The sequence below is a fragment of the Dokdonella sp. genome (genome assembly GCF_017744955.1).
Lineage (GTDB): Bacteria > Pseudomonadota > Gammaproteobacteria > Xanthomonadales > Rhodanobacteraceae > Dokdonella_A.
The window spans coordinates 1-54350 of sequence record NZ_JAGIAG010000002.1 but is presented as its reverse complement, the minus strand read 5'-3'; the positions used below and the strand labels follow the sequence as shown (position 1 = coordinate 54350).

General features: G+C 67.4%; 63 protein-coding genes and 1 pseudogene (1 of these 64 running past the window's edge). 15 read left to right on the top strand and 49 right to left on the bottom strand.

Annotation, left to right across the window (positions count from 1 at the left end; all coding sequences use genetic code 11):
• Nucleotides 1–381 carry the beginning of a Fe/S-dependent 2-methylisocitrate dehydratase AcnD gene (acnD, locus tag J7520_RS05295; protein WP_291185048.1) on the bottom strand. Its footprint begins 2229 nt before the window's first position, so the window shows 381 of its 2610 coding nt (coding positions 1–381); it begins with the start codon at nucleotides 379–381; its stop codon lies off the left edge, out of view.
• A 124-nt stretch (nucleotides 382–505) separates the two neighbouring features.
• Nucleotides 506–1222 carry a hypothetical protein gene (locus J7520_RS05290; RefSeq protein ID WP_291185046.1) on the bottom strand — a complete coding sequence of 239 codons (717 nt, stop codon included), beginning with the start codon at nucleotides 1220–1222 and terminating at the stop codon, nucleotides 506–508.
• A gap of 120 nt (nucleotides 1223–1342) precedes the next feature.
• Between J7520_RS05290 and J7520_RS05285 the strand changes: the two genes are divergently transcribed.
• From J7520_RS05285 to J7520_RS05265, 5 genes are all read left to right on the top strand, one after another.
• Entirely contained in the window at nucleotides 1343–3364 is a 2022-nt protein-coding gene (locus J7520_RS05285) for an NADPH-dependent 2,4-dienoyl-CoA reductase (protein ID WP_291185044.1), read from the top strand.
• Nucleotides 3365–3448: 84 nt separating this feature from the next.
• Nucleotides 3449–5776 (top strand): winged helix-turn-helix domain-containing protein, encoded by a 2328-nt coding sequence (locus J7520_RS05280; RefSeq protein ID WP_291185042.1) that lies wholly within the window; start codon nucleotides 3449–3451, stop codon nucleotides 5774–5776.
• 208 nt (nucleotides 5777–5984) lie between these two features.
• Nucleotides 5985–6959, top strand: a complete 975-nt coding sequence (locus tag J7520_RS05275; protein ID WP_291185040.1) for a hypothetical protein — start codon at nucleotides 5985–5987, stop codon at nucleotides 6957–6959.
• A 154-nt stretch (nucleotides 6960–7113) separates the two neighbouring features.
• Complete coding sequence (locus tag J7520_RS05270; RefSeq protein WP_291185038.1) at nucleotides 7114–7860, top strand: M15 family metallopeptidase; 747 nt, start codon at nucleotides 7114–7116, stop codon at nucleotides 7858–7860.
• 23 nt (nucleotides 7861–7883) lie between these two features.
• Complete coding sequence (locus J7520_RS05265) at nucleotides 7884–8495, top strand: glutathione S-transferase N-terminal domain-containing protein (RefSeq protein WP_291185037.1); 612 nt, start codon at nucleotides 7884–7886, stop codon at nucleotides 8493–8495.
• A 149-nt stretch (nucleotides 8496–8644) separates the two neighbouring features.
• On the opposite strand, the gene prpC is transcribed toward J7520_RS05265, so the two are convergent.
• From prpC to J7520_RS05245, 4 genes are all read right to left on the bottom strand, one after another.
• Nucleotides 8645–9793 carry a 2-methylcitrate synthase gene (prpC, locus tag J7520_RS05260; protein WP_291185036.1) on the bottom strand — a complete coding sequence of 383 codons (1149 nt, stop codon included), beginning with the start codon at nucleotides 9791–9793 and terminating at the stop codon, nucleotides 8645–8647.
• A gap of 55 nt (nucleotides 9794–9848) precedes the next feature.
• Entirely contained in the window at nucleotides 9849–10409 is a 561-nt protein-coding gene (locus J7520_RS05255) for a hypothetical protein (protein ID WP_291185035.1), read from the bottom strand.
• Between the two features lie 4 nt (nucleotides 10410–10413).
• Nucleotides 10414–11307 carry a methylisocitrate lyase gene (gene prpB / locus J7520_RS05250; RefSeq protein ID WP_291185033.1) on the bottom strand — a complete coding sequence of 298 codons (894 nt, stop codon included), beginning with the start codon at nucleotides 11305–11307 and terminating at the stop codon, nucleotides 10414–10416.
• Between the two features lie 111 nt (nucleotides 11308–11418).
• Complete coding sequence (locus tag J7520_RS05245; protein ID WP_291185031.1) at nucleotides 11419–12123, bottom strand: glutathione S-transferase family protein; 705 nt, start codon at nucleotides 12121–12123, stop codon at nucleotides 11419–11421.
• A 113-nt stretch (nucleotides 12124–12236) separates the two neighbouring features.
• Between J7520_RS05245 and J7520_RS05240 the strand changes: the two genes are divergently transcribed.
• Nucleotides 12237–12575: a helix-turn-helix domain-containing protein gene (locus J7520_RS05240; RefSeq protein WP_291185029.1), complete on the top strand. Its 339-nt coding sequence runs from the start codon at nucleotides 12237–12239 to the stop codon at nucleotides 12573–12575.
• A gap of 9 nt (nucleotides 12576–12584) precedes the next feature.
• Here the strand turns inward: J7520_RS05240 and prpE are convergent, their stop codons facing one another.
• Complete coding sequence (gene prpE / locus J7520_RS05235; protein ID WP_291185026.1) at nucleotides 12585–14480, bottom strand: propionate--CoA ligase; 1896 nt, start codon at nucleotides 14478–14480, stop codon at nucleotides 12585–12587.
• A 138-nt stretch (nucleotides 14481–14618) separates the two neighbouring features.
• On the opposite strand from prpE, the gene J7520_RS05230 reads away from it, so the two are divergent.
• From J7520_RS05230 to J7520_RS05215, 4 genes are read left to right on the top strand one after another with little or no spacing between them, the layout of a single operon-like run.
• Entirely contained in the window at nucleotides 14619–15275 is a 657-nt protein-coding gene (locus J7520_RS05230) for a TetR/AcrR family transcriptional regulator (RefSeq protein ID WP_291185023.1), read from the top strand.
• On the top strand, nucleotides 15268–16275 hold the full coding sequence (locus J7520_RS05225; protein ID WP_291185021.1) for an HlyD family secretion protein: 1008 nt from the start codon (nucleotides 15268–15270) through the stop codon (nucleotides 16273–16275). The genes J7520_RS05230 and J7520_RS05225 overlap by 8 nt, the downstream gene beginning before the upstream one ends.
• A 22-nt stretch (nucleotides 16276–16297) precedes the next feature.
• A complete protein-coding gene (locus tag J7520_RS05220) occupies nucleotides 16298–17218 on the top strand; it encodes an ABC transporter ATP-binding protein (protein WP_291186496.1) in 921 nt (306 codons plus the stop codon).
• The gene (locus tag J7520_RS05215; RefSeq protein WP_291185018.1) at nucleotides 17215–18327 is read left to right on the top strand and encodes an ABC transporter permease; all 1113 of its coding nucleotides are present in this window, start codon (nucleotides 17215–17217) and stop codon (nucleotides 18325–18327) included. The genes J7520_RS05220 and J7520_RS05215 overlap by 4 nt, the downstream gene beginning before the upstream one ends.
• Nucleotides 18328–18569: 242 nt before the next feature.
• Here the strand turns inward: J7520_RS05215 and J7520_RS05210 are convergent, their stop codons facing one another.
• The 7 genes from J7520_RS05210 to J7520_RS05180 form a co-directional block, all read right to left on the bottom strand.
• Nucleotides 18570–21776, bottom strand: a complete 3207-nt coding sequence (locus J7520_RS05210; RefSeq protein WP_291185015.1) for a hypothetical protein — start codon at nucleotides 21774–21776, stop codon at nucleotides 18570–18572.
• Nucleotides 21773–22522 carry a hypothetical protein gene (locus J7520_RS05205; RefSeq protein ID WP_291185013.1) on the bottom strand — a complete coding sequence of 250 codons (750 nt, stop codon included), beginning with the start codon at nucleotides 22520–22522 and terminating at the stop codon, nucleotides 21773–21775. The genes J7520_RS05210 and J7520_RS05205 overlap by 4 nt, the downstream gene beginning before the upstream one ends.
• Before the next feature lie 261 nt (nucleotides 22523–22783).
• Nucleotides 22784–24853, bottom strand: a complete 2070-nt coding sequence (locus tag J7520_RS05200) for a S46 family peptidase (RefSeq protein ID WP_291185010.1) — start codon at nucleotides 24851–24853, stop codon at nucleotides 22784–22786.
• 122 nt (nucleotides 24854–24975) lie between these two features.
• Complete coding sequence (locus J7520_RS05195) at nucleotides 24976–25962, bottom strand: malate dehydrogenase (protein WP_291185007.1); 987 nt, start codon at nucleotides 25960–25962, stop codon at nucleotides 24976–24978.
• A 175-nt stretch (nucleotides 25963–26137) separates the two neighbouring features.
• Complete coding sequence (locus J7520_RS05190; RefSeq protein ID WP_291185004.1) at nucleotides 26138–26503, bottom strand: glutaredoxin family protein; 366 nt, start codon at nucleotides 26501–26503, stop codon at nucleotides 26138–26140.
• Nucleotides 26504–26507: 4 nt separating this feature from the next.
• Nucleotides 26508–27683: an aminotransferase class I/II-fold pyridoxal phosphate-dependent enzyme gene (locus J7520_RS05185; protein ID WP_291185000.1), complete on the bottom strand. Its 1176-nt coding sequence runs from the start codon at nucleotides 27681–27683 to the stop codon at nucleotides 26508–26510.
• A 162-nt stretch (nucleotides 27684–27845) separates the two neighbouring features.
• Nucleotides 27846–29297, bottom strand: a complete 1452-nt coding sequence (locus tag J7520_RS05180) for a coniferyl aldehyde dehydrogenase (RefSeq protein ID WP_291184998.1) — start codon at nucleotides 29295–29297, stop codon at nucleotides 27846–27848.
• Between the two features lie 82 nt (nucleotides 29298–29379).
• On the opposite strand from J7520_RS05180, the gene J7520_RS05175 reads away from it, so the two are divergent.
• The 3 genes from J7520_RS05175 (at nucleotide 29380) to J7520_RS05165 (ending at nucleotide 30606) form a co-directional block, all read left to right on the top strand.
• Nucleotides 29380–30012 carry a TetR/AcrR family transcriptional regulator gene (locus J7520_RS05175; RefSeq protein WP_291184996.1) on the top strand — a complete coding sequence of 211 codons (633 nt, stop codon included), beginning with the start codon at nucleotides 29380–29382 and terminating at the stop codon, nucleotides 30010–30012.
• 126 nt (nucleotides 30013–30138) lie between these two features.
• Nucleotides 30139–30402: a GlsB/YeaQ/YmgE family stress response membrane protein gene (locus tag J7520_RS05170; protein WP_291184994.1), complete on the top strand. Its 264-nt coding sequence runs from the start codon at nucleotides 30139–30141 to the stop codon at nucleotides 30400–30402.
• 18 nt (nucleotides 30403–30420) lie between these two features.
• Nucleotides 30421–30606 carry a hypothetical protein gene (locus J7520_RS05165; RefSeq protein WP_291184991.1) on the top strand — a complete coding sequence of 62 codons (186 nt, stop codon included), beginning with the start codon at nucleotides 30421–30423 and terminating at the stop codon, nucleotides 30604–30606.
• On the opposite strand, the gene J7520_RS05160 is transcribed toward J7520_RS05165, so the two are convergent.
• The 5 genes from J7520_RS05160 to J7520_RS05140 form a co-directional block, all read right to left on the bottom strand.
• Entirely contained in the window at nucleotides 30597–31223 is a 627-nt protein-coding gene (locus J7520_RS05160; RefSeq protein ID WP_291184989.1) for a response regulator transcription factor, read from the bottom strand. The two genes, J7520_RS05165 and J7520_RS05160, sit on opposite strands and share 10 nt — an antisense overlap.
• Nucleotides 31220–32155, bottom strand: a complete 936-nt coding sequence (locus J7520_RS05155; protein WP_291184987.1) for a sensor histidine kinase — start codon at nucleotides 32153–32155, stop codon at nucleotides 31220–31222. The genes J7520_RS05160 and J7520_RS05155 overlap by 4 nt, the downstream gene beginning before the upstream one ends.
• Nucleotides 32152–32580: an ATP-binding protein gene (locus J7520_RS05150; protein ID WP_291184983.1), complete on the bottom strand. Its 429-nt coding sequence runs from the start codon at nucleotides 32578–32580 to the stop codon at nucleotides 32152–32154. The genes J7520_RS05155 and J7520_RS05150 overlap by 4 nt, the downstream gene beginning before the upstream one ends.
• 395 nt (nucleotides 32581–32975) lie before the next feature.
• Nucleotides 32976–33713, bottom strand: coding sequence for a hypothetical protein (locus J7520_RS05145; RefSeq protein WP_291184981.1), 738 nt, complete (start codon nucleotides 33711–33713; stop codon nucleotides 32976–32978).
• Nucleotides 33714–33891: 178 nt separating this feature from the next.
• Nucleotides 33892–34422, bottom strand: a complete 531-nt coding sequence (locus J7520_RS05140; RefSeq protein WP_291184979.1) for a peptidylprolyl isomerase — start codon at nucleotides 34420–34422, stop codon at nucleotides 33892–33894.
• 483 nt (nucleotides 34423–34905) lie between these two features.
• Here J7520_RS05140 and typA point away from each other — a divergent pair, with 483 nt between their 5' ends.
• Together typA and J7520_RS05130 are read left to right on the top strand one after the other, a co-directional pair.
• On the top strand, nucleotides 34906–36738 hold the full coding sequence (typA, locus tag J7520_RS05135) for a translational GTPase TypA (RefSeq protein ID WP_291184977.1): 1833 nt from the start codon (nucleotides 34906–34908) through the stop codon (nucleotides 36736–36738).
• A 33-nt stretch (nucleotides 36739–36771) separates the two neighbouring features.
• A complete protein-coding gene (locus J7520_RS05130) occupies nucleotides 36772–37494 on the top strand; it encodes a DUF4241 domain-containing protein (RefSeq protein WP_291184975.1) in 723 nt (240 codons plus the stop codon).
• A gap of 94 nt (nucleotides 37495–37588) precedes the next feature.
• Here the strand turns inward: J7520_RS05130 and J7520_RS05125 are convergent, their stop codons facing one another.
• From J7520_RS05125 to J7520_RS04980, 30 genes and pseudogenes are all read right to left on the bottom strand, one after another.
• Complete coding sequence (locus J7520_RS05125) at nucleotides 37589–38977, bottom strand: 3-deoxy-7-phosphoheptulonate synthase class II (RefSeq protein ID WP_291184972.1); 1389 nt, start codon at nucleotides 38975–38977, stop codon at nucleotides 37589–37591.
• A gap of 92 nt (nucleotides 38978–39069) precedes the next feature.
• A complete protein-coding gene (locus J7520_RS05120) occupies nucleotides 39070–39570 on the bottom strand; it encodes a disulfide bond formation protein B (protein ID WP_291186494.1) in 501 nt (166 codons plus the stop codon).
• 188 nt (nucleotides 39571–39758) lie between these two features.
• Nucleotides 39759–40148, bottom strand: a complete 390-nt coding sequence (gene rplQ, locus J7520_RS05115) for a 50S ribosomal protein L17 (protein ID WP_291184970.1) — start codon at nucleotides 40146–40148, stop codon at nucleotides 39759–39761.
• Nucleotides 40149–40357: 209 nt separating this feature from the next.
• On the bottom strand, nucleotides 40358–41356 hold the full coding sequence (rpoA, locus tag J7520_RS05110) for a DNA-directed RNA polymerase subunit alpha (RefSeq protein WP_291184969.1): 999 nt from the start codon (nucleotides 41354–41356) through the stop codon (nucleotides 40358–40360).
• Nucleotides 41357–41538: 182 nt separating this feature from the next.
• Nucleotides 41539–42171, bottom strand: a complete 633-nt coding sequence (gene rpsD, locus J7520_RS05105; RefSeq protein ID WP_291184967.1) for a 30S ribosomal protein S4 — start codon at nucleotides 42169–42171, stop codon at nucleotides 41539–41541.
• Nucleotides 42172–42260: 89 nt separating this feature from the next.
• Nucleotides 42261–42653, bottom strand: coding sequence for a 30S ribosomal protein S11 (gene rpsK, locus J7520_RS05100; protein WP_291184965.1), 393 nt, complete (start codon nucleotides 42651–42653; stop codon nucleotides 42261–42263).
• 28 nt (nucleotides 42654–42681) lie between these two features.
• Entirely contained in the window at nucleotides 42682–43038 is a 357-nt protein-coding gene (gene rpsM / locus J7520_RS05095) for a 30S ribosomal protein S13 (protein WP_291184963.1), read from the bottom strand.
• A gap of 115 nt (nucleotides 43039–43153) precedes the next feature.
• The gene (secY, locus tag J7520_RS05090) at nucleotides 43154–44467 is read right to left on the bottom strand and encodes a preprotein translocase subunit SecY (RefSeq protein ID WP_291184960.1); all 1314 of its coding nucleotides are present in this window, start codon (nucleotides 44465–44467) and stop codon (nucleotides 43154–43156) included.
• Nucleotides 44468–44471: 4 nt separating this feature from the next.
• Nucleotides 44472–44906, bottom strand: a complete 435-nt coding sequence (gene rplO, locus J7520_RS05085) for a 50S ribosomal protein L15 (protein WP_291184958.1) — start codon at nucleotides 44904–44906, stop codon at nucleotides 44472–44474.
• Between the two features lie 43 nt (nucleotides 44907–44949).
• Complete coding sequence (rpmD, locus tag J7520_RS05080; RefSeq protein ID WP_291184956.1) at nucleotides 44950–45159, bottom strand: 50S ribosomal protein L30; 210 nt, start codon at nucleotides 45157–45159, stop codon at nucleotides 44950–44952.
• Complete coding sequence (gene rpsE / locus J7520_RS05075; protein WP_291184954.1) at nucleotides 45152–45664, bottom strand: 30S ribosomal protein S5; 513 nt, start codon at nucleotides 45662–45664, stop codon at nucleotides 45152–45154. The genes rpmD and rpsE overlap by 8 nt, the downstream gene beginning before the upstream one ends.
• A 154-nt stretch (nucleotides 45665–45818) precedes the next feature.
• Entirely contained in the window at nucleotides 45819–46172 is a 354-nt protein-coding gene (gene rplR, locus J7520_RS05070) for a 50S ribosomal protein L18 (RefSeq protein WP_291184952.1), read from the bottom strand.
• Nucleotides 46173–46248: 76 nt separating this feature from the next.
• The gene (gene rplF, locus J7520_RS05065; protein WP_291184949.1) at nucleotides 46249–46776 is read right to left on the bottom strand and encodes a 50S ribosomal protein L6; all 528 of its coding nucleotides are present in this window, start codon (nucleotides 46774–46776) and stop codon (nucleotides 46249–46251) included.
• A gap of 21 nt (nucleotides 46777–46797) precedes the next feature.
• Nucleotides 46798–47193: a 30S ribosomal protein S8 gene (gene rpsH, locus J7520_RS05060; RefSeq protein WP_291184947.1), complete on the bottom strand. Its 396-nt coding sequence runs from the start codon at nucleotides 47191–47193 to the stop codon at nucleotides 46798–46800.
• A gap of 72 nt (nucleotides 47194–47265) precedes the next feature.
• Nucleotides 47266–47571 (bottom strand): 30S ribosomal protein S14, encoded by a 306-nt coding sequence (gene rpsN / locus J7520_RS05055; protein ID WP_291184945.1) that lies wholly within the window; start codon nucleotides 47569–47571, stop codon nucleotides 47266–47268.
• A gap of 17 nt (nucleotides 47572–47588) precedes the next feature.
• Nucleotides 47589–48131 carry a 50S ribosomal protein L5 gene (gene rplE / locus J7520_RS05050; protein WP_291184943.1) on the bottom strand — a complete coding sequence of 181 codons (543 nt, stop codon included), beginning with the start codon at nucleotides 48129–48131 and terminating at the stop codon, nucleotides 47589–47591.
• A gap of 11 nt (nucleotides 48132–48142) precedes the next feature.
• Entirely contained in the window at nucleotides 48143–48457 is a 315-nt protein-coding gene (gene rplX, locus J7520_RS05045) for a 50S ribosomal protein L24 (RefSeq protein WP_291184941.1), read from the bottom strand.
• A 13-nt stretch (nucleotides 48458–48470) separates the two neighbouring features.
• Complete coding sequence (rplN, locus tag J7520_RS05040) at nucleotides 48471–48839, bottom strand: 50S ribosomal protein L14 (RefSeq protein ID WP_291186492.1); 369 nt, start codon at nucleotides 48837–48839, stop codon at nucleotides 48471–48473.
• Between the two features lie 25 nt (nucleotides 48840–48864).
• Nucleotides 48865–49128: a 30S ribosomal protein S17 gene (gene rpsQ / locus J7520_RS05035; protein WP_291184939.1), complete on the bottom strand. Its 264-nt coding sequence runs from the start codon at nucleotides 49126–49128 to the stop codon at nucleotides 48865–48867.
• Nucleotide 49129: 1 nt separating this feature from the next.
• Nucleotides 49130–49324 carry a 50S ribosomal protein L29 gene (rpmC, locus tag J7520_RS05030; protein ID WP_291184937.1) on the bottom strand — a complete coding sequence of 65 codons (195 nt, stop codon included), beginning with the start codon at nucleotides 49322–49324 and terminating at the stop codon, nucleotides 49130–49132.
• The gene (gene rplP / locus J7520_RS05025; RefSeq protein WP_291184934.1) at nucleotides 49324–49737 is read right to left on the bottom strand and encodes a 50S ribosomal protein L16; all 414 of its coding nucleotides are present in this window, start codon (nucleotides 49735–49737) and stop codon (nucleotides 49324–49326) included. Before rplP ends, rpmC begins: the two co-directional genes overlap by 1 nt.
• A 3-nt stretch (nucleotides 49738–49740) precedes the next feature.
• Nucleotides 49741–50448, bottom strand: coding sequence for a 30S ribosomal protein S3 (rpsC, locus tag J7520_RS05020; protein WP_291184932.1), 708 nt, complete (start codon nucleotides 50446–50448; stop codon nucleotides 49741–49743).
• A gap of 16 nt (nucleotides 50449–50464) precedes the next feature.
• Nucleotides 50465–50794, bottom strand: coding sequence for a 50S ribosomal protein L22 (rplV, locus tag J7520_RS05015; RefSeq protein WP_291186488.1), 330 nt, complete (start codon nucleotides 50792–50794; stop codon nucleotides 50465–50467).
• An 11-nt stretch (nucleotides 50795–50805) separates the two neighbouring features.
• Nucleotides 50806–51090: a 30S ribosomal protein S19 gene (gene rpsS / locus J7520_RS05010; protein ID WP_291184930.1), complete on the bottom strand. Its 285-nt coding sequence runs from the start codon at nucleotides 51088–51090 to the stop codon at nucleotides 50806–50808.
• 13 nt (nucleotides 51091–51103) lie between these two features.
• Entirely contained in the window at nucleotides 51104–51931 is an 828-nt protein-coding gene (rplB, locus tag J7520_RS05005) for a 50S ribosomal protein L2 (protein ID WP_291184928.1), read from the bottom strand.
• Between the two features lie 48 nt (nucleotides 51932–51979).
• The gene (rplW, locus tag J7520_RS05000; protein ID WP_291184926.1) at nucleotides 51980–52270 is read right to left on the bottom strand and encodes a 50S ribosomal protein L23; all 291 of its coding nucleotides are present in this window, start codon (nucleotides 52268–52270) and stop codon (nucleotides 51980–51982) included.
• On the bottom strand, nucleotides 52267–52869 hold the full coding sequence (gene rplD / locus J7520_RS04995; RefSeq protein ID WP_291184924.1) for a 50S ribosomal protein L4: 603 nt from the start codon (nucleotides 52867–52869) through the stop codon (nucleotides 52267–52269). Before rplD ends, rplW begins: the two co-directional genes overlap by 4 nt.
• 9 nt (nucleotides 52870–52878) lie before the next feature.
• Nucleotides 52879–53526 (bottom strand): 50S ribosomal protein L3, encoded by a 648-nt coding sequence (gene rplC / locus J7520_RS04990; RefSeq protein ID WP_291184921.1) that lies wholly within the window; start codon nucleotides 53524–53526, stop codon nucleotides 52879–52881.
• Between the two features lie 11 nt (nucleotides 53527–53537).
• Nucleotides 53538–53849 carry a 30S ribosomal protein S10 gene (gene rpsJ / locus J7520_RS04985; protein WP_291186485.1) on the bottom strand — a complete coding sequence of 104 codons (312 nt, stop codon included), beginning with the start codon at nucleotides 53847–53849 and terminating at the stop codon, nucleotides 53538–53540.
• Between the two features lie 381 nt (nucleotides 53850–54230).
• Nucleotides 54231–54350 (bottom strand): annotated as a pseudogene (locus J7520_RS04980) (elongation factor Tu); the annotation flags it as partial.

Below are 54350 nucleotides of genomic sequence, written 5' to 3'. Positions count from 1 at the left end.
GCCGCACTCGACGGCGAGCGAGTGGTCGACGATCAGCTGCGTCGGCACCACCGGATTGATCCGCGCCGGATCGCCGCCCTTGTCGGCGATCGCGTCGCGCAGGCCGGCCAGGTCGACCAATGCGGTCTGGCCGAGGATGTCGTGGCAGACCACGCGCGCCGGGAACCAGGGGAAGTCCAGCTCGCGCTTGCGCTCGATCAACTGGCCGAGGTAGTCGCCGATGCGCGCCGGATCGGCGCGGCGCACGATGTTCTCGGCGTGCACGCGCGCGGTGTACGGCAGCGTGTCCCAGGCGCCCGGCTGGATCGCGTCGACGGCGGCGCGCGCGTCGAAATAGTCGAGCGTCGTGCCCGGAAGAGGCTGGCGGTGGTTCGCGTTCATGGCTGGCTCCGTGCAGGCAGGCGGGATGGCCGTCGCGACGAATCGAACGCGCGAGATGGACCATCCGTAAACCGCCTATTGTGCCAGAGCCGCGAGCCGGGACCGGCTCGCCCGGGGGCACGCTTCAGGTCGGCGGCCGGCGCCGCAGCTCGTCGAGGATCGCCTCCAGCGTCGCCGCGCCGCGGCGCGCCAGCTCGAGCGATTCCTGCGTCGCCGCCACCTGCGCCTCGCGCAACTCCGCCGCGCGATCCAGGTTTTCGCGTCCCATGCGATTGATCTCGTGCGACTCGGCCATCAGCGCGCGCACGCGCCGCTGCTGGCGCGAGGCGCCCGCCAGAACGGCGGCGAGGAACACCAGCAGAACGAGCAGCGGACCGTAGTTGCGCGCCCATTCCGGCCACCGGCTCGGCGCTTCCTCGTCCTCGCCCGGCGTGCGGAAGGCGCGCGCCCATTCGGACATCGACAACCAGGCCTGCTTGTCGATGTCGTAGAAGAAGTTCTGGCGTTCCGATTTCCAGCTCAGAAGCCCCGGCGACTGCACGCCGCCCTGCGACGACGCCGGCAGATCCGGCAGCTCGAAATCGACCGACCCTGTCGCCTGGATTCCGTGCAGGCCTTCGGCGGCCATGCCGTCGGTCCGCACGATCGCCGTCAGCCGCTTCAGGCGTCCGTCGTAGCCGATCGAATCGCTGCGATAGCGGTAGTCTCCATCCGCCTGCGGCTCGAGCTGGCCGTCGTGCCGCATCGCCGCCTCCCAGGCTTCGATGAGACCGGCGCGGTCGGGCGCGGCGACGGCGAAAGCCGGCGCCAGCAGGATCAGCAGCAGGATCATTCGCGTCATGGCTCCCCCTTCGAGGCGCGCAGCATAACCCGCTCCCGCCGGCCGGCCTCGGGCCCGCTTGTCGGCCTGCCGCATTCCAGGCATCTTCATACGATCGTTTGACCCCGCCAGGCCGCCCGCATGCGCTATCCGCACCTGTTCGCCCCGCTCGACCTCGGCCACGTCACCCTGCCGAACCGCGTATTGATGGGCTCGATGCACACCGGCCTGGAGGATCGCGCGCGCGACTACGACAAGCTCGCCGCGTACTTCGCCGAGCGCGCACGCGGCGGCGTCGGGCTGATGGTCACCGGCGGCATCGCGCCGAGCGTCGAGGGCTGGCTGGCGCCGTTCGGTGGACGCCTGTCGATGCCGTGGCACGTCGCGCGGCATCGCAAGATCACGCGCGCCGTGCACGCCGAGGGCGGACGCATCTGCATGCAGATCCTGCACGGCGGGCGCTATTCGTACCATCCGCTGTCGGTGGCGCCGTCGAAGATCAAGTCGCCGATCACGCCGTTCATGCCGCGCGCGCTCTCCGCGCGCGGCGTCGAGCGCACGATCGGCGATTTCGTCGACTGCGCGCGCAAGGCGCAGGACGCCGGCTACGACGGCGTCGAGGTGATGGGTTCGGAGGGCTATCTGATCAACCAGTTCCTGGTCGAGCGCACCAACCGGCGCGAGGACGACTGGGGCGGTTCGGTGGACAAGCGCCAGCGCTTCCCGGTCGAGATCGTGCGGCGCATGCGCGCGGCGGTCGGGCGCGAGTTCATCATCGTCTATCGCCTGTCGATGCTCGATCTGGTCGAGCGCGGTCAGAGCTGGGACGAGATCGTCTCGCTGGCCAGGAAGATCGAAGCCGCCGGCGCGTCGATCCTCAACACCGGCATCGGCTGGCACGAGGCGCGCATCCCGACCATCGTGACCAGCGTGCCGCGCGCCGCCTTCACCTGGGTCACGCGGCGCATGAAGGCGGAAGTGCGCATCCCGCTGATCACCACCAACCGCATCAACGCGCCGGACGTCGCCGAGCGGATCCTCGCCCTGGGCGACGCCGACATGATCTCGATGGCGCGCCCGCTGCTCGCCGACGCCGACTGGGTGCGCAAGGCGCGCGAGGATCGCGCCGACGACATCAACACCTGCATCGCCTGCAACCAGGCCTGCCTCGACCACGTGTTCGAGAACCGCCGCGCGAGCTGCCTGGTGAACCCGCGCGCCTGCCACGAAACCGAATTGACGATCGTTCCGTCACCGACGAAGAAACGCATCGCCGTCGTCGGCGCCGGCCCGGCCGGCCTCGCCTGCGCGACTACGCTGGCCGAACGCGGCCACGCCGTGACGCTGTTCGAGCAGGCGCGCGAGATCGGCGGCCAGTTCAACCTGGCCAAGCGCATTCCGGGCAAGGAGGAATTCCACGAGACGCTGCGCTATTTCGGCCGCCGCATCGAGCAGACCGGCGTGACGCTGCGCCTCGCCACGGCGGCCACGCCGGAGCTGCTGCGCGCGGGCGGTTTCGACGAGATCGTGTTCGCGACCGGCGTCACGCCGCGCGCAGCGGGCATTCCCGGCGGCGATCGCGCCAACGTCGTCAGCTATCTCGACGTGCTGGGCGAAAACGCCGCCGTCGGCGGCAGGGTCGCGATCGTCGGCGCCGGCGGCATCGGTTTCGACGTCGCCGAGTTCCTCATCGAGCACGCGCCGTCGCCGACCACCGACATCAGCCGCTGGGCGCGCGAATGGGGTGTCGACACCACGCTCGCCGCGCGCGGCGGGCTGGTCGCGCCGGCGCCGGAAGCCGCGGCGCGCCAGGTCTGGCTGCTGCAACGCACGCCCGGAAAACCCGGCAAGCGGCTCAACAAGACCACCGGCTGGGTGCATCGCGCGACGCTGGCGGCCAAGCGCGTGACCCTGCTCGGCGGCGTCGCCTACGAGCGCATCGACGACGACGGCCTGCATATCCGCATCGGCGACGAAGCGCAGGTGCTGCCGGTCGACACCGTCGTCATCTGCGCCGGGCAGGAGCCGAACCGTGCGTTGCACGCCGAGTTCGCCGGACCCGGCGCCGCCAACGTGCACCTGATCGGCGGCGCCGACGTCGCGTCCGAACTGGACGCCAAGCGCGCCATCGCGCAGGGAACCCGACTCGCCGCGCAGCTGTGACGCGGATCGTGCGGTGACCAGCGGCACATGGCCGGCGCCGCGCGCGGTATGTCAGGCTCGTCTTCCTCGTCCCGCCCCGCTTCGATGCACTACCGCTTCGGCCCGTTCCGCCTGAATCCGGAAACCCGCGAACTGCGGCGCGGCGACGCGCGCGTGGCGTTGTCGCGACGCGGCTTCGATTGCCTGCTGTACCTGATCGAACACCGCGAGCGCGCCTGCGGCCGCGACGAGCTGGTGCGGGTCGGCTGGGGAGACGCGCAAGTCACCGATGCCCAGCTCGGCCAGGTCATCCTGCGCCTGCGCCGTTCGCTGGGCGACGACGGACAGGGCCAGCAGACGATCCGCACCGTCACCGGGTTCGGCTATTGCTGGGTCGCGGAGACCGAGTGCCTGGCCGCGGGCGCGATCGGGACTGCGCCGGCGGAACCTGCGGTCGACGTCCCTGCCCTCGAGGCACCATCGGCCTCAGCGACGCCGACGACGGTCGCCGCGCCGGTTCCGCGCAAGCAGCATCGCTGGACGATCGCCGCGGCCCTGGCGCTGCTCGCCATCGCGCTGAGCGCCGCATTCGCATGGCGAACCCCTTCGCCGGCACCGACGACCGCCGCCTCGGAAATCCCGCCCGGCGCGATCGTGCTGCCATTGGCAGTGACCGGCCCGGCGGACAGCGAATGGATCCGCCTCGGCGGAATGGCTCTGGTCATCGCGCGCCTGCGCGAAGCCGGCGTGCCAGCCTTGCAGAGCGAGTCGGTGCTGGGCCTGCTCGCCGATGGCGGGCGCGAGTTGCCGGCACGGCACCTGGTGGTGCGCGGCAGCGCGCGCCTCGACGGCGCCGAATGGCAGGTCGTGCTGGACGCGCGCAACGCGGACGGCTCCATGCAGCGAAGCCGCGCCACCCACGCCGATCCGGCCCAGGCCGCGCGCCAGGCCGCCGACCTGCTCGCCGCCGCGCTCGGCCACGTGCCGCGCAGCGATTCCGATGACGACGGCGGCTTGCAGGCGCGCCTGCTGCGATCCCAGGCAGCCTTGTTCTCCAACCAGCTGGACAGCGCGCGCGAGATCCTGCTCGACGGCAGCGAGGCCGAAGCCGCGCAACCGGCCGCGGTCCGCTACCGGCTGGCGCAGATCGACTATCGCGCCGGCCGCCTCGACCGCGCCGAAAGCGCGCTGAGCGAACTGCTCGCCGATCCGGCCGTCGCCGCCGACGAGCGCCTGCGCGCGCAGGTCCTGTGCGCGCGCGCCACCGTCTACGTGCATCGCGATCGCTACGCCGAGGCCGAGCGCGATTTCGACGCCGCCGTCGCCCTCGCGCGCGAGGGCGGCCGCACGGAAGAACTCGGCCGCGCCCTGAACGGCCGCGGCGCCGCGCGCGTCGCGCTGCAGAAATTCGACCACGCGCTGGCCGATCTCGGCCAGGCGCGCATCGAACTCGGCAAGATCGGCGACGAGCTCGGCGTCGCGCGCGTGGACAACAACAGCGGCGCGCTCGAAGCCGAACGCGCGCACCCGGCACAGGCGCTGCCGTTCTTCGCCGCGGCCGCTGCGCGCTTCGCCGAACTCGGCGCGCTCAACGAGCAGGCGATCGCCTCGATCGGGCTCGCCGACACGCAGGCCTTGCTGCTGCGCCGGAGCGACGCGCTGGCGACCGCCGAACGCGGCTGGGCGCTGCGCGACCGCCTCAGCGACCCGAGCCAGCGCCTCCTGCACGCGGCGAGCCTGGCCGACGCGCAGCTGGCCGTCGGCCGCGAACGCGATGCGGCGCAGACGCTGCACGCCGTCGCCGCCGAGACGGACGCGGGCGACGACGCCTCGCGCGGGCGGCTGCGCGCGGTCGAGGCCGAACTCGCCTGGCGGCAGCAGCGCTACGACGACGCGATCGCCGGCGCCCGCGCCGCCCTCCGCGCCTGGCCCGTCGATGCGCACGACGCCGGACGCGCCGGCGTCGCCCTGATCTTGCAGCGTGCGCTGATCGCCGGCGGTCAGGCCGACCCGCGCCATCCGCCGTCGGATCCGGCGCCGGGCGGGCCCGCGCCCTTCGACGACGACCTGCCGGCGCACGCGCTGGCATCGGCCGAATGGGCCGGATTCGTCGGCCGCGGCGACGACGCGGAGCGTGGCTTCGGCCGCGCGGTCGAACTGGCCGAAGCGCGCGGCGTGCCCGCCGAGATCGTCGAGGCCGTCGCGGCGCAGGCGCCGCGCCTGCTCGCCGCCGGCCGACGCGACGAGGCCGCCGCGCTGGTCGGGCGCGTCGCCGCCTGGTCGCAGCAGGACTACGACAGCGCCCTGCTGCAACTGCGCCTGTTCCACGCCAGCGGCGATTCGCGCGCCTGGCGCGAGGCGCTGACGCACGCCCGGGCGCTGGCCGGCGAGCGCACGCTGCCGTCGCTGCTCGCGCAGGTGCCTGCCGGGTGACGAAACGGGTTTTCCATGCAGCAACAGGGAGTTGCTGACGCCTGCGTAGCGTCGACGTAGCGCGCACCGCCGCGTCCGGCGCTAGCGTTGCGGGACGAAGGACGCGCCTGCGCCGACCGGGACCTGAGCGAATCGCTCGGCGCGGCGCCTTCCTTCTCGCCGGCGAGGCCGTCACCGACGGCCCGCCTTCCACGATCAGGAGTTGCGTATGCATTCGAAGATTCACTGGGCGCTGGCCGTCGTACTGGCGGCGGGTGCCGGCTCGGCCGCGGCGGAGCCCGCCGACTGGGTGAGGGGCACGCTAGACGACGCCTGCGACGTCACCGACCTCGACTTTTCCGACGCGCGCCACGGCTTCGCCACCTGCATGTTCAGCGACGTCATGGTCACCGGCGACGCCGGGGTGAATTGGCACGTCATCCACACCGACCTGGCGCAGACCCTGCGCTGGGCGCGCGCCGCGAGCGACCAGGTGCTGTACGCCGCGCGCCTGGGCTTCTATCGCAGCGACGACCGCGGCCAGACCTGGAGCGAGCTCGGCGGCCTCAGCAGCTCGGACGACTCGATCTTCGACGCGCATTTCTTCGACGCGCAGCACGTCTCGCTGCTGAAGGGCGCCGACCTCTACTACAGCGAGAACGGCGGCGAGAGCTGGGATATGGTCTACCAGCCGCCGCAGAACGTGTTCTTCGACAAGCTGCACTTCCCGAACGCCGACATCGGCTTCGCCACCGGCGGCATCTCCTCGTCGGAGGGGACGGCGGGCTTCGTCGCGCGCACCGCCGACGGCGGACGGAGCTGGACGCTGCTCGACTTCCACGGCGGCCGCATCTACGCGTCGGACTTCTTCGACGCCGATCACGGCATCGTCGCCACGCAGGATTCGAACCTCTACACGACGGTCGACGGCGGCGGCAGCTGGCAGTTGCTGGGCGCGGCGCCGAACGGCGACCTGCTGCTCGACATCGCCCATCGCGACGCGTCGCACTGGTACGCGGTCTCGGCCACCGGCGGGCTGTACGAGACGCGCGACGGTGGCGTCACCTGGGAAACCGGCTACCAGACCCCGGACTACGACGCCCTGGCGGCGGTCACCATCGCCGCCGACGGCGCCGTGGTCGCCGGCGGCAACAGCGGCGTGCTGGTGTACGAGAACCGCGTCTTCCGCGACGGCTTCGACTGACGCCGCCGGTCGGTTCGCCGGCGCCCTCCGCGGCGAAGCGGGCGGCGTCGGCGTTGGCGCCGGCGCGGCACGGTCCGCCGGCGCTGGACGCCGGCTTCCGGTTCTTACAAGGTAGGCGTCCGGTCGGCCGTCGGCCGATGCGAGGGAAAGACGCATGCCTCGTCCGTATCTTCTGCTCGCCGCGCTCGCGCTGTTCGGCTGCGCCGCGCCACAGGCGCAAAAACCGCCCGCCGAGGCGACGCCGGTATTCCGCATCGAGCCGGTGCGCCCGATCGCCGAGCTGCTGCCCGAAGCGCTGGCCGCGACGCCGCCGCCCGAATCGGGCGAGTTCCATCCTTCCGACCTGATCGAGCCGGCGGCGCTCGATCCGTCGATCAAGCTCGACATCCGCTACGCGACGACGCGCAACTTCCTCGGCACGCCGCTGTACAGCCAGGCGCGCGCGTTCCTGCAGCGCCCGGCGGCCGAAGCGCTGGTGCGCGTGCAGCGCGCGCTCGCCGCCGACGGCTACGGCCTGCTCGTGCACGACGCCTACCGGCCGTGGTACGTGACGAAGATGTTCTGGGACGCGACGCCGGTGGACAAGCGCCGCTTCGTCGCCGATCCGGCGCAGGGCTCGCGCCACAACCGCGGCTGCGCGGTCGACCTGACGCTGTACGATCTGCGCAGCGGCCGTGCCGTCGAGATGCCGAGCCTGTACGACGAGATGTCCGAACGCGCGTATCCGGACTACTCCGGCGGCAGCGCCGAGTCGCGCCGCCTGCGCGAGCTGCTGCGCCGGCGCATGCAGGCGGAAGGCTTCGAGGTGTTCGAATTCGAGTGGTGGCACTACGACTACCGTGACTGGCGGTCGTATGCGATCCAGAATGTCCGCTTCGAGGACATCGGCCGCCCGCGCTGAACATCCACCTGAGGAGAAATCGCATGAAGCTGTACTACTCGCCCAACACCTGCGCGCTCGCCGATCACATCGTGCTCGAATGGATCGGCAAGCCGTACGAGGCACAGCGCGTCAGCCGCGAGGAGCGCGGTTCGCCGGAATTCCGCAAGATCAACCCGGCCGGCGCGGTGCCGGTGCTCGACGTCGACGGCTGGATCCTGACGCAGAACGCGGCGATCCTGAACTACCTCGCCGACATCCATCCCGAAGCGAAGCTGGGCGGCGACGGCAGCGCGAAGGGGCGCGCCGAGGTGAACCGCTGGCTGGCCTTCGTGAACTCCGACGTGCATCCGGCGTTCAAGCCGCTGTTCGGCTCGACCGGCTACCTCGAGGACGCCGCCGCGATCGAGAAGAGCAAGACGCACGCACGCGCGGTGCTGCGCACGTTGTTCGCGCGCGCCGACGAGCAGCTTCAAGGGCGCGACTGGCTGACCGGTGCGCGTTCGATCGCCGATCCGTATCTCTACGTCGTGCTGCGCTGGGCCAAGGGGCAGAACCTGGATCTCGACGGCTTCGCGCAGCTGGCGAAGTTCAAGGAGCGCATGGAGGCCGACCCGGCGGTGCAGAAGGTGCTGCGCGAACAGGGGCTCGACTGAAGCGCTCTGTTCGCATCGGGAGCATCCGTTCCCGGATGCTCTCGATGATCAGTACGGCTGGAAACGGCGCGACGGACTCCTGCGAAGTCCATAGCGCGGCCGGGATGACTCGACCCCGGTGATGCAGCGGCCGCGGACGACTGCCGAGGTCAGCGCTGGTCGATCGGCACGAACTTCAAGTCTTCCGGCCCGACGTAGTTCGCGCTCGGACGGATGATCTTGCCGTCGATGCGCTGCTCGACCACGTGCGCGCTCCAGCCCGAGGTGCGCGAGATCACGAACAGCGGCGTGAACATCGCGGTCGGCACGCCCATCATGTGGTAGCTGACGGCGCTGAACCAGTCGAGGTTCGGGAACATCTTCTTGATCTCCCACATCGTCGACTCGAGGCGCTCGGCGATGTCGAACATCTTCAGGTTGGCCTGCGCGGCGGACAGTTCGCGCGCGACTTCCTTGATGACCTTGTTGCGCGGATCGCTGACGGTGTAGACCGGATGGCCGAAACCGATCACGACCTCCTTGCGTTCGACGCGTGCGCGGATGTCGGCTTCCGCCTCGTCCGGCGTGTCGTAGCGCTTCTGGATCTCGAACGCGACTTCGTTGGCGCCGCCGTGCTTGGGCCCGCGCAGCGCGCCGATCGCGCCGGCGATGGCCGAGTACATGTCGCTGCCGGTGCCGGCGATCACGCGCGCGGTGAAGGTCGACGCGTTGAACTCGTGCTCGGCGTAGAGGATCAGCGAGGTGTGCATCGCGCGCACCCACAAGTCGCTCGGCTTCTCGCCGTGCAGCAGGTGCAGGAAGTGACCGCCGATCGAGTCGTCGTCGGTCTCCACTTCGATGCGCTTGCCGTTGACGGCGTAGTGGTACCAGTACAGCAGCACCGAACCGAGCGAGGCCATCAGGCGGTCGGCGATGTCGCGCGCGCCGGGATGGTTGTGGTCGTCCTTCTCCGGCAGCGCGCAGCCGAGCGCGGACACGCCGGTGCGCATCACGTCCATCGGATGCGCCGAGGCCGGCAGCTGCTCCAGCACCGCCTTCACCGACGCCGGGATGCCGCGCAGCGCCTTCAGCTTGGCCTTGTAGCCAGCCAGCTCGGCGCGGTTGGGCAGCTTGCCGTGCACGAGCAGGTGCGCGATCTCCTCGAACTCGCAGGTGGTGGCGACGTCGAGGATGTCGTAGCCGCGGTAGTGCAGGTCGTTGCCGCTGCGGCCGACCGTGCACAGCGCGGTGTTGCCTGCAGCGACGCCGGACAGGGCGACGGATTTCTTCGGCTTGAAGGTCGGAGCGGTATCGGTCATGGGAGTACTCGTTGGACGGTGCAGGATTCGGTGGAGCGATCGATCGCCGCGGCGATCAATCGGAGAAGGTCTCGGCGGCGGTGGGAACGGGACAGCGCTCGACCGGCGCCTGCAAGACCTTCGCCTTTTCGCGCCCGCCGTAGAGCCAGCAATCGCCGAGCGTGGAGCAGTAGCAGATCTCGACGTCGAGCCGCGCGCTCTCGTTGCGGAAACGGCGATAGACCTCGTTGTCGGAGAGCACCAGCATCGGCACCACTTCGCCGCCGCTGACGACGTTGTCGCTGACGGTCGAGGTGCGAAACGGGGTCTTCTCGATGCCGAGCGCAGTGATGACCGCGCGCCAGTTCGCCTGTGGCTTGCCGTCGACCCAGACCCGCATGCTGCGCACGATGGCGGGTCCGACGCCCTTATTGAGTACCTTCAGGGCCGACTCGGTGTCGTAGTTCGCGGTCAGCAGATAAGGCCACACCTGCGCGCGCACCTGCTGGCGCTGCACGTAGGCGGTGTAGCCGGACACCAGCAGCGCGAGGAAGCCGATCAGCGCGGCGACGACGGCGGCGAGCGCGTCCCAATGGCGCTCGCGGCCGGGCTTCTCGGGCACCGCCGGCTCCGTCATCGGCTCACGAATCCTTCTTGCCGCTGGCGAACAGCGTGTCGAGCTTGCGCTCGTAGTCGTGGTAGCCGAGGAAGTCGTACAGCTCCTCGCGCGTCTGCAGCGTCGGCAGCGCCGCCTTCTGCGTGCCGTCGCGGCGCGTGACCTCGTAGAAGTTCAGCGCGGCCTTGTTCATCGCGCGATACGCGCCGCAGCAGTACAGGGCGATGTCGACGCCGACGGATTTCAGCTCTTCGGTGGTGAAGAACGGAGTGGAGCCGAACTCGGTCAGATTGGCGAGGATGGGCACCTTCACCGCGGCCTTGAACTTGCGGTAGTCCTCGAGCGTCTTCATCGCCTCGGGGAAGATCATGTCCGCGCCCGCCTCGACGTAGGCGATCGCGCGTTCGATCGCCGAGTCGATGCCCTCGACCGCCGCCGCGTCGGTGCGCGCCATGATGACGAAGCCCGGATCGGTGCGCGCGTCGACTGCGGACTTGACGCGATCGACCATCTCCTCCTTCGACACCACTTCCTTGCCGGGCCGGTGGCCGCAGCGCTTCTGGCCGACCTGATCCTCCATGTGCACGGCGGCGACGCCGACGTTGATGAAGGAGCGGATGGTGCGCGCGATGTTGAAGGCGCCGCCCCAGCCGGTGTCGATGTCGACCAGCAGCGGCATCTGCGTCGCGTCGACGATGCGGCGCGCGTCGATCAGCACGTCTTCCATCGTGCTGATGCCGAGGTCCGGCACGCCGAGCGAGTTCGCGGCGACGCCGCCGCCGGACAGATACAGCGCCTTGTAGCCGACGCGCTTGGCCATCAGGCCCGCGTACGCGGTGATCGAGCCCATGACCTGCAGCGGACTTTCCTCGGCGACGGCGGCGCGGAAACGCGCGCCGGCGGATGCGATCGGACTCATGCGACCTCCTGAAAAGGTCTGCGATTCTAGCCGATCGGGCGGTACGGCTCCGTCAGGCGATCCGGACGAGCCGCAGCGGACTCGTCCGGATGCGTCGATCCCGCCGAGCGGTCAGGTCCCGTAGCGCCGGATCACTTCCGCCAGCGGCACCTGGCCGAGGCAGGCGCCGGAGCCGGCCGGCGTCTCCCCGTCCTCGATCGCCAGCGCGTAGCGCACCGCAGGGTCGGCCTCCAGACGAGCGCGCAGGGCGTCCAGGCGCGGCCAGCGCCCGCGCTCGGCGACTTGGTGGAATTCGAGCCAGCGCGCGACGCCGATCAGCACGCCGTCGGCCAGGGTCGGCTTGTCGCCGGCCAGGAACGGCGTGCCGCCGAGCATCGCCTCGAGCTTGTCGTGCCGCTCGATCACGCGCTCGCGGCCGAAGCGGCGCAGCGCGGCCTGCTGCTGCGGATCGGGCTCGGCCATTTCCAAGGCCACCCACAGCGGCGTGAACGCGGCGGTGAAGCCGGTGTTGATGAAGGCCAGCATCTGGTGCATGCGATCGGCTTCGCGCGAACGCGGATCGAAGCTGATGCGGCGCTCGTCGTCGCGCGCCTCCAGATGGGCGGCGATCGCCATTGTCTCGCTCAGTGCACGGCCCTCATCGGTGATCAGCACCGGCGTTTCGTGCCGGGCGTTGAGGCGCGCATAGGACGGTTCGCGCATCTCGCCGAGCATGTCCACACGGCTGAGGCGATACGGTCGGCCGAGCCATTCCAGCGCTGCGACCAGACCCATTGAGCTTCCCGCCGGGAAGCCATACAAAAGTATCGGTTCCATCTCGATTCCTGTGTCGGTTCGTGGAGTGACGCCGTGCACGACGCTGACGGGAATATCGAGTCGCGATCCCTGCAAGTAAATGACGCACTTTTTTGTAACCGGAGCCACCCGCGATGAAGACCGCCGTCTCGCCCTGTCCGATCGAGGAAGCGATGGTGCTGCTCAGCGGGCGCTGGCCGACCCTGCTGCTGTACTACCTGCAACCGGGACCGAAGCGCTTCAACGAACTGCGGCGCGACAACCCGAGCATTTCGCACCGCATGCTGACCCTGGAACTGCGCAAGCTCGAAGCGGCCGGCGTCGTCCGGCGCACCGCGCATCCCGGCTATCCGCTGCGCGTGGATTACGCGCTGACCGCATCCGGCCGCAAGCTGGTGCCCTTGATCGACGCGCTCGGCGACTGGTGGAGCGAGAGCGCCGGCGAACGCGCGGCGTTCGTCGCCAGCGCGTGAATCGACGGCTCAGACGTCGCTGCCGCGCGCAAGCGCCCGGCGGATCTCTTCCAACGCGCCAGGGTCGTCCAGCGTCGACAGATCGCCCGGATCGCGCTGCTCGGCCAAGGCCTGCAGCGAACGCCGCAGCAGCTTGCCCGAGCGCGTTTTCGGCAGCGCGTTGACGATGTAGATGCGCGCCGGCTTGGCCACGCCGCCGAGCCTCTCGATCACGCGCCGCTGCATCGCGTCGGCGGTGGCGTGCTTGGTCTGCTCGTCGGCGCCGGCCGCCTTCAAGGTCGCGAACACCACCGGCACCTGCCCCTTCAACTCGTCCTGCACGCCGACCACCGCGGCCTCGGCGACGCTCGCGTGCGTGGCGACCGACTCCTCGATCTCGCGCGTGCCGAGGCGGTGGCCGGCGACGTTGATGACGTCGTCGGTGCGGCCGAGGATGAAGGTGTAGCCGTCCTCGTCGCGCACCGCCCAGTCCAGCGAGCTGTAGAGCAGCTCCTTGAAGTGGCTGAAGTAGCTCGAGCGGAACCGCGCGTCGTCGCGCCAGATCGTCGTCATGCAGCCGGGCGGCAGCGGCGGCACGATCACCAGCACGCCCTTCTCGTTCGGCGCGGCGTCGTTGCCGCTGACTTCGTCGATCACGCGCAGCCGGTAGCCCGGGCTCGGCAGTCCGGGCGAGCCGAACTTGACCGGCTTCAGGTCGAGCCCCGGCATCAAGGTCAGCACCGGCCAGCCGGTCTCGGTCTGCCAGTAGTTGTCGACCACGGTCTTGCCGATGCCGTCGGTGATCCACTGCGCGGTCGGCTCGTCCAGCGGCTCGCCGGCGAGGAACAGCCATTTGAGTTCCGACAGGTCGTACTTGCGCAGCCAGGCGACGTCCTGCTTCTTCAGCACGCGGATCGCAGTCGGCGAGGAGAACATCGTGCGCACACGGTACTGCTCGCACAACCGCCACCAGATGCCGGCGTCCGGATGCGTCGGCAGGCCTTCGTAGAGCAGCGAGGTCGCGCCGGCGATCAGCGGACCGTAGACGTTGTAGGAATGCCCGACCGCCCAGCCGACGTCGGAGGTCGAGAACATCGTCTGGCCGGCGCGCACGTCGTAGATCGCCCACATCGACAGCGCCATCGCGACCGCGTAGCCGCCGACGTCGCGCTGCACGCCCTTCGGCTTGCCGGTGGTGCCCGAGGTGTAGAGCAGGTAGCTCGGCTCATTCGACTCCAGCCATTCCACCGGCACCGTCGCACCGTCGTGACGCGCGTGCAGCTCGGTGTAGTCGACGTCGCGCCCTTCGACACGTACCAGGTCCGGATCGAGTCCGCGGCTGACGATCAGCACGCGCGGCGGCGGCGACTGCGCCTGCGCGCATGCCGCGTCGACCAGCGGCTTGTACGGGATCACCTTGCCGCCGCGCATGCCGGCGTCGGCGCAGATCAGCAGCTTGGGCTGCGCGTCGTCGATGCGCAGGGCCAGGTTGTGCGCGGCGAATCCGCCGAACACGACCGAGTGGACCGCGCCGATGCGCGCGCAGGCGAGCATCGCGAACACCGCCTCGGCCATGTTCGGCATGTAGATCACGACGCGGTCGCCGCGGCCGACGTCGAGCGACTTCAGCACCGAGGCGAACGCGTTCACCTCGCGATGCAGCTCGCGATAGGTGATCTCGCGCGTGAGTCCGGTCTCGGTCGAGATCGCCACCAGGGCGAGCTGGTCGCCGCGCCCGGCCAGATGGCGGTCGATCGCGTTGTGGCACAGGTTGGTCTCGCCGCCGACGAACCAGCGCCGGAACGGCGGATCGGAATAGTCGAGGATCCGCTGCGGCGGCACGTGCCAGTCGATCGCCTTCGCCTGTTCGGCCCAGAACGCCTCCGGCTGCTCGATCGATTGCCGGTAGAGCTCTTCGTAAGTCATCGCACGTCTCCCTCGCGATCGCCGTGCAAGCCTAAGGTACGGCGCACCGGGGCGGGCTACGACAATGGTCGAAGAAGGCTGCGGCGCGATCGACGACCGCCGCTTGAAATTAATTATTCAGTTAATTATTGTGTGGGCATGCCGACACGCAAGAACCCGTCCGGCCGCGCGCCGGGACGCCCCGCCCGCACGCGCGGCGACGAACGCCGGCGCCTGCTCGACGTCGCGCTGGCGCTGTTCGCCAAGCGCGGCATCGCGGCGACGCCGCTGGCCGCGATCGCGCGGCGCGGGCGCGTCACGCCGGCGCTGCTGCACTACTACTTCGGCAGCCGCGACCGCCTGCTCGACGCGCTGATGGACGAACGCGTGCTGCCGCTGCTCGAACCCGTGCGCGCCGATCTGCTCGCGCAGGCGCACGACCCGGCGCGGCAGATCGAAACGCTGGTGCGCAGCCTGTTCCGCGTGCTCGAGGCCAATCCATGGTTGCCGCCTCTGTGGCTGCGCGAGGTGCTCACCGAAGGCGGACTGCTGCGCGAACGCCTGCTGCGCGGCGTCGCCTCGCGCATCGCTCCTCTGCTGCGCGACGCGATCGCCGCGGCGCAGGCGAGCGGCCAGATCAACCGCGATCTCGACCCGCGCCTGACCGTCGTGTCGCTGATCGGCCTGACCGTGTTCCCGTTCGCCGCACGGCCGATCTGGACGCGCCTGCTCGACGCCGACGACGTCGACGCGGGCCGGCTCGCCACCCATACCCTCGCCCTGCTCGGGCGCGGACTGGAGCTCGAACATGCGTGAATGCATCGATCGATTCGGCCATCGAGCGAACCTGCGGCTCATCGCGCTCATCGCCACGGCCCTCCTCGCCGGTTGCGGCGAGCACGAACCGCCGCAGCTGCTCGGCACGCTGGAATGGGATCGTGTCGCGGTCGCCGCCGAAGCCTCCGAGCCGATCCTGTCGATCGCGGTCGCCGAAGGCGCGCACGTGAAGTCCGGCGATCCGATCCTCAGCCTCGACCCACGCCGCAGCGACGCCGCGCTCGCGCAAGCGCAGGCCGAACAGCGCCGCACCGAAGCCGCGTTGACCGAACTGCGCCGCGGCACGCGCATCGAAACCATCGACGCCGCGCGCGCCACGCTGGCCGGCGCCGAATCGACGCGCGCCAACGCGCAACGCGAACGCGATCGGCTGGCCGAGATCCGCAAGCGCGGCCTGATCGCGCAGGCCGACCTCGACAACGCGGAGACCGCGCTGCGCACCGCCGGCGCGAGCGCCAACGCGGCGCGCGCGAACCTGACCGAGCTGCTCAACGGAACGCGCATCGAGGACATCGAGCAGGCCGAGGCGGCGCTGGCCGCCGCGCGAGCCGCCGCCGAGCATGCCGCGCTGACGCGCGCGCGACTGGACGTGCGCGCGCCGCGCGACGGCGAGGTCGACGCGCTGCCGTTCAAGCTCGGCGACCAGCCGCCGCTCGGCGCGCCGCTGGTGAGCCTGCTCGCCGGGCCGGCGCCGTATGCGCGCGTCTACGTGCCGGCCTCGCAGCGCGCCACGCTGAACGAGGGCGCACATTGCCGCGTGCACGTGCAAGGCGTCGCGAGCGCATTCGACGCGACCATCCGCAGCCTGCGCTCGGACCCCGCGTTCACGCCGTACTACGCACTGACCGGCGCCGACGCGAGCCGCCTCGCCTATCGCGCCGAACTGGTGCTGTCCGGCGAGGCGGCGGCGAAGCTCCCCGCCGGCCTGCCGGCGCAGGCCGATTGCTCGAAAGCAGGCAGCGGCGGCGATGGCGGCTGAAGCGCGCGCGCAGGAATCGGTCATCGTCGCGCACGGTCTGACCAAGCGCTTCGGCGACCTGGTCGCGGTCGATCATCTCGACCTCGACGTGCGCCGCGCCGAGATCTACGGTTTCCTCGGCCCGAACGGCTGCGGCAAGTCGACCACCATCCGCATGCTCTGCGGCCTGCTGCGGCCGAGCGAAGGCGAGGTCAGCGTGCTCGGCCAGGCGCTGCCGCGCGGCGCCGAGACGGTCAAGCGCGCGATCGGCTACATGACGCAGAAGTTCTCGCTGTACGAGGACCTCAGCGTGCGCCAGAACCTCGAATTTCTCGCCGCCGTACATGGACTGCGCGGCGCGTCGGCGCGCGCGCGGCTCGAGGAGATGTACGCGCGCTACCACCTCGGCGAACTGAAGGAACGCCTCGCCGGCACGCTGTCCGGCGGCCAGAAGCAGCGCCTCGCCCTCGCCGGCGCGGTGCTGCACGAGCCTGAGCTGCTGCTGCTCGACGAGCCGACCAGCGCCGTCGATCCGCAGTCGCGACGCGATTTCTGGGACGCGCTGTTCGACCTCGCGGAGGCCGGCACGACCTTGCTGGTGTCGACGCACTACATGGACGAAGCCGAGCGCTGCCATCGACTCGCCATCCTCGATCGCGGCCGCCTGGTCGCCGACGGCAGCCCGCAGCGCCTGATGGCCGACCTGCCCGGCTCGACCTTCCGCGTCGACTGCGGCCAGCCGCGCCGCGTGCAGTTGGCGCTCGCGCGCGAAGCGCACGTGCTCGGCGTCGCGCAGATCGGCAGCAGCCTGCGCGTGCTGACCGACCGCCGCGACGGCGCCGACTGGCTGCGCGAGCGCGTGCGCGCGATCGACGCCGACGCCGAGGTCGAAGCGGTCGCCGCGAACCTCGAAGACGTGTTCGTCGCGGCGACGCGCAAGTCCGCCGTCGAGGCGGCCGCATGAGCCTGGCGCGCCTGCTCGCGGTAGTGCGCAAGGAGCTGGTGCAGCTCGGCCGCGACCGTCTCACCTTCGCGATGATCGTCGGCATCCCGACGCTGCAGCTGCTGTTGTTCGGCTTCGCGATCAACCTCGACATCCGCCACCTGCCGGCCGCCGTGCTCGACCAGGCGAACACGATGCACTCGCGCGAACTGGTCGCCGAACTCGCCTCCTCGCAGGTGCTCGACTTCCGCCGCGTCGTCGCCGCGCCGCAGGAAATCGACGCGGCGATGCGCCGCGGCGAGATCAGCGTCGCCGTGGTGATCCCGCAGGATTTCGAGACGCGCCTGGCGCGGCCGGACCGCCCGGCGTGGCAGGTCGTCGTCGACGGTTCGGACCAGTCGGTGCAGGCCGCGGCACGCCAGTTGTCGGCGTTTCCGCTCGCCTCGCTCGACTACGGCGCGGCGGCGAACCGGCCCGGCACGCGCGCGGTGCCGTCGGTCGAGATCGTCAACTTCTACAACCCCGAACGGCGCGCGCCGATCAACACCGTGCCCGGCCTGATCGGCGTGATCCTGGCGATGACGATGGTGATCTTCACCGCGATGGCGATCGTGCGCGAACGCGAGCGCGGCAACATGGAGATGCTGATCGCCACGCCGCTGTCACCGTTCGAGCTGACCATCGGCAAGGTGCTGCCCTACGTCGGCATCGGCCTGGTGCAGGTCACGCTGATCCTGCTGCTCGGCGAACTGGTGTTCGACGTGCCGGTGCGCGGCTCGCTGCTGGAGGTCTATCTCGCGGCGATCGTCTACATCGCGGCGATGCTGTCGCTCGGCGTGTTCATCTCGACGCTCGCCGACAGCCAGTTCCAGGCGATGCAGATGGCGTTCTTCACCTTCCTGCCGCAGATCCTGCTGTCGGGTTTCATGTTCCCCTACGACGGCATGCCGCGCGCGGCGCAATGGCTGGCCGAGATCTTCCCGCTGACGCATTTCCTGCGCCTGATCCGCGGCATCATGCTGCGCGATGCGGCCCTGGGCGAGATGTGGCACGAACTCGCGGCGCTGGCGGCGTTCGTCGTGGTGATGCTGTCGGTCGCGGTGCTGCGGTTCCGCAAGCGGCTGGATTGAAGGGTATGTCTTGCCACATTGAGGCGGTCGCGCTCCGCTCGATCCGGCCAGAGAGCGCTCCACTCATTCGTTGTCGCCACTGTCCCCTCTCCCGCTTGCGGGAGAGGGTTGGGTGAGGGCAATCGGAGTGAAGCGTTTCACTCCGACTCCCCCCATCCGCCTCTGGCACCTTCCCCCGCTTGCCGGGGAAGGGAAAACAGGTTGCTTCTAAGATCGGATCGGATGCGCTCCGACCCGTCCTCTCAATCGCGCTCGAACGGATTGCGCCGCTCTTCCTCGCGTCCGCCGCGCGCGGCGGACGCCTCTTCCGGCGCCGCGGCGGGCACCGCGATCTCCTCGAGCTTCGCCGCACGCAGACTCGCGTTGGCCTGGGCGAGATCGCCGGACTGGAACTTGGCGAACTCCTGCTCCACGTCGCCGAGTTCGCGCTGCAGCGTGTCGACGCGGGCGAGCTGGTAGTCGGTCGGCTTGCCCTCGTAGATCGTGATCGCGCCGTACAGCGTGTCCATGTGCTCGCGCAGACGCTCTTCGCCGGTGATCGCGCCGCCTTCCTTGGTCGCGACGATCTTCTTGCGGATCGTGTCGACCTTGTCCTTCAGCGCGAGCAGCGGCTTGCGCAGCGCGTCGTTCCCGCCGAGCTTGCCGGCGCGTTCGTCCGCCTGCGCGCGCACCGCGTTGATCTTGTGGACCAGGTCGCTCATGCGGCCGAACAGGTCGCGCACGCGCAGCGCGGTGTCGTACTGCGCCTGGCGATCGGCGGTGCCGTAGGCGATGCGGCGGTCGAGGCCGACGTCGAGCTTGGTCTCGTAGACGTCCTTGCCCTTGGTCATGCGCACCGTGTAGGTGCCGGGCGGCACGCGCGGTCCCTGCGTCGAATTGAAGGCGACCTGCGCCGCCGGCGGCACGCGCGGCGGCTTGGCGCGCATCGACCAGTTCACGCGGTTGATGCCGCGGCGCACGCTGGCCGGGATCGTGTCGACGACCTCGCCCTTCGAATCGAGCACCTCGAGCTTGAGCTTGCCGAACAGGTGGCGGCTCTTCTGGTAGTAGACGATGTCGGCGCCGGCCGGCGGATTGGGTCCGCTGAAGCTCGCATCGCCTTCCGACCAGCCGCCGAACGCGTTGATGCGCTGCTGCACCGGCTTGGCCTGCAGGAAGGCCGCCTCGCTCGCCAGCGCCTTCGCGTCGAGCGCGCGCAGCGGCGTCAGGTCGTCGACGATCCAGATGCCGCGACCGTGCGTGGCCAGCGCGAGCGAGGCGTCGCGGTTCTGGAACGCGAGGTCGCGCACCGCCACCGCCGGCATCTCGCCGCCCTTGAACTGCGCCCACTCGCGGCCGCCGTCGATCGAGATCCACAGGCCGAACTCGGTGCCGGCGTAGAGCACGTCCGGCTTGACCGGATCCTGCCGGATCACGTGCACGTAGCCGCGCATGCCCTTCGCGTCCTTCGGGCCGACCAATGCGGTCCAGCTCTGGCCGTAGTCGCGCGTGGCATAGATGTAGGGCGCCATGTCGCCGAAGGTGTGGCGATCGAAGGCGACAAAGGCGGTGCCCGGCTCGAATGCGCCGGCCTGCACCCACGACACCCAGGAATGCTCGGGCACGCCCTTGAGGTTGCGCGTGAGGTTGCTCCACGACTTGCCGCCGTCGCGCGTCAGCTGCACGTTGCCGTCGTCGGTGCCGACCCAGATCAGGCCGGCCTGCTTGGGCGATTCGCTGATCGAGTAGATCGTCGTATGCATCTCGGCCGCGGAGTTGTCGACGGTGACGCCGCCCGATTCCTCCTGCTTCTGCTTCTGCGGGTCGTTGGTGGTCAGGTCGGGCGAGATGCGCTGCCAGCTCTGGCCGTGGTCGTTCGAGCGGAACAGGAATTGCGAGCCGATGTAGATCGCGCCCTTCTCGTTCGGACTCAGCGCGATCGGCGTGTTCCAGTTCCAGCGCAGCTTTTCCTTGTACTCGGCCATCGGCTGCACGAAGCGGATCTCGTGCGTGTGACGATTGATGCGCGCGATCGAGCCGCCCTGGTACTCGGCGTAGAGGTAGGCCGGATCGGCCGGATCCTCGAACATCCAGAAGCCGTCGCCGCCGTACATGTTCTCCCAGCGCGAGTTGGTGACGCCGCCGGGATAGGCGCTGTCGCCGACCCAGGAGCTGTTGTCCTGCAGGCCGCCGTAGACGCGGAACGGATCGGCCTGATCGACGCTGACGTGGTAGAACTGCGAGATCGGCAGGTTGTTCTGCTTCCACCACTTGTTGCCGCCGTCGAAGGACTGCCACAGGCCGCCGTCGTCGCCGCTGATCACGTGCTGGGTGTCGGTCGGGTCGATCCAGATGTCGTGATGGTCGCCGTGCGTGCCGCCGCCGACGTTGGCGAAGCTCTTGCCGCCGTCGAGGCTCTGGATCAGACCGAGATCGGGCTTGAACAGGCGATCGGGATTCTTCGGGTCGACGATCAGATTGGCGAAGTAGAACGGCCGCCAGACCATCATCTGGCTCTTGTCGCGCTTGTCCCAGGTCTTGCCGCCGTCGTCGGAGCGGTACAGCGCCGAGTCGGTCGACTCGACCAGGGCGTAGACGACGTTCGCGTCGGACGGCGCCACGGCGACCGCGATGCGGCCGTAGGGCTTGCTCGGAAAGCCCTTGTTCGCCGCATCGGTGACTTCGGTCCACGATGCGCCGCCGTCGGCGGTGCGGAACAGGCCGCTGCCGGACGGCGCGTCCGGCGACTCGCCGCCGGAACGGAAGCTCCAGCCCTTGCGACGGAAGTCCCACAGGCCGGCGAACAGCACGTCGGGATTCTTCGGATCGAAGCCGATCGAGGCGCAGCCGGTGGAGAGGTTCTTGCCCTTCAGGACCAGATTCCAGCTCTTGCCGCCGTCGCGCGTCTTGTACAGGCCGCGCTCGGCCGAATCGCTCCACAGCTTGCCCGGCACGCAGGCGTAGACCGTGTTGCCGTCGCGCGGGTCGATCAGGATCTTGGCGACGCGCTCGGACTCGGGCAGGCCGAGGTAGCTCCAGGTCTCGCCGCCGTCGCCGGACTTGTAGATGCCGTTGCCGATCGAGACCGAATTGCGTGTCCAGGGCTCGCCGGTGCCGACCCACACGTTCTGCGGGTTGGACGGATCGAGTGCGATCGCGCCGATCGACTGCACCGGCTGCTTGTCGAACACCGGCTTGAACGTGGTACCGCCGTCGTCGGACTTCCACACGCCGCCGGAGGCGGCGCCGACGAACAGCGTCGTCTTGCCGTCCTTGCCCGGCACCGCGGCGAGCGCGGAAACGCGCCCGCTCATCGCCGCCGAGCCGATGTTGCGCGCGCCGAGGCCGGACACGACGCCGGCGTCGAAGCGCGCCTCCGGCGCGGCCGGAGCGGCCACTGCCACTCCGAACGCGGCTGCCGCGAGCAGGCCGCCGCCGACCATTCCCTTCTTCATCGAGTGCGTGCTCATTTCGCGGCTCCCTTCGTCGCGGCCGGGGCCGGAAACGCGAACAGCGCATCCTCCATCGGCACGTTCGCTTCGGCGTGCTCGATCGTGACCTGCTGCTTGCCGCCGTCACCCTTGCTTTCGGTGGCGATGGAGAACGGGAAGTACACGCCGGCGACCTGTTCGTAGTCGCCGTAGTCGCTGACGCGCACGACCTGGGTGCCGCGCACGTTGTGCTGCGCGACGATGCGGATTTCGAGGTAATGGTCCGGATCGAGGTAGACGTATTCGACGTCGCCGTTCTTCAGCGTGACTTTGAGCTTGTGCGCCTCGGTGCCGTCGACGTCCTCGGTGCCGAGGTACTCGAGCTTGCTGCCGCGCGCCTTCCAGTCGAACAGCGCGCCGCCGATCGGCGCTTCGTCGGCCAGCGACTTGACGTCGTCGGCGCTCATCTTCTCGGGGTCCTTGCGGCCCTGGAACGGCGAGATCTGCCAACCTTCGCGGCCGTCCCACGCCTGGACCGACGTCAGTCCCTGCAGGCTGGCCTCCGCCCGGATCGACTCCGGCGCCTTCTGGTACTGCGCGAAGCCGAGCTCGAACTGATCGCCGATCAGCAGCTTGCCGCTCGTCTTCAGCGTCTTGATCGCCTCGAGCTTGGCGGCGCCGCCGCGCGCTTCGAGGTTCTTCGCGACGAGCTCGTCCAACGTCGCCGCCGACGCGCTGCCCGCAAGCAGCGCCAGCAGCCCTACCGCCGTCCACCGGATGTGCATGGTTTCCTCCCGCAAGAATCGCCGCGCCGGCGGGCGAAACGCCTACCGGCGGCCTTCGCGGGCAGAGTAACCGATGCGATTCCTCCCGGAGATGGGAAGAAGGTCATGCTCGGGAAGGATACCGGTCCGTCAGGGCAAGCCATGCAACAGACCGAGCCGAACCGAGTCGGATCGGATCGGATCGCGCCGACGGAGGTATCGGCGAATCCCGCACGGCGCCATGCCCGCGCACGCGGGCACGACGCCGTTTTCAGGAGGGCCTCAGCGACGCGCGCCTTCGATTTCCTTGACCAGCGCGTCGGCGCCGTAGACCTTGCGCAGCGCCTCGAGGATCGCGCCGCTGTGCACCGACACCGCGCGGTTCAGACGCTCGTCGTACCAGTAGTCGCCGCCGAGTGAATGGATGTTGCCGTCGAACACCAGGCCGACGACCTCGGCGTTCTTGTTGATGACCGGGCTGCCGGAATTGCCGCCGATGATGTCGTTGGTGCTGACGAAGTCGAAGCGCTGGTCGAGGTCGAGCCGCGACTTGGCATCGAGCCAGCTCTGCGGCAGCGCGAACGGATAGGAGCCCGTGGCGTGCTCGAACGCGCCGCCGATCGTCGTGAACGGCTTGACCGGCACGCCCTTCTCGTCCCAGCCCTTGACCTCGCCGAACGAGAAGCGCTGGGTGAAGGTCGCGTCCGGATAGACGCTGGTGCCGTACTTGGCGAAGCGCGCTTCGGCGATCAGCTCGGAGTTCTTGTCGATCACCGACTCGATCTCGTTCTCGTAGCGCTTGCGGATCGCGCGCGCGTCGCCGTCGACCTTGCGCGCGAGCGCGATGAACGGATCGTCGGACTTGGCGATCGCGTCCGCGCCGCCTTCCCACAGCGCCTTGCGCACGGCCGGGTCGTTGAGCTTGCTGCCGTCGACCAGCCGCTTGGCCAGCGCCTCCGGCGACTCCTTGCCGAGCACCTGCTTGACGAACGCGTCGTCGGTACCGAGCGCCTCGCGCAGTTTGGACAGCGACCAGCCGAGCTTGACCTTCTCGTAGTCCGGATACACCGGTGCGCTGGAGAACAGCCGCTGCGTGACGCTCGGCAGTCGCGAATCGCTGAATTCGCGCAGGCGCTCGGCGTTCGGCTTGCCGCGCTCGGCGGCACCGCGCACCAGGGTGCGCGCGTACTCGAAGTAGCGCGAGTAGAAGCCGCGGCTGTACTCGATGTAGTTGTAGCGGTCCTCGATGTTGCGATGGAGCGCGACCGCCTTGGCGATCTCGTCCCAGGCCGCGCCGTACTTCTGCTTGCGCGCCGGATCGGCGTCGACGAAGTCGCGCAGCTCCTTCTCCTGCTTGCGCTTGAGTTCGAACACCGCCGGATCCTGCAGCGCCTGCAGGCGGCCGCGCAGCGCCTTGAACGAGTTCTCGGTGCCGAACAGGTCGCTCTGCGCGACGCGCCAGTTCTCGGCGCTCTGGCTGCGGAACTGCTCGAGCACGCCGCGGCGCTCGGCCAGCAGCAGCAGGTACGGGATCAGCTCGTCGTCGCGCGCGAAGTCGAGCTGGGCGATCGTCAGCTGGCGGTCGGTGCCGCCCGGGTTGCCGACGATGACCGTCATCTCGCCTTCCTCGGCGCCGTTCCTGGAGAACGGGAAGTAGTCCTTCACCTGCACCGGCTTGCCGTTCTCGTAGGCGCGCAGCAGGCCCATGTCGAGGTCATAGCGCGGGAAGTTGAAGTTGTCCGGATCGCCGCCGAAGAACGCGATCTCCAGTTCCGGCGCGAACGCCAGGCGCACGTCCTGGAAGCGGTGGTACTTGTAGAGGTCGTAGACGCCGCCGCGATACAGATCGACGACGTCGCAGCGCGTGTTCGCACCGTCCTTGCCGACGCACTCCTTCTCGATCTCGGACTTGATCGCCTTCTCGGCCTTGCTGTAGTCCTCGCCGCTCTTGCCGGCGGTCGCCTGGCGGATGCGCTCGGTGACGTCGACGATCCGGTCGAGCCGGTTCAGCTCGATCTCGGGGCACTTGATCTCGTCCTTCTGCTCCTTCGCCAGGAAGCCGGACTTGATGTAGTCCTTCTCGGCGCTGGAGAGCTGCTGCACGCAGGAGTTCACGCAGTGGTGGTTGGTCAGCACCAGGCCGTTCGGCGACACGAACGAGCCCGAGCAGCCGCCGGCCAGACGCAGCGCGGCCTTCTGCACGTGCTCGGCCCACTTCGCATCCGGTGTGAAGCCGTATTTCGCCTGCACTTCCGCCTTGGGCAGGTTGTCCGGCGTCCACATGCCTTCGCCGGCGATCGCCGCAGTGCTGGACAAGGCGGTGAGCAAGAACGTTACGAGAATCTTGTGCATGGCTTTCCCTCCACTTGAAAGGTGCGGCCATCGACGGCCGCGGGTGGGCCGCCCGAAGGCGCCCACCGTACAGACTGCAGAGACCGATTCCGGCCGCGGCGATCCTGGACGGATCGCACCGATCACTTCTTGGCGAACAGATGCTCGACGCCGGCGCGCTCTTCGCGCAGTTCCTTCTCGGTCGCTTCCATGCGCGCACGCGAGAACGCGTTGATCTCCAGGTCCTGCACGATCGCGTACTTGCCGTCCTTGACGGTGACCGGATAGCCGTAGATCACGCCCGGCGCGATGCCGTAGGAACCGTCGGACGGAATGCCCATCGAGACCCAGTCGCACTCGGCGGTGCCGAGCGCCCAGGAGCGCATATGGTCGACCGCAGCCGACGCGGCCGATGCGGCGCTCGACGCGCCGCGCGCCTTGATGATCGCCGCGCCGCGCTGCTGCACGACCGGGATGAAGTCCTTCTCGTACCAGGTCTGGTCGACCAGGCTCAGCGCCGCCTTGCCCTTCACCGTCGTGTGGTGGATGTCCGGGTACTGGGTCGAGGAATGGTTGCCCCAGATGGTGACCTTCTTGATGTCGGTCGTGTGCGCGCCGGTCTTCTCGGCCAGCTGGGACAGCGCGCGGTTGTGGTCCAGGCGCACCATCGCGGTGAACTGGCCCGGATCGAGGTCGGGTGCGTTGGCTTGCGCGATCAGCGCATTGGTGTTGGCCGGATTGCCGACCACCAGCACCCTGACGTCGCGCTTGGCGTGGTCGTTCAGCGCCTTGCCCTGCGGCGCGAAGATCGCACCGTTCGCCTCGAGCAGGTCCTTGCGCTCCATGCCGGGGCCGCGCGGACGCGCACCGACCAGCAGCGCGTAGTCGACGTCCTTGAACGCGACGTTGACGTCGTCGGTCGCGACGATGCCGGCCAGGGTCGGGAAGGCGCAGTCGTTGAGTTCCATCACCACGCCCTGCAGCGCCGGCAGCGCGGGCGTGATTTCGAGCAGGTGCAGGATCACCGGCTGATCCGGCCCCAGCATGTCGCCGGCGGCGATGCGGAACAGCAGGGCGTAACCGATCTGGCCGGCGGCGCCGGTGACGGCAACTCGGACGGGAGCTTTCATCGTGAGGACCTCGCAGTAGTGCAGGAAATTCGGGTGGTTCGCGAAACCGGGCGTCCCGCCGCGGCTCGCGAGAAAACGGTCGCGGCCCGGCCGCGCCACGTTTTCCACGTCGAACACTCGCGTGTCCGACGCGGCGGCACATCCGTGTGCCGGAGCGATTGTTCGAACCGCTCCGTCAATGCGCCGAAGCCGGCAGCAAGCCGGCTTCGGAAAGGGATTGATGGATCTGGTTGGGCACGTAGCCGACGAAGCGACGCTCGCCGACCAGCAGCACCGGCACGCCGGGGCTGCGCAAGACACCGGCCGCGCGCACGCCTTCCGGACTGTTCTCGACGTCGTACTCGCGGTAGCGCACGCCCCAGCGGTCGAGATCGGCGCGCAGCTTGCTGCAGTAGCCGCACCACGTCGCCGACAGCAGCACGACCGTGTCACCGCCGACCGCGGCACGCAAGGCGGCATGGTCGACCGGCGCGCGGCGCGCACATGCCCCCAGCGTCGCCACGGCGACGCCGGTCAGCAGTGCGAGCGCGAGTCGTCGCATCGGATCAGGACAGTTCGGCGAAGAATTCGCGGAACCGCTTCAGGCCTTCCGACAACTGTGCGGTCGGGCAGGTGTAGGAGATGCGCAGCGCGTTCGGATCGCCGAACGCCGAACCGGGCACGCAGGCGACGCCCTTGTTTTCGAGCAGCGCGTTGCACAGCTCCACGTCGTTGCCGATCTTCACGCCGTCGTGGCTCTTGCCGAAGGCGACCGAGATGTCCGGGAACACGTAGAACGCGCCCTGCGGACGCGGGCAGACCACGCCTGGGATCGACAGCACCGCGGCCAGCACTTCGTCGCGCTTGGCCTGGAATTCCGCGCACTTCTGCTCGGTCACCGTCTGCGGTCCCGCCAGCGCCGCCGTGGCCGCCGCGTTGACGACTTCCGGCACGTTGGTGATGTGGTTCGAGTTGAGCGTGACCATCGCCTGCGCCACGCTCTCCGGGCCGGCGATGAAACCGACGCGCCAACCCGGCATGCCGTAGGTCTTGGAGATCGAATCGACCTGTACCGTGCGCTCGCGCAGTTCCGGCCGCGCGCTGACGAAGTTGTGGTAGCCGACGCCGTCGAACACCATGCGGTTGTAGATGTCGTCGCAGACGATCCACACGTCCGGATGCTTCACCAGCACGTCGGCCAGCGCGGCGATCTCGTCCTTGGTGTAGACCATGCCGGTCGGGTTCGACGGATTGTTGAACAGGAACAGCTTCACGCCGGGCAGCGCCGCGTCGAGCTGGGCCGGCGTCAGCTTGTAGTTCTGGCTGGCCGGGCACGGCAGCAGGCGCTTCTCGGCGCCGACGATGTCGGCGATGTCGACGTAGGTGGTCCAGTACGGCACGGCGAAGGCGATCGTGTCGCCCGGGTCGAGCAGCGCTTCGGCCAGGCTGTACAGCATGTGCTTGGCGCCGATGCCGGTGGCGATGTTCTTGCGCCCGTAGCCCTTCAGACCGCCGTCATCGAGGTGCTTGATGAAGGCGTCGAGCAGCGCGTCGGGGCCGCGGTTCGAGCCGTACTGGCCGCTGTCCTTGGTCAGCGCTTCGCGCGCGGCGGCGTAGACGTGCTCGCCGGGCAGGAAATTCGGCACGCCGATCGAGAAACTGATGATGTCGCGGCCGGCGGCCTTGAGGGCCTTGGCTTTTTCGGCCACGGCCATGATCGCACTGGGTTTGGCGCGACTCATGCGCGCCGCAAGATTCGGCATGACTGTCCTGCGAGGGTTCGGAGACGGAAAGTTGCAACTGCAACTATCGATTTTATCACAGGCCGCCCGCCGGCTCGCGGTCGGTCCGCCGCAGCTCCGGAATCCACTCGAAATACCGTTTCGGAGTACCCGTCCGACGGCTCAGGACACCCGCGCGAGCAGCTTCAGCAGCTTCTCCGCGACCGCGCCGTACGGCGGATACAGGAAGCGCGCGCCGGCGAAGCGCGACTGGATGAAGACCGGCTTCTCCTTCGAGAACTGGCGGAAGCCGAACTCGCCGTGGTAGTGCCCCTGCCCCGACGGACCGACGCCGCCGAACGGCAATGCTTCCTGCACAATGTGCATCAGCGTGTCGTTGACGGTGACGCCGCCGGCGATCGTTTCGTTCAACACGCGCTCGCGCCTGGCGCGATCCTCGCCGAACCAGTACAGCGCCAGCGGCCGTTCGCGCGCGTTGACGTAGTCGATCGCCTGGTCGAGCGTGTCGCGCACGACGATCGGCAGCAGCGGCCCGAAGATTTCCTCCTGCATGATGCGCATGTCGTCGTCGACGTCGAGCAGCAGGGTCGGCGCGAGCTTGCGTCTGGCCGGATCGCTCGATTCACCCGCCGGCGCGAGTTCGATCACCGTCGCGCCGCGCGCGCGCGCTTCTTCGACCAGGTCGCGCAGACGCTGGTAATGGCGGTCGCTGACGATGCTGGTGTAGTCGGGGTTGTCCTGGATGGTCGGATACATGCGCGTCATCGACGTGCGCAGCGCCTCGACCAGCGCGTCGCGCTGTCCCGTCGGCACCAGCACGTAGTCGGGCGCGATGCAGGTCTGGCCGGCGTTGAGCAGCTTGCCGAACGCGATGCGGTCGGCGATCAGGGCGAGATTGGCCGAGGCGTCGACGATCGCCGGCGACTTGCCGCCGAGCTCGAGCGTGACCGGCGTCAGGTTCTTCGCCGCCGCCTGCGCGACGAGACGGCCGACCGCGGTCGAACCGGTGAAGACCAGATGATCGAACGGCAGCGCGGCGAACGCCTTGCCGACCTCGGCGTCGCCGGTGACGACGGCGACTTCGTCCTCGGCGAACACGGCAGCGATGCGCCGCTGCAAAGCTTCGGAAAAACGCGGCGTCAGCTCGGACGGTTTCAGCAACGCGCGGTTGCCGGCGGCGAGCGCACCGACCAGCGGCGCCAGCGCGAGCTGCAGCGGATAGTTCCACGGGCTAATGATGCCGACCACGCCGAGCGGCTGACGCAGCAGCAGCGCGCGACCGGGTTTCTGCGTCAGCGCGGTCGGCGCGCGCCGCGGCTTCATCCACGATTTCAGGTGGCCCCGCGCGTGCTTGATCGCATTGCGCGTGAAGATCGATTCGGCGAACACCGTTTCCACGCGCGAGCGGTTGCCGAAGTCCTGCGCGATCACCTCGACGAACTCGCGCTCGGCGTCCGCGTCGAGCAGGCGCTCGAGCCGGTTCAACCGATCCAGGCGGACTTCGCGGGAAGGATTCATGTCCTTGCGGAACGCCTGATGCTGCACGCGCAACAATTGCGGCAGGCGCTGATCCGGGAAGACGGCGGGACCGTCGAGGCGCGCGGTCGAGAGCATGGCAGGTCTCCGGCGAAGGACTTTGCGGCGACGGTAGCGCCGAATGTTGACGTCGTCAACATTGGCTCCTACCCTCGAACCGATGACACGCCCGACCAAGCCCGCCGCGCGCGCGCGACCAGCCGCCGCCTATCACCACGGCGACCTGCGCCAGGCGCTGTTGCGGGCGGCCGAAGAACTGCTCGGAGCGGACGGCGCCGCCGCGGTGGGCATGCGCGAGATCGCGCGCCGCGCCGGTGTCTCGCACGCCGCTCCGTATCGGCACTACGCGAACCGCGAGACCCTGCTCGCCGATCTCGCCGGCCGCGGCTTCGAACGGTTGAACCAGCGCTTCGCCGCCCTGCCCGCGCGCGAGGACGCCGAACGGCGCTTCGTCGCGATGGCGCGCGCCTACGTGCAGTTCGCGCGCGACGAGCCGGAGGCGTGGCGCCTGATGTTCGGCGACGCGCTCGACAAGCATGCGTATCCGGAGCTGATGCGCATTTCCGGCCTCGCCTTCGAAACCTTGCGCGAGGTGATGCAGGCGCTCGGCGTCGCCGCACCGGCGACGTCGGAGACGCTGGCCGCCTGGGCAATGGCGCACGGCGTCGCGGCGCTCGTGCTCGATCACCGCATCGACGTGCACGTGGAGGCGGAGGTCGACCCGGACGAACTGGTCCAGCGCGCGGCCGAGGTCTTCCTCGCCGGCTTGCGCGAATCGCGACGAACACGCTGATCGCGGCCGCGACCGAACTCGAAAATCGGCGCGTCGAGGTAAACGTTTGTCTACGTCGAATTGGTCCGCCTCAGGCGGCGCCGTCTGCGCTACAGTGTCGGTGCGTGTCCCCTCAGAGGAGGTTCTATGTCTTGGTTGTGGATGTTCATCGTCGGCCTGGTCGTCGGCATCGTCGCGAAGTTCCTGATGCCGGGCAGGGATCCGGGCGGCTTCATCGTCACCGCGATCCTCGGCATCGCCGGCATGTTCCTCGGCGGCTATCTGAGCCATTTCATCTTCGGCACCACCGGCCCCGCCGGCGAGGTCCAGCCGTCCGGCTTCATCGGCGGCGTGATCGGCTCGCTGATCCTGCTCGCGATCTATCGCATCGTGCGCCGCAACGCCGGCTGAGTTTTTCGTTCACGGCACATGAAGAAGGCCGCCCCGGGCGGCCTTCTTTTTTTCGGCGGAAACCGCAAGCCGAACTTTGCCGCTTTGGGCGAACGGGAGACGGTTCCCATCGCTGAAGGACGATCCAACGACCGCCTGCAACGAATGTCCGCGCTCGCGTGCATGACACCGATGAGGATGTTCTCGCCGTTGCGTCAGGCCTGAATCAGTCCGCTGCGAATCGCGTAGCGCACCAGGCCGGCCGTGTTGTGCAAGTCGAGCTTGCGCATCAGCCGCGTGCGATGCGATTCGGCGGTCTTGACGCTGACGCTGAGCAAGGTGGCGATTTCGCGCATCGTCTTGCCCTCGGCGACGAGCTGCAGCACCTGGCGTTCGCGATCGGTCAGCGGGTCGACATTCGCGCGCCCTCGCTGCAGGTGGTAGTCGACGAGCGCGCCGGAAATGCCCGGACTCAGATAGACCGCGCCGTTGGCGACTTCGCGCAGCGCGGTGACGAGATCGGAGGCTGCCTGCGCCTTGAGCACGTAGCCGCGCACACCGGCGGCGAGCGCGCCGAGCACGTAGTCGTCCTCCTCGAACATCGTCAGCAGGATCGTCGCCGTCTGCGGTGCGCGCTTGCGGATCGCCCGCGCGGTCTCGATGCCGTTGAGCAGCGGCATGCTGAAGTCGAGCACGGCGACGCGGGGCCGATGCTTCGCCGCCAGCCGCACCGCCTCGCGGCCGTCGCCGGCTTCGGCGCCGACTTCGAGACCTTCGCGCTCGAGCAGCGCGCGCAGGCTCTGCCGGAACATCGCGTGATCGTCCGCGAGCAGGACGTTCACGCACGCCTCGTCTGCGAGCGCGGCAGCGAGAAGCGCACGATCGTGCCGTGCCCAGGTGCCGACCAGATGTGCAGGCGTCCCTGCAGCGCGTGCACGCGTTCACGCATGCCGATCAAGCCGAGGCCGGTCGCGAAGGCGCGCTTGCGCCGCTGCGTCAGGTCGAAACCGACGCCGTCGTCCTGCACGACGCATTGCAGCCGATTGCTGCGCAACCACAGGCGCACGTCGACGTGCTGCGCCTGCGCGTGCCGCACGACATTGGTCAGCGCCTCGTGGACGACGCGATAGGCGACCGTCGCGAGCGTCGTCGGCAGGTTCAGATCGGCCGCGCCGAGCGTGATTTCCAGGCCGGCGTTGCGCGTCAGTCCTTCCGTCAGGGAACGCAACGCGGGCACCAGGCCGAGCTGGTCCAGCATCGGCGGATGCAGTTCGTGCGAGAGGCGGCGCAGCTGTTCGCGCAGCTGGTCGAGGTGGGTGACGATGCGCGTGACACGCTCGCTCTGCACGGAGTCGGCCGCCTCGCGTCCGGCATCGGCGAGATCGAGATAGATCACCGCGAGCATCGTCGCGGCCTGATCGTGCAAGGCGCGGGCGATGCGACGCGCCTCGTTCTCGAGCAGTTCGTTCATCTGCCGCAACGCGGCGTTCGCCTCCTGGTCGCGCATGTGCAGCAGCGCGAACGCGGCGAGGCTCTCGGTGAGGAAGCGCAGCGAGCGATCCTCGCGCCCGAGCGACGCCGGCATCTGCGCGTCGATGCGCTCGACGAGGCGGCGATGCATGTCGACGAAATTGAGCAGGCCGCGTTCGCGCGCGACCGCTTCGCGGCCGAGTTCGTAGGCGCGCAGCAGGCCGGCCTCGTCGTCGCGCAGCAGAAAATCCTGCAGCGCCTGCGAATAGCGTCCGAGCATGTTGGTCGGCGTCGGCGCACTCATCGCGACGCCTGCGCACCCAGCCATTTGGTCGCGGTCACGATGGTGCCGCGCCCCGCTCCGCTCTTCACCGTCACCTCGTCCATGATGCGGCACACGCCCGACAGACCGACGCCGAGCCGGCCGGAGGTCGAGTAGCCGCCGAGCAGGGCGCGTTCCACGTCGGCGATGCCGGGGCCTTTGTCCTGCGCACGAATCGCCAGGCCCACGCAGCCGTCGCCGCGATGCCGGTCTTCGACGCGGCGCAGGCCGAGCGTGCCGTCGTAGGCGTAGCTCAGGATGTTGCGCGCGAGTTCGGCGATGGCGGTGGTGATCAGGATCGCGTCGGGCGGCGCGAAGCCGAGCGCCCGGGCGAACTCGCGCCCGCGCAGTCGCGCGAGGACGACGTCTTCGGCGCTGGCGACGATCAATTGGATACGCTCGACCACAGGCTTGCGCCTCCATCTCGAGTGCATCCGCCCATCACGGCGACAGCGCAGCGGAACGCTTCGGGACGGCCGGCCGACGGACCGTTCGCCGATCCCGTATCGGACGCTGGGCATCTTGTCGAGGCCACTGCGGGCCGCATCGCGATCGCGCGGGCATCGAGCCCGGCGGGTTCTTCGTCGAACCGCGACGCGGCCGCTCGAGTGTCGGTGAGCCTTCGATCCTTTCCGGCCAGGGCGGTGCTCAGACGGCGGATTCGAGCACAAGGCCGGGAACTCGCCGCTGAACACGGGAAACCTGAACGCGAGAAGCGGGCGCGGCGGGTGCCGCGCCCGCTCGAACGGGGCATTCAGGACATCGTCGCCGTCTCGTCGCATCTCCCCGACGATCCGCATGGCTAGCCGTTCGACGGCTTCTTTTCTTCCGGCGCCGGTGCGCTCGGCTTCACGGCCTGCACCTGCAGCGTCCGCTTGCCGATCACGGCCGCGGCATTGCCCGCGCCCGAACCGTCCACGCTCGCGTCGAGCTTGCCCATCACCTTGATCGTGTGCTCGCCTGCCTCGGCGTTGAGCGCACTCCAGTTGAATCCGTGCGCCGACTGCGACAGCACCGCCAGGTCGATGACCGCGTCGTCGGGCAGCGTCGAGCTCAGATCCTGCGAGCGTGCGCAGAGGCCGACCTTGCCGTCGTCGGGTTCACCGGTGGAATCGGACGATCCGCCGATCGGTACCGGCTGGCCGTCGACCTCGACCCAGGTGGTCACGCTCGCCTGGGACTGCGTCTGATCCTGGTTCTGGGTCTGACCGTTGGTGCCCTGCGTGTAGACGAAGCACTCGCTGGTGAAGCGGATCGACAGGTCGCGCGCCTTGTTCGTCTGCAGGGTGGCGCTCGCCAGCTCGACCGTGCCGCTGCTCTGCGCACGTGCGCCCGGACCGCTCGGAAGACCGGGGATGGGCTGGGTCTTGAGAACCTTCGGATCGGTCGCGCCGCTCTGAACCTTTTCGGGTTCGTCGTTGTTCGGAGCCGGCGGCGCTGCGTTCTGCGCCAGCGCCGAACCTGCCAGCACGCCGCCGAACGCTACTGCGAGCGCCAGCGATACATGCCGACGCGATAGGTTTTTCGAATTGCGATGCATGGACTACCTCGTTGCTCGGGTTGCGAAGGGTTGCCGGTCCGCCGATCGGTTTCGAACCGGCGGCGCCACGATAGGCGCCGACGATCCGGCCGACGATCCGGCAAATCCCGCAAACCTGCGCAGGTAATCCCTGCACCCGGGCGCGGAAACACCGGCCCGAGTCACGACGATCGCGTGGTCAGGCCGAGCGCGCGGCGAGGGCGCGGTTCCATTCCTCGAGCTTCGGCGCGACTTTCGGATTGGCGAACAAGGCCATCGTGTCGCCCTCGATCGTGATCGATTCGATCTTGTCGTCCTGACGGATGCTGTCGACGACTTTCTGGTCGTCCGCGCCGAGCACCGCGCCGAACACGGTGTGCTTGCCGTCCAGCCACGACGTCGCCGTGTGCGTGATGAAGAACTGGCTGCCGTTGCTGCCGCGGCCCATGCGCGTGCCGGCGTTCGCCATCGACAGGATGCCGGGACGATCGTGCTTGAGATCGGCCACGATCTCGTCGTCGAACTGGTAGCCGGGGCCGCCGGTACCGGTGCCGAGCGGACAGCCGCCCTGGATCATGAAGTCCTGGATCACGCGATGGAACGTCTTGCCGTTGTAGAAGCCGCGCTGGGCGAGGTTCACGAAGCTGGCGACCGTGATCGGGGTCTTGTCGTCGAACAGGCGCAGGTGGATGGGACCGCGCGACGTCGCGATCGTGGCAGTCAGTGACATGGGAAATCCTCGAGATGACGTGAAGGCGGAGCGCGTCCGCGACGCGCACTTTACCCGACCGTCGCCGACGGCGCGCGTCACACGCCGAAGGGATTAGGTCTCCTCGACGCCCGCGCGGACCTCGATCGGCAGCGGCACCACGGCGCGGGTGCGCTCGATCCAGATCTACACGTCGACCTGGCGATGCGCATGCGGTTGCGCGGCTGCCTCCTCGCTTCAACGCCGCACGAACTAACGCTCGACCCTGCGCTCGCGCCGGGGCGCCGAAGCGGCGCATTCGAAGGGTTGGGACCACTGGCCATGGCTGCCGCGCCGACGAGGATCGCACCGACGAGGGTCGGCGCCAGCGGCGTAGCTTCCCCATCGATCGGGGCTTTCGTTCAGCTTGCGCATGTCCGACCCAGCGTTTTGCACCGCAACACGGTATAATCGCCGTTCCCCAATTCTCTCGCGTGGCTTTCGTTCGGAGGCCGCGCCATTCGCATGTCCATCGAAAACCTGCGCAACATCGCCATCGTCGCCCACGTCGACCACGGCAAGACCACCCTCGTCGACCAGCTGCTGAAGCAGTCCGGTACGTTCAACGAACGCACGGTCCTGGCCGAACGCGTGATGGACTCCAACGACCAGGAAAAAGAACGCGGCATCACGATCTTGTCGAAGAACACCGCGATCACCTGGAACGGCAACCGCATCAACATCGTCGACACGCCCGGGCACGCCGACTTCGGCGGCGAAGTCGAGCGCGTGCTGTCGATGGTCGACTCGGTGCTGCTGCTGGTCGACGCCATGGACGGGCCGATGCCGCAGACGCGCTTCGTCACCCAGAAGGCGTTCCAGATGGGCTTCCGCCCGATCGTCGTGATCAACAAGGTCGACCGCCCCGGCGCGCGTCCGGACTGGGTGCTCAACCAGACCTTCGACCTGTTCGACCGCCTCGGCGCGACCAACGAGCAGCTCGACTTCCCGGTCATCTACGCATCCGGCCTGAACGGCTACGCCGGCCTCGACGACAGCGTGCGTTCCGGCGACATGACGCCGTTGTACGAAGCGATCATGCAGCACGTGCCCAAGCCGCCGGTCGACGCGGAAGGCCCGTTCCAGATGCGCATCAGCCAGCTCGACTATTCCAACTACGTCGGCCTGATCGGCATCGGCCGCGTGCAGCGCGGCAAGGTGCGCACCAACATGCCGGTCACCGTGATCGACCGCGAAGGCAAGAAGCGCAACGCCAAGGTGCTGCAGGTGCTCGGCTTCATGGGCCTGGAGCGACGCGAGGTCGAGGAAGCCGAAGCCGGCGACATCATTGCGATCAACGGCATCGAAGGACTCGGCATTTCCGACACCGTCTGCGCGCCGGAAGCAGCCGAGGCGCTGCCGGTGCTGACCGTCGACGAACCGACGATCAGCATGACCTTCCAGGTCAACAACTCGCCGTTCGCCGGCCAGAAGGAGCACAGCGGCGGCAAGTTCCTGACCAGCCGCCAGCTGCGCGATCGCCTGCTGCGCGAGACGCTGCACAACGTCGCGCTGCGCGTCGAGGAAACGGACGACCCGGACAAGTTCAAGGTCTCCGGCCGCGGCGAACTGCACCTGTCGGTGCTGATCGAGACGATGCGCCGCGAAGGCTACGAGCTGGCCGTGTCGCGCCCGGAGGTCATCATCAAGGACATCGACGGCGTCTCCAGCGAGCCGATCGAGCAGCTCGTCGTCGACATGGAGGAACAGTTCCAGGGCGGCGTGATGGAGCGCCTCGGCCAGCGCAAGGGCCAGCTCAAGAACATGGAGCCGGACGGCAAGGGCCGCGTGCGCCTGGAATACCTGATCCCCGCGCGCGGGCTGATCGGTTTCCAGACCGAGTTCCGCACGATCACCGCCGGCACCGGTCTGTTGTTCCACGTGTTCGACCACTACGGCCCGAAGGCCGAGGGTGCGATCGCCAAGCGTCCGAACGGCGTGATGATCTCCAATGGCCAGGGCCCGGCGCCGGCCTACGCGCTGGTCGGCCTGCAGGAGCGCGGCCGCCTGCTCGTCAGCGAAGGCGACGAGATCTACGAGGGCCAGCTGGTCGGCATCCACGCCAAGGACAACGACCTCACCGTCAACGCGTTGCGCGCGAAGCAGCTCACCAACATCCGCGCCGCCGGCAAGGACGACAACGTGCAGCTGACGCCGCCGATCCGCATGTCGCTGGAGCAGGCGCTCGAGTTCATCGAGGACGACGAGCTGGTCGAGGTCACCCCGAAGGCGATCCGCCTGCGCAAGAAGTTCCTGACCGAAAGCGATCGCAAGAGAGCGTCGCGACAGGCAGCCTGAGGCAGCGCCGCCCTGAAGGGCGGCCGACGCCCCATGAGGCATCTGCTCGCCCTGGCCCTCCTCCTCGCGGCGACCGCTTGCGATCGGAAGGAGGCGCCGGCGCCGAGCGGATCTTCGGCGACCGAGACGCTCGACCATCCGGTCTTCGACGAGGCGTTCGCTCCCGGTTTCACGATCACGCAGAACGGCACGACGTTCGCCTTTCGCACGGAAGACGTCGGCCGCGTCGATCTTCCGACCGGCAGGCTCGCGGCCTTCGACCCGTTCGTCGAATTCGAAGCCGAGCCGTTCGAGAAGGAACTGCCGCGCGGGTCGTTCCCGTTGCGGCTCGCGATCGCTCGCAGCGGAGACGACGAACGTATCGCGCTCGCCAAGATCGCCTTCTCCGACGCGCGCATCGCGCGCTGGGAACTCGCGCTGGTCGAAGGACAGGATCCGGCTACGCTGAAACCGGGCGAGTTCTTCGGCTACGGCGTCGACAGCGGCACCGGCTCGTTCATGGACGAAGCGGCCATGCACGCCTATGCCGGACGCCTGCGACGGGAGGGCGAGGAATTCTCCGATCACCTGATCGAGGCGATGGAAAAGACCTACGTGCACACGCGATCGTGGCTGCTGCTGCCGACCGAGCGCGGAACCGTGGCGCTGTTCTCCTCCGGCTACGGCGATGGCGCCTATGCCACCTACTTCGCCTACGACGCGCAGCAGAACCTCGTCGCCGCCATCACCGACTTCGGCGTGATCGCGTGGCGATAGATCTCCAGGGCGCGAAATCGCGCATCGAGCTGCCGGACATCGAGGGGTGTGATCCGAGCGCCCCGAAGCCACGGGCAAGCCCGTGGCGTCGACGTCAGAGCGGGGCCTGCAGACCGCCGCGTTTGCGCACGATCAGCATCGCCAGCTCGAGCGACTGCTCGTAGTTCAAGCGCGGATCGACCTGCGACTTGTACGCGCGAGCGAGATCGGCTTCGGCCAGCGCGCGCGCGCCGCCTAGACACTCGGTGACGTTCTCGCCGGTCAGTTCCAGGTGCACGCCGCCGAGGCGCGTGCCGATCGCCGCGTGCACGTCGAAGGCGTGGTCGAGCTCGGCGCGGATGTTCTCGAAGCGACGCGTCTTCACGCCGCCGCCCACCGTTTCGGTGTTGCCGTGCATCGGATCGCAGATCCACAGCGGCTTGCGTCCGGTCGCCTTCAGCGCCGTCAGCAGTGGCGGCAGCCCGCTCTCGATCTTCGCCGCGCCCATGCGATGGATGAGCGTGAGACGACCGGGCTCGTTGTCCGGATCGAGCACGTCGACCAGGCGCAGCAGCTGATCCGGCGTGACCGACGGTCCGATCTTCACCGCGACCGGATTGCGGATGCCGCGGAAGTATTCGACGTGCGCGCCGTCGAGCTGGGCCGTGCGCATGCCGATCCACGGGAAATGCGTGGACAGGTTGAACCAGCCCCAATGGCGCGGCACCTGCCGCGTCAGCGCCTGCTCGTAGTGCAGCACCAGCGCCTCGTGCGAGGTGAAGAAATCCACGCGCTGATAGCTGCCGATCGACTCGCCCGCCAGCGTCTCCATGAAGCGCAGCGAGTTGCCGATCGACTCGACCATCTGGCGGTATTCGTTCTGCAGCGGCGAGTGCTCGACCCAGGCCAGGTCCCAGTACTCGGGATGGTGCAGGTCGGCGAAACCGCCGTCGATCAGCGCGCGCACGAAATTCATCGTCATCGCCGAGTGCGCATGGCCGCGGACCAGGCGCTGCGGATCGGCGCGGCGCGCCTCGCCGGTGAACGTGATTCCGTTGACGAGATCGCCGCGATAGCACGGCAGGGTCACGCCGTCGCGCGTCTCGGTATCGGCCGAGCGCGGCTTGGCGTACTGGCCGGCGAAGCGGCCGATGCGCACCACCGGCAGGCGCAGCCCGTGCACCAGCACGAGGCTCATCTGCAGCATGACTTTGAGGCGGTTGGAGATCAGCGGCGAGCTGCAGTCGTCGAAGCTCTCTGCGCAGTCGCCACCTTGCAGCACGAAACGCTTGCCCTCGGCCGCGTCGGCGATCAAGCGCTTCAGCGCGAGAATCTCCCACGAGGTGACCAGCGGCGGAAGCTCGCGCAGCTGCACCAGGGCACGCTCGAGTTCGGCCGCATCGGCGTACACCGGCTGCTGCTGCTGCGGACGCTCGTGCCAGGACGAAGGCGACCAGCCTGCGGCTTCGCGGACGGGACCGATGTTGCGTTCGAGCGACCTCATGGCATCACGCTGTTGTTGCAGTGCGGAAAACGATCATGCCACAAGGTCGAGGCCGCGCCTACGGCATAAGGCGGCTCGCCCGCCCTCCCCGTCTAGCGCCTGCGGAATCCGGCCCAGAGCGCGCCGGCGGCGAGCAGCACGTAGCAGATCAAGGTCCAGCCCGGCATGGTCAGACCGAGGAAGGTCCAACCGATCTCGCCGCAATCGCCGGTCGCCATGAAGGCCTTCTTGATCGCCTCGGCGATCGGGAACGAATCCATCAGGTAGTTGAGGCCGGGGCCGCAACCTTCCATCAACGGATCCTTCGGCGAGAACTGCACGATCAAGTGCCGGATCGCGACGACCGCGCCGACCGCCGCGGCGATGGTCACCAGGATCGCGTAGACGCGGCGGCCGGTCGCCTTCGGACCGTGCGCCGCACCGATGAGAAAGACCACGGCCATCGCCATGAACGCGACGCGCTGGAAGATGCACTTCGGGCAGGGCTCCAGACCCATCTGGAACTGTTCGTAGAACGCATAGGCGAGCAGCCCCATGCAGGCGAGTGCGCCGAAGAGGAATTGCGCGCGGAAAGGCCAGCGGAACGGATTCATGGTCATCGAGGAGCCTTGAGAGGATTTTCGTGGAGAGTCTGCCGCGCTCTGGACCACGAAATCCAGCCGAAGTGCCGCGGATCGGAGGAAGCGCGGTCGAGGATGGGCGCGAAGACCTCGACGATCCTCGAAAACGAAGAACCCCGGACTTGCCGGGGTTCTTCGGGTATCCAGCTTTCGCCAGCGCCTTACTCGGCGGCCGCCTCTTCAGCGGAGGCGCGCGGGCGGTCCACCAGTTCGACGTAGGCCATCGGCGCGTTGTCGCCTACGCGGAAGCCGCACTTCAGCAGGCGCAGATAGCCGCCCTTGCGCTCGCGGTAACGCGGGCCGAGCTCCACGAACAGCTTGCCGACCGCCTGCTTGTCGCGCAGACGCGCGAAGGCGAGACGGCGATTGGCGACGCTGTCGGTCTTGGCCAGGGTGATCAGCGGCTCGGCGACGCGACGCAGTTCCTTCGCCTTCGGCAGCGTGGTGCGGATCAGCTCGTGCTTGAACAGCGACGATGCCATGTTCTTGAACATCGCTTCGCGATGGCTGCTCGTGCGGCTGAACTTACGGCCTGCTTTCTGGTGACGCATGATGGAATCCTCTGTTTCGATTGTTATGAGAAACCGGCGCCTGCGTCCGGATCCCCGCGGTTACCCGCTGTTATTGAGCTCCCTTGAAAACGGGGCTCTTCTTGAAAACGCGACCAGGGACGGCCGCTCTGGAAATCGGCGAGGGCGCTTCGCGCAAACTCGCCAAATCCTTTCTACTCAGCGATCACGGATGATCGCAAGGCCAGCCATCAACCCAACTGCATGCCGTGCACGAGTCCCGGCGGCGGCCAGCTGTCGAGCTTCATGCCGAGCTGCAGGCCGCGCTGGTACAGCACGTCCTTGATTTCGGTCAGCGACTTCTTGCCGAGGTTCGGCGTCTTCAGCAGCTCGACTTCGGTCTTCTGCACGAGGTCGCCGATGTAGTAGATGCTCTCGGCCTTGAGGCAGTTGGCCGAACGCACGGTCAGCTCGAGATCGTCGATCGGACGCAGCAGGATCGGATCCACGCCGCTCTTGTCGGTCTTCGCATCCGCGCTCTCGCGGCGGGTGAAATCGCCGAACACGCTGATCTGGTCCTGCAGGATTTCGGCCGCCTTGCGCACCGCTTCCTCGGCGTCGATCGCGCCATTGGTCTCGACGTCGAGCACGAGCTTGTCGAGGTCGGTGCGCTGTTCCAGACGCGCGCTGTCGACGTTGTAGGCGACGCGGCGAACCGGGCAGAACGAGGCGTCGAGCTGCAGACGGCCGATCGGACGCGCTTCCTCGTCCGGCAGGCGGCGTGCCGTCGCCGGCTGATAGCCGACGCCGCGTGCGACCTTCAGGCGCATGCTCAGCGAGATGTCCTTGGTCAGGTGGCAGATCACGTGGTCCGGATTGACGATCTCGACCGTGTGATCGACCTTGATGTCGCCGGCGGTGACGACGCCCTTGCCCTTCTTGCTGAGCGTGAGCGTGGTCTCGTCGTGGCCGTGCATGCGGATGGCGACGTCCTTGAGGTTCAGCAGAACCTCGATGACGTCTTCCTGCAGGCCTTCGAGTGTGGTGTACTCGTGCAGCACGCCGTCGATTTCGACTTCGATGATCGCGCTGCCCGGAATGGACGACAGCAGTACGCGACGCAGCGCATTGCCGAGCGTATGGCCGAAGCCGCGCTCGAGCGGCTCGACGACGACTTTGGCGCGGTCGGCGCCGATGCGCTCGACACTGATGCCGCGCGGACGCAGCACGTTGGTGGACGATCCCGCCATATGAATCAACTCCAAGAGCCCCGAAAGGGCTCATATGGTGTGTTTGCCGCGAAAATCCAGTCGCGACGAGAGGGTTGTCTTTCTCGAGAAGGGCTTTCCGCCCTTTCCCGATTCGACGAGTCCGGCGGACGACCGGACTCGCTTGCGCCGATCCGCGACTCGCGCCGCTGGCCGGCGGTCTATTACTTCGAGTACAACTCGATGATCAGGCTTTCGTTGATGTCGGACGGCAGATCCGAGCGCTCCGGCAGCGTCTTGAACAGGCCGGCAGCCTTCTTCGCGTCAACTTCGATCCAGGTCGGCACCAGGTCCATCTCCTGCGAGACGGTCAGCGCTTCCTGCACGCGCAGCTGGCTCTTGGCGCGATCGGACAGGGCGATCTCGTCACCCGGGCGCACCTGGTACGACGGCAGGTTCACCTTCTTGCCGTTGACGCGCACCGCAGCGTGCGACACCAGCTGGCGCGCACCGGCGCGCGTGACCGCGAAGCCCATGCGATAGACGACGTTGTCCAGGCGCGACTCGAGCATGCGCAGCAGGTTCTCGCCGGTATTGCCCTTCTGGCCGGAAGCCTTCTGGTAGTAGGAGTGGAACTGACGCTCGAGCAGGCCGTAGATGCGCTTGACCTTCTGCTTCTCGCGCAGCTGCACGCCGTAGTCCGACAACCGACCACGCTTGGCGCCGGTGGCGCCGTGCTGGCCGGGCTTCTGCTCCAGTTTGCACTTGGAGTCGAGCGCGCGCGCAGGGCTCTTGAGATTGAGATCGGCGCCTTCGCGGCGCGCAAGCTTGCAGGTGGGGCCGAGATAACGTGCCATGAAATTTTCTTCTCTGGTTGCGAGTCCGGCCACGCGTGACCGATTCAGTGATTTAGCGATCGGTATTCCGATCGCATCAGACTCTTTGGTTAGACGCGGCGCTTCTTGGGCGGACGGCACCCGTTGTGCGGAATCGGCGTCACGTCGATGATGTTGGTGACCTTGAAGCCCGCATTGTTGAGCGAGCGGACCGCGGACTCGCGTCCCGGACCCGGCCCCTTGATGCGCACTTCGACGGTCTTGATGCCGTAGTCCGCGGCGGCGCGCGCCGCCTTGTCGGCAGCGACCTGCGCAGCGAACGGCGTCGACTTGCGCGAACCGCGGAAGCCCGCGCCACCGGCCGTCGCCCACGACAGGGCATTGCCCTGGCGGTCGGTGATCGTGACCACGGTATTGTTGAACGAAGCCTGCACGTGGGCGACGGCGTCCGTCACCACGCGCTTGGTCTTCTTCTTAGCCTTGACTGCAACCGGCTTGTTCATAGGTCCGGAGGATCCTCAAAAAAGATGATTACTTCTTGATCGCGCGGCGCGGGCCCTTGCGGGTGCGCGCGTTCGTGCGCGTACGCTGGCCGCGCAGCGGCAGGCCACGACGGTGGCGCAGGCCGCGATAGGTACCGAGGTCGATCAGGCGCTTGATCGAGATGCCGACTTCGCGGCGCAGGTCGCCCTCGACGCTGAACTTCGCGATCTCATGGCGCAGCTTGTCGACCTCGGCCTCGGTCAGGTCCTTGATCTTGGCGGCCGGGTTGACCCCGGCGTCGGCGCAGACCTTCTTCGAGCGAGAACGACCGACGCCGAAAATACTCTGCAGGCCGATCACGACATGCTTCTGAACCGGCAGATTGACACCCGCGATGCGTGCCATGCTTGTTTGTCTCCAAAAAAACTACTGATTGCGCAGAGAACTTGACATTATATCCGGATTGCCGCACCCGGGAAACCCCTGGGTCCGACCGGCCGGTATTGCAACTTTTTCCCGCTCAACGGCCGCGCAGATTCGCCTTCTTGAGCAGACTTTCGTACTGATGCGAGACCAGGTGTGCCTGGATCTGCGCGGTGAAATCCATGACCACGACGACCACGATCAACAACGAGGTGCCGCCGAAGTAGAACGGGACGTGCCAGGCGTTGCGCAGGATGTCCGGAATCAGACACACCGCGACCAGGTACAGAGCGCCGGCACCCGTCAGGCGGGTCAGCACGCCGTCGATGTAGTCGGCCGTCGCCTTGCCCGGGCGCAGGCCCGGAATCAGCGCGCCGGAACGCTTGAGGTTGTCCGCGGTTTCCTGCGAATTGAACGTCAGCGCCGTGTAGAAGTACGCGAACACGATGATCAGGGCCGCGTAGATCAGCATGTGCAGCGGCTCGCCCGGTCCCAGCGCGGAGGTCAGCACCTGCAGCCAGTGGATCTGGCTCGAATTGTTGAACCAGGTCGCGGCCGTCGCCGGGAACATCAGCAAAGAGGACGCGAAGATCGGCGGAATGACGCCCGCCATGTTGATCTTCAGCGGCAGGTGCGAACTCTGATTCATGTACGCCTTGCCGGCGCCGCCCTGACGACGCGCGTAGTTCACGGTGATGCGGCGCTGGCCGCGCTCCATGAACACCACGAAGGCGGTCACCGCCAGCACGATCACGAACACGATCAGCACGCGGATGATCGGCAGCTCGCCGCTCTGCGCCATACCCAGCGTGTGCAGGACCGCAGCGGGCAGCCCCGCGACGATGCCGGCGAAGATCAGCAGCGAGATGCCGTTACCGACGCCCCGCTCCGTGATCTGCTCGCCCAGCCACATCAGGAACATAGTGCCGGCGGTCAGGCCGACCACGGTGGCGAAAATGAACCCCGGTCCAGGCGAATAGACGATGCCCTGCTGGGTCTGCAGCATCGTCGCCACGCTGAACGACTGGAACACCGCCAGCGCCAGCGTGCCGAAACGCGTGTACATGGTCAGCTTGCGCCGCCCGGACTCGCCTTCCTTGCGCAGAGCCTGCCAACTCGGGATCACGGTCGCGAACATCTGCACGATGATCGAGGCCGAGATGTACGGGATCACACCGAGCGCGAAGATCGAGAAACGGCTGAGCGCACCGCCCGAGAACATGTTGAACATGTCCAGCAATCCGCCACCCTGCTGGATCAGGCGCGACATCGCGTCCGGATTGACGCCCGGCACCGGGATGAACGAGCCGAGCCGATACACGATCAGCGCACCGATCACGAACAGCAAGCGCTGCTTCAGCTCGGTCAGTTTGCCGAGCGAAGCGAGCATGTTGGATTGCGAAGACGCCACGGGTTTACTCCACGCTGCCGCCGGCCGCCTCGATCGCCGCCTTGGCGCCGGCGGTGACCGCCACGCCCTTGAGCTTCACGGCGCGCTTGATTTCGCCCTTCTTGACGATCTTCGCGCGCTCGGCGCGAGTCTCGATCAGACCGGCCGCCTTCAGTGCGTCGAAATCGACGACGTCGGCCTTGATCGAATCGAGCTTGTACAGCAGAACCTCGCTGACTTCGTGCGCCTTCTTGGAGCGGAAGCCGACCTTCGGCAGACGACGCTGCAGCGGCATCTGGCCGCCTTCGAAGCCGGCCTTGACCTTGCCCTTGCCCTTGCGCGCGTACTGGCCCTTGTGGCCACGGCCGGCGGTCTTGCCGAGGCCGGAACCAATGCCGCGGCCAACGCGAACGCGATCCTTGCGGGCGCCGGCAGCTGGCTTGAGTGTGTTGAGACGCATGACGTAACTCCTGAACGGGTGAGCGCGGCGAGCGCGCCTTCTCTTAAGCGCTTTCTTCGATGCGGACCAAGTAGCTGACCTGGTTGATCAGGCCGCGCACCGACGGCGAATCCTTCAATTCGCGCACGTCGTTGAGCTTGCGCAGACCGAGCGCACGCACGCTGATGCGGTGGCGCTCCTGGCAGCTGTTGATGCTCTTGAAGAGCCGCACGCGGATCATCTTGCCTTCCGCCGTCTTCTTCGCCTTAGCCATTGCCGAGCACCTCGTCGACCGACTTGCCGCGCTTGGACGCGATGCGTTCCGGCGACACCATCGCCTGCAGACCGTTGATCGTCGCGCGAACCAGATTGATCGGATTGCGCGAGCCGACCGCCTTCGCCAACACGTTCTTGACGCCGACGACTTCGAGCACGGCGCGCATCGCACCGCCGGCGATCACGCCGGTACCCTCGGACGCCGGCTGCATGAACACCTTCGCCGCACCGTGGTTGGCCTTGACCGCGTGGAACAGCGTGCCGTTGTTGAGTTGGACCTTGACCATGCCCTTGCGCGCACGCTCCATCGCCTTCGAGATCGCGACCGGCACCTCGCGTGCCTTGCCGTAACCGAAACCGACGCGACCGTCGCCGTCGCCGACAACCGTCAGCGCCGTGAAGCTCATCTGACGACCGCCCTTGACGGTCTTCGCCACGCGGTTCACCGCGATCAGCTTCTCGAGGAAGCCATCGCTGTTTTCACGTTCGTTGTTGTTCGCCATGTTTCACCTGTATGCCGCTCCCTGAGGATGCGGACTTCTGCTTGCGGCTGAGCCGCTTAGAATTGTGATCGACGGTGAGCGGCCTAGATGTGAACGGTGAGCGGAAAAAGCAATGTACCTGCTCGTTCCGCTCACCGCTCACCGCTCGCTGTTGTTAGAACTTCAATCCAGCCTCGCGCGCCGCCTCGGCCAGAGCCTGGATGCGACCGTGATAACGAAAACCGGAGCGGTCGAACGCGACCTTGTCGATGCCGGCCTTCAGCGCGGCTTCCGCCACGGCCTTGCCGACCGCCGCAGCAGCAGCCTTGTTCTTGGTGCCCTTGAGGCCCTCGGCCAGCGACTTCTGCACGGTCGAGGCGGCCGCGACGACCGTCTCGCCGTCCGCGCTGAAGACCTGCGCGTAGATGTGCTGCGCGCTGCGGTGCACGGACAAGCGCGGCACGCCGAGTGTACGGATGCGCGCACGCGTGGACTTGGCACGACGGAGTCTTGCGATGTTCTTTTCCACTGTCTTTCTCCAGAAAGCTGAAGGCTCTATTGAAAAGCCCGGCGGGAACCGACCGGACTCTCGCGGAAAACCCGCATCAAGCCTTCTTGGCTTCCTTCATGGTGATCTGTTCGCCCGAGTAGCGCACGCCCTTGCCCTTGTACGGCTCCGGCGGACGGAACGAGCGGATCTTGGCGGCGACTTCGCCGACGCGCTGCTTGTCGGCGCCCTTGATCAGGATCTCGGTCTGTGCCGGCACTTCGATCGTGATGCCTTCCGGCGCCTTGAACAGGATCGGATGCGAAAAGCCGAGACTCAGGTTCAGGTCCTTGCCCTGCAGCGCGGCGCGGTAACCGACGCCGACCAGCTCGAGCTTGCGCGTATAGCCTTCGCTGACGCCCTTGACCATGTTGTTGATCAGCGCGCGCGCGGTACCGGCCATCTTGTGGTCGTTGTCGCCCTGCGCCTTCAGCTGGATCTCGCCGCCGTTGATGGCGACGTCGACGCCGGCCGGCGCGGCGATCTGAAGCGTGCCCTTCGGGCCCTTCACGGTGATCGCGTCGCTCTGCACCTGGCACTCGACGCCCTTCGGCAGTGCAACGGGCTTCTTTCCTACACGTGACATGGTTGTGTCTCCACCAAAACTTTAGGCGACCAGACCGATGACTTCGCCGCCGAGACCCTGCTTGCGGGCCTGCGCGTCGGTCATGATGCCGGACGAGGTCGAGACGATCGAAATACCCAGACCGCCGAGGATCTTCGGCAAGCCGTCCTTGCCGCGATAGACGCGCAGGCCGGAGCGGCTGATGCGCTCGATGCGCTCGATGACCGGCTTGCCTTCGTAGTACTTCAGCGCGATTTCGAGCTTCGGCTTGCCGTCCTCGGTGACGGTCTGCACGTCGGCGACGTAGCCTTCGTTCTTCAGCAGATTCGCGATCGCCTGCTTCACGCGCGACGCCGGCATCGCCACGGTACGCTTGCCCGTGGCCTGCGCGTTGCGGATGCGCGTGAACATGTCGGCGATGGGATCAGTCATGCTCATGTTTCGATTCCTTCTCTAGCATCGATATCCCGGAATCCACGCGTCGCGTGAATTCCGAAAAGTTGTTGAGGCTTACCAGCTGGCCTTGCGCAAGCCCGGCACGTCGCCGCGCATGGTCGCTTCGCGCAGCTTGTGACGGCCGAGGCCGAACTTCGCGTAGACGCCGCGCGGACGGCCGGTCAGCTCGCAGCGGTTGCGCTGACGAGACGGACTCGAATCGCGCGGCAGCTTCTGCAGCCTGACCGCCGCGGCGAGCTTCTCGTCGTAGGAAGCGGTCGCGCTGGAGACGATCTTCTTCAGCTCGGTGCGCTTCGCGGCGTGACGCTTGACCAGCTTGGTCCGCTTCAGGTCGCGATTGATCATTGAACGCTTTGCCATGATTCGGTCCTGCTCGATCAGTTACGGAACGGAAACTTGAACGCTTCCAGCAACGCCTTCGCTTCCTCGTCGGTGCGCGCGGTCGTCGTGATCGCGATGTCCATACCGCGCAGCGCGTCGATCTGGTCGAAGTCGATCTCCGGGAAGATGATCTGTTCCTTCAGGCCCATGTTGAAGTTGCCGCGACCGTCGAACGAACGGCCCGAGATGCCGCGGAAGTCACGCACGCGCGGCAGCGAGATGTTGATCAGACGATCCAGGAATTCGTACATGCGGGCACGACGCAGCGTGACCTTGCAGCCGATCGGCCAGTTCTCGCGGATCTTGAACGTCGCGTGCGCTTTGCGCGACAACGTCACGATCGGCTTCTGACCCGCGATCTTGGCCATGTCGGCGACCGCGTTCTCGAGGATCTTCTTGTTGCCCACGGCTTCGCCCACGCCCATGTTCAGCGTGATCTTGCTCAGGCGCGGGACCTGCATCGGATTGGCGTAGCCGAAACGCTCGACGAGCTTCGGCACCACCTGACCCTTGTAGATTGTTTCAAGACGCGTCGTCATCGCTGCGGACCTCAGGCGTCAACCACTTCGCCGGACGACCGGAACACGCGGACCTTGCGCCCATCATCGAGCGTCTTGTAGCCCACGCGCTCACCCTTGCCGGTGGCGGTGTTGAACAGCATTACGTTGGAAATATGGATCGGCGCCTCGCGCTCGACGATGCCACCCGGCTGGTTCGCCTGCGGATTCGGCTTCGTGTGGCGCTTGACGAGATTGATGTTCTGCACGAACACGGATTCACCCGCGACGCGCGTCACCTCGCCTCTCTGGCCTTTGTTCTTGCCGGCGATCACCAGAACCTGGTCGCCCTTGCGGATACGGTTCATGACATCAACCTCGTTACAAAACTTCCGGCGCGAGCGAAACGATCTTCATGAATCGTTCGCCACGCAGCTCGCGCGTGACCGGTCCGAAGATACGGGTACCGATGGGCTCAAGCTTGTTGTTCAAGAGAACGGCGGCATTGCCGTCGAAGCGGATCAGCGAACCGTCGGCGCGGCGCACACCCTTGCGCGTGCGCACGACGACGGCGTCGTAGACCTCACCCTTCTTCACTTTGCCGCGCGGAATCGCGTCGCGGATCGAAACCTTGATGATGTCGCCGATGCCGGCGTAACGGCGCTTGGAGCCGCCGAGCACCTTGATGCACATCAGTTCCTTCGCGCCGCTGTTGTCCGCCGCGGCCAGCGTGGTCTGCATCTGGATCATGTCGCTTGACTCCTCCGCCCCACGCTCAGGCTTCAGCGCGCGTGACAACCTTCACGACGCGCCAGTTCTTGGTTCTAGACAGTGGACGACATTCCGCGATGCGGACGACGTCGCCTTCCTTGCACTCGCCGGCCTCGTCGTGCGCGTGCACCTTGGTCGAACGACGCACGATCTTGCCGTACAACGGATGCTGCACCTGACGCTCGAGCAGGACGGTGACCGTCTTCTGCATCTTGTTGCTGACGACGCGACCTTCGAGGGTACGCTGAGTCTTCTGGTTTTCGCTCATCTCACTGCCCCTGCTTCTTGGTGCCGAGCAGATGCTTGACCTGCGCGATCTCGCGGCGGACGCGGCCGAACTGGTGCGTCTGCGCGAGCTGGCCGGAGCCCTTCTGCATGCGCAGATTGAACTGTTCGCGGCGCAGTTCGCCGAGGTGCTCGGCGAGCTGTTCGGCGTTCTTCTGGCGGAGTTCCTTCAGTTCCATCACAGCACCGTCCGGGTCACGAATTGGGTCTGCACCGAGAGCTTCGCCGCGGCCAGACGAAACGCTTCGCGCGCCTCGGCCTCGGTGACGCCTTCCATTTCATACAGCATGCGGCCGGGCTGGATCGGTGCGACCCAGAACTCGACGTTGCCCTTGCCGTTGCCCATTCGAACTTCGATCGGCTTCTTGGTGATCGGCTTGTCCGGGAACACGCGGATCCACAGCTTGCCGCCGCGCTTGACGAAGCGCGTGATGCAGCGGCGCGCGGACTCGATCTGGCGCGCGGTCAGATGGCCGTGCGTGGTCGCCTTCAGGCCGAACTCACCGAAGCTGACCTTGTTGGAGACATAGGCCAGGCCGCGGTTGCGGGACTTGTGGACCTTGCGGTACTTGGTGCGCTTGGGTTGCAGCATGACTTACGCTCCCGCCTTCGGCGCGCGGCGCTGCGGACGTTCTTCCGTCGCCTCCGCCTTGGCTTCCTGCTGTGCGGCGTGCAGGTCGAAGATCTCGCCCTTGTAGACCCACACCTTCACGCCGATGATTCCGTAGGTCGTCTTCGCCTCGGCGAAGCCGTAGTCGATGTCCGCGCGCAGCGTGTGCAGCGGCACGCGACCTTCGCGGTACCACTCCGAACGCGCGATCTCGGCGCCGTTCAGACGACCGCCGACGTTGACCTTGATGCCGAGGGCACCGAGGCGCATCGCGTTCTGCACCGAGCGCTTCATCGCGCGACGGAACATGATGCGGCGCTCGAGCTGCTGCGCGATCGACTCGGCGACCAGCTGCGCGTCGAGCTCGGGCTTGCGCACTTCGCTCACGTTGATGTGCGCCGGAACGCCCATCACCTGCGAGACTTCCTTGCGCAGCTTCTCGATGTCCTCACCTTTCTTGCCGATCACCACGCCCGGACGGGCGGTGTGGATCGTCACGCGCGCGGTCTTCGCCGGGCGCTCGATCAGGATCTTCGAGATGCCGGCCTGCGCCAGCTTCTTCTTCAGCAGTTCGCGCACCTTGAGGTCGGCGCCGAGGTACTGGGCGTACTCGCGCTTGTTCGCGAACCACTTCGAGTTCCAGTCCTTGGCGATGCCCAGGCGGATACCGATCGGATTGACTTTGTGACCCATCGTTTCGATCCTGTGCTTATTCGCCGACGACCACGGTGATGTGGCTCGTGCGCTTGGAGATGCGGGAACCGCGGCCCTTTGCGCGTGCATGCATGCGCTTGAGGATCGCGCCCTCGTCGACGAAGATCTTGGCGACCTTCAGTTCGTCCACGTCCGCACCGAGGTTGTTCTCGGCGTTGGCGACCGCCGACAGCAGCACCTTCTTGATCAGGTGTGCCGCCTTCTTGTCGCTGAACGCGAGCAGGTTGGTCGCTCGGTCCACGCTGAGTCCACGCACCTGATCGGCGACCAGGCGGGCCTTCTGCGGGGAAATGCGCGCGCTGCGCAGGATCGCTTTCGCTTCCATCGTGCTCACCGTCACTTCTTGGCCTCAGCGGCCTTCTTGTCGCCCGAATGCCCCTTGAACGTACGCGTGACCGCAAATTCGCCGAGCTTATGGCCGACCATGTTTTCGTTGACCAGCACCGGAACGTGCTGGCGACCGTTATGGATGGCGAGCGTCAGGCCCACCATTTCAGGCACGATCATCGAGCGGCGCGACCAGGTCTTGATCGGGCGCTTGTTGTTAGCGGCGCTGGCCGCGTCCACCTTCTTCTGCAGGTGGTGATCGACGAACGGACCTTTCTTGAGAGAACGTGGCATGGATCGCTACCTGTTAACCGCGACGATCGCGGACAATGAACTGCGTCGTACGCTTGTTCTTGCGTGTCTTGTAACCCTTCGCCGGCATGCCCCACGGGGACACCGGATGCGGGTTGCCCTGGCCGGCCTTGGCCTCGCCACCGCCGTGCGGATGGTCGACCGGATTCATCGCCGCACCGCGAACGGTCGGACGCACGCCGCGCCAGCGGCTCGCGCCGGCCTTGCCGAGCTTCTCGAGGTTGTGCTCCGAGTTGCCGACTTCGCCGATCGTCGCGCGGCACTCGGCCGGCACCTTGCGCATTTCGCCCGAACGCAGGCGCAGCGTGGCGTAGCCCTGCTCGCGTGCGACCAGCTGCGCCGAGGCGCCCGCCGAACGCGCGATCTGCGCGCCCTTGCCCGGCTTCATCTCGATGCAATGCACCGTCGAGCCGATCGGGATGTTGCGCAGTGGCAGCGAGTTGCCGACCTTGATCGGCGCGTCGTGGCCGGAGATCAGCTGGTCGCCGACCTTCGCGCCCTTCGGCGCGATGATGTAGCGACGCTCGCCGTCGACGAACAGCAGCAGCGCGATGTGCGCGGTGCGGTTCGGATCGTATTCAATGCGCTCAATGCGGCAGGCGATGCCTTCCTTGTCGCGCTTGAAGTCGATGATGCGGTAGTTCTGCTTCGAACCGCCGCCCTTGTGGCGCGTCGTGATGCGACCGTAGTGGTTACGGCCGCCGCTCTTCGACTGCGACTCGGTCAGCGGACGGTACGGATCGCCCTTGTGCAGCCCCGGCGTGACCACGCGCACGACGGCGCGACGTCCGGCAGAGGTGGGTTTGACTGTAATCAGTGCCATGATGTCTTTTTCCTGATTTCCATGAGCGCCACGGCGCCCATATCCACCTTAAGCCTTGGCGGTCACGTCGATGGTCTGGCCATCGGCGAGGCGAACGTATGCCTTGCGCTTGCTGCCGCGCGTACCCGCGCGGTTGCGGAAGGAACGTGCCTTGCCCTTCTGGTTGACCAGATTCACCGACTGCACTTCGACGCTGAACAGGCCCTCGACCGCGGCCTTTACGTCGGCCTTGGTCGCGCCCTGCGCAACTTCGAACACGTACTGGTTGTGCTCCTGCAGACGCGCGCTCTTCTCGGAGATGTGTGGCGCACGCAGGACGCTGAAAAGCTGCTCTTTCATGCCAGCCACTCCTCGATGCGCTTGAGCGATTCGACGGTCATCACCACCTTGTCCGCGCCGACCAGGCTGACCGGATCCAGCGCGGCGACGTCGACGACGTGCACGTAAGGCAGGTTGCGCGCGGCCAGGAACAGCGCCTCGGGCGCGTTCTCGGCGACCAGCACGACGCGGCCTTCCGCCTTCAGCTCGCCGAGCTTGGCGGCCAGCGCCTTCGTCTTCGGCTGCTCGACACCGAAAGCCTCGACCAGCGAGATGCGACCCTGGCGGTTGAGTTCCGACAGGATCGAAACCATCGCGCCGCGGAACATCTTGCGATTGACCTTCTGCGCGAAGCTGCGCGGCTTGGCCGCGAAGGTCACGCCGCCGCCGACGAAGATCGGAGCCTTCAGCGCACCGTGACGCGCGCCGCCGCCCTTCTGCTTCTTCGACTTCTTGGTCGTACCGTTGACTTCCGAGCGCGTCTTCTGCGCCTTGGTGCCGGCACGGCCGGCATTGCGGTACGCGACGACGACCTGATGCACGAGGTCTTCGCGGAATTCCTTGCCGAACACCGCCTCGGAGACGGTCACGGACTTGGCGCCAACAACATTGAGTTCCATGGCGTCTCCTTACTTCTTCGCTTTCACGGCCGCGCGGATGACCACGTTGCCACCCGGAGCGCCCGGAACCGCGCCCTTGACCGCGATCAGATGACGCTCGCTGTCGATCTTGACGACCTCGAGATTCATCGCCGAACGATTCACATTGCCCATGTGGCCGGCCATCTTCTTGCCCGGGAACACGCGGCCCGGCGTCTGGCGCTGACCGATCGAGCCCGGCGCGCGATGCGACAACGAGTTACCGTGCGTCGCGTCGCCCATCGTGAAGTGGTGGCGCTTGATCGTGCCCTGGAAGCCCTTGCCCTTGCTGACGCCGGCGACGTCGACCTTCTGACCGACCGTGAACAGTTCGTCGGCCTTCACTTCGCCACCGATCGCGAACTTGCCGAGATCACCGGCTTCGACGCGGAACTCCCACAGGCCGCGACCGGCCTCGACCTTCGCCTTCGCGTAGTGCCCGGCCAGCGGCTTGCTGATCAGCGCGGCGCGCTTGGCGCCCGCGGTGACCTGGATCGCGCTGTAGCCGTCGACCTCGACCGTCTTCACCTGCGTCACGCGGTTCGGCGTCGCTTCGATCAGCGTCACCGGCACCGAACGACCGTCTTCGGTGAAGACGCGGCTCATGCCGCATTTACGACCTACCAATCCGATACTCATGATGTACCGCCTCAGTGCAGCTTGATCTGAACGTCGACGCCGGCCGCGAGATCGAGCTTCATCAGCGCGTCCACGGTCTTGTCGTTCGGATCAACGATGTCCAGCACGCGCTTGTGCACGCGTGTCTCGTACTGGTCGCGCGCATCCTTGTCGGCATGCGGCGACACCAGGATGGTGTAGCGCTCGATCTTGGTCGGCAGCGGAATCGGACCGAGCACCTGCGCGCCGGTGCGCTTTGCCGTTTCGACGATTTCGCTCGCCGAACGATCGATCAAACGGTGATCGAACGCCTTGAGCCGGATACGAATCTTCTGGTCCGCCATTGCCGTGTCCTTGAATCTGAAAGAACGCTGTTCGTCGACGACGGGATTCACTGAACCCCATCCGCCGCGCCCCGACCGGGACGCAGCCTCAACCACTCGCTCGAAACTACGAAAACATGGGCGGGCCGATGTCGGCCCGCCCACACTTGGTTCTACTCTTCGCCATCGATCGCTTGGAAGCGAGACTTGCCGTCCCGAAACAGCCATCGACGCGGTCGGCATCCTTGCCGGCGAACTCGAAGTGCTTCCCGCACCTCATTTCGCTGTCTTGTGCCGCCCGATCAACAATCGGGACAGCAGTGAGCCGCTAAGTATAGTGGGGACTTCGACCCATGGGAAGCCCCCTGCGATAAAAAATCGGCGAGCCGATTCACATCGCCTCTACTGGACGATCTTGGCCACCACGCCCGCGCCGACCGTACGGCCGCCTTCGCGGATCGCGAAGCGCAGACCCTCGTCCATCGCGATCGGTGCGATCAGCGTGACCACCATCTTCACGTT

Coding starts and splice junctions, on each gene's coding strand:
- J7520_RS05290 (WP_291185046.1), bottom strand. CDS start 1,222: ATGACGCGAATGATCCTGCTGCTGATCCTGCTGGCGCCGGCTTTCGCC.
- J7520_RS05285 (WP_291185044.1), top strand. CDS start 1,343: ATGCGCTATCCGCACCTGTTCGCCCCGCTCGACCTCGGCCACGTCACC.
- J7520_RS05280 (WP_291185042.1), top strand. CDS start 3,449: ATGCACTACCGCTTCGGCCCGTTCCGCCTGAATCCGGAAACCCGCGAA.
- J7520_RS05275 (WP_291185040.1), top strand. CDS start 5,985: ATGCATTCGAAGATTCACTGGGCGCTGGCCGTCGTACTGGCGGCGGGT.
- J7520_RS05270 (WP_291185038.1), top strand. CDS start 7,114: ATGCCTCGTCCGTATCTTCTGCTCGCCGCGCTCGCGCTGTTCGGCTGC.
- J7520_RS05265 (WP_291185037.1), top strand. CDS start 7,884: ATGAAGCTGTACTACTCGCCCAACACCTGCGCGCTCGCCGATCACATC.
- prpC (WP_291185036.1), bottom strand. CDS start 9,793: ATGACCGATACCGCTCCGACCTTCAAGCCGAAGAAATCCGTCGCCCTG.
- J7520_RS05255 (WP_291185035.1), bottom strand. CDS start 10,409: ATGACGGAGCCGGCGGTGCCCGAGAAGCCCGGCCGCGAGCGCCATTGG.
- prpB (WP_291185033.1), bottom strand. CDS start 11,307: ATGAGTCCGATCGCATCCGCCGGCGCGCGTTTCCGCGCCGCCGTCGCC.
- J7520_RS05245 (WP_291185031.1), bottom strand. CDS start 12,123: ATGGAACCGATACTTTTGTATGGCTTCCCGGCGGGAAGCTCAATGGGT.
- J7520_RS05240 (WP_291185029.1), top strand. CDS start 12,237: ATGAAGACCGCCGTCTCGCCCTGTCCGATCGAGGAAGCGATGGTGCTG.
- prpE (WP_291185026.1), bottom strand. CDS start 14,480: ATGACTTACGAAGAGCTCTACCGGCAATCGATCGAGCAGCCGGAGGCG.
- J7520_RS05230 (WP_291185023.1), top strand. CDS start 14,619: ATGCCGACACGCAAGAACCCGTCCGGCCGCGCGCCGGGACGCCCCGCC.
- J7520_RS05225 (WP_291185021.1), top strand. CDS start 15,268: ATGCGTGAATGCATCGATCGATTCGGCCATCGAGCGAACCTGCGGCTC.
- J7520_RS05215 (WP_291185018.1), top strand. CDS start 17,215: ATGAGCCTGGCGCGCCTGCTCGCGGTAGTGCGCAAGGAGCTGGTGCAG.
- J7520_RS05210 (WP_291185015.1), bottom strand. CDS start 21,776: ATGAGCACGCACTCGATGAAGAAGGGAATGGTCGGCGGCGGCCTGCTC.
- J7520_RS05205 (WP_291185013.1), bottom strand. CDS start 22,522: ATGCACATCCGGTGGACGGCGGTAGGGCTGCTGGCGCTGCTTGCGGGC.
- J7520_RS05200 (WP_291185010.1), bottom strand. CDS start 24,853: ATGCACAAGATTCTCGTAACGTTCTTGCTCACCGCCTTGTCCAGCACT.
- J7520_RS05195 (WP_291185007.1), bottom strand. CDS start 25,962: ATGAAAGCTCCCGTCCGAGTTGCCGTCACCGGCGCCGCCGGCCAGATC.
- J7520_RS05190 (WP_291185004.1), bottom strand. CDS start 26,503: ATGCGACGACTCGCGCTCGCACTGCTGACCGGCGTCGCCGTGGCGACG.
- J7520_RS05185 (WP_291185000.1), bottom strand. CDS start 27,683: ATGAGTCGCGCCAAACCCAGTGCGATCATGGCCGTGGCCGAAAAAGCC.
- J7520_RS05180 (WP_291184998.1), bottom strand. CDS start 29,297: ATGCTCTCGACCGCGCGCCTCGACGGTCCCGCCGTCTTCCCGGATCAG.
- J7520_RS05175 (WP_291184996.1), top strand. CDS start 29,380: ATGACACGCCCGACCAAGCCCGCCGCGCGCGCGCGACCAGCCGCCGCC.
- J7520_RS05170 (WP_291184994.1), top strand. CDS start 30,139: ATGTCTTGGTTGTGGATGTTCATCGTCGGCCTGGTCGTCGGCATCGTC.
- J7520_RS05165 (WP_291184991.1), top strand. CDS start 30,421: ATGAAGAAGGCCGCCCCGGGCGGCCTTCTTTTTTTCGGCGGAAACCGC.
- J7520_RS05155 (WP_291184987.1), bottom strand. CDS start 32,155: ATGAGTGCGCCGACGCCGACCAACATGCTCGGACGCTATTCGCAGGCG.
- J7520_RS05145 (WP_291184981.1), bottom strand. CDS start 33,713: ATGCATCGCAATTCGAAAAACCTATCGCGTCGGCATGTATCGCTGGCG.
- J7520_RS05140 (WP_291184979.1), bottom strand. CDS start 34,422: ATGTCACTGACTGCCACGATCGCGACGTCGCGCGGTCCCATCCACCTG.
- typA (WP_291184977.1), top strand. CDS start 34,906: ATGTCCATCGAAAACCTGCGCAACATCGCCATCGTCGCCCACGTCGAC.
- J7520_RS05130 (WP_291184975.1), top strand. CDS start 36,772: ATGAGGCATCTGCTCGCCCTGGCCCTCCTCCTCGCGGCGACCGCTTGC.
- J7520_RS05125 (WP_291184972.1), bottom strand. CDS start 38,977: ATGAGGTCGCTCGAACGCAACATCGGTCCCGTCCGCGAAGCCGCAGGC.
- J7520_RS05120 (WP_291186494.1), bottom strand. CDS start 39,570: ATGAATCCGTTCCGCTGGCCTTTCCGCGCGCAATTCCTCTTCGGCGCA.
- rplQ (WP_291184970.1), bottom strand. CDS start 40,148: ATGCGTCACCAGAAAGCAGGCCGTAAGTTCAGCCGCACGAGCAGCCAT.
- rpoA (WP_291184969.1), bottom strand. CDS start 41,356: ATGGCGGGATCGTCCACCAACGTGCTGCGTCCGCGCGGCATCAGTGTC.
- rpsD (WP_291184967.1), bottom strand. CDS start 42,171: ATGGCACGTTATCTCGGCCCCACCTGCAAGCTTGCGCGCCGCGAAGGC.
- rpsK (WP_291184965.1), bottom strand. CDS start 42,653: ATGAACAAGCCGGTTGCAGTCAAGGCTAAGAAGAAGACCAAGCGCGTG.
- rpsM (WP_291184963.1), bottom strand. CDS start 43,038: ATGGCACGCATCGCGGGTGTCAATCTGCCGGTTCAGAAGCATGTCGTG.
- rplO (WP_291184958.1), bottom strand. CDS start 44,906: ATGCGTCTCAACACACTCAAGCCAGCTGCCGGCGCCCGCAAGGATCGC.
- rpmD (WP_291184956.1), bottom strand. CDS start 45,159: ATGGCTAAGGCGAAGAAGACGGCGGAAGGCAAGATGATCCGCGTGCGG.
- rpsE (WP_291184954.1), bottom strand. CDS start 45,664: ATGGCGAACAACAACGAACGTGAAAACAGCGATGGCTTCCTCGAGAAG.
- rplF (WP_291184949.1), bottom strand. CDS start 46,776: ATGTCACGTGTAGGAAAGAAGCCCGTTGCACTGCCGAAGGGCGTCGAG.
- rpsH (WP_291184947.1), bottom strand. CDS start 47,193: ATGAGCATGACTGATCCCATCGCCGACATGTTCACGCGCATCCGCAAC.
- rpsN (WP_291184945.1), bottom strand. CDS start 47,571: ATGGCAAAGCGTTCAATGATCAATCGCGACCTGAAGCGGACCAAGCTG.
- rplE (WP_291184943.1), bottom strand. CDS start 48,131: ATGACGACGCGTCTTGAAACAATCTACAAGGGTCAGGTGGTGCCGAAG.
- rplX (WP_291184941.1), bottom strand. CDS start 48,457: ATGAACCGTATCCGCAAGGGCGACCAGGTTCTGGTGATCGCCGGCAAG.
- rplN (WP_291186492.1), bottom strand. CDS start 48,839: ATGATCCAGATGCAGACCACGCTGGCCGCGGCGGACAACAGCGGCGCG.
- rpsQ (WP_291184939.1), bottom strand. CDS start 49,128: ATGAGCGAAAACCAGAAGACTCAGCGTACCCTCGAAGGTCGCGTCGTC.
- rpmC (WP_291184937.1), bottom strand. CDS start 49,324: ATGGAACTGAAGGAACTCCGCCAGAAGAACGCCGAACAGCTCGCCGAG.
- rplP (WP_291184934.1), bottom strand. CDS start 49,737: ATGCTGCAACCCAAGCGCACCAAGTACCGCAAGGTCCACAAGTCCCGC.
- rpsC (WP_291184932.1), bottom strand. CDS start 50,448: ATGGGTCACAAAGTCAATCCGATCGGTATCCGCCTGGGCATCGCCAAG.
- rplV (WP_291186488.1), bottom strand. CDS start 50,794: ATGGAAGCGAAAGCGATCCTGCGCAGCGCGCGCATTTCCCCGCAGAAG.
- rpsS (WP_291184930.1), bottom strand. CDS start 51,090: ATGCCACGTTCTCTCAAGAAAGGTCCGTTCGTCGATCACCACCTGCAG.
- rplB (WP_291184928.1), bottom strand. CDS start 51,931: ATGGCACTGATTACAGTCAAACCCACCTCTGCCGGACGTCGCGCCGTC.
- rplW (WP_291184926.1), bottom strand. CDS start 52,270: ATGAAAGAGCAGCTTTTCAGCGTCCTGCGTGCGCCACACATCTCCGAG.
- rplD (WP_291184924.1), bottom strand. CDS start 52,869: ATGGAACTCAATGTTGTTGGCGCCAAGTCCGTGACCGTCTCCGAGGCG.
- rplC (WP_291184921.1), bottom strand. CDS start 53,526: ATGAGTATCGGATTGGTAGGTCGTAAATGCGGCATGAGCCGCGTCTTC.
- rpsJ (WP_291186485.1), bottom strand. CDS start 53,849: ATGGCGGACCAGAAGATTCGTATCCGGCTCAAGGCGTTCGATCACCGT.